At 60.6% G+C, this 52610-nt stretch carries 60 protein-coding genes and 35 tRNA genes (2 of these 95 only partly in view); 67 read left to right on the top strand and 28 right to left on the bottom strand.

The window, feature by feature from the left end:
• The 5 genes from CAER_RS0104505 to CAER_RS0104525 form a co-directional block, all read left to right on the top strand.
• Positions 1-39 carry the 3' end of a hypothetical protein gene (locus CAER_RS0104505; protein WP_027234275.1) on the top strand. It extends 645 nt beyond the left edge of the window, so only the last 39 of its 684 coding nucleotides appear in the window; the start codon falls outside the window, past its left edge; its stop codon occupies positions 37-39.
• Complete coding sequence (locus tag CAER_RS0104510) at positions 36-755, top strand: hypothetical protein (protein WP_027234276.1); 720 nt, start codon at positions 36-38, stop codon at positions 753-755. Before CAER_RS0104505 ends, CAER_RS0104510 begins: the two co-directional genes overlap by 4 nt.
• A 66-nt stretch (positions 756-821) precedes the next feature.
• Positions 822-2042: a hypothetical protein gene (locus CAER_RS0104515; protein WP_027234277.1), complete on the top strand. Its 1221-nt coding sequence runs from the start codon at positions 822-824 to the stop codon at positions 2040-2042.
• Positions 2039-3019, top strand: a complete 981-nt coding sequence (locus CAER_RS0104520; RefSeq protein WP_027234278.1) for a hypothetical protein — start codon at positions 2039-2041, stop codon at positions 3017-3019. The genes CAER_RS0104515 and CAER_RS0104520 overlap by 4 nt, the downstream gene beginning before the upstream one ends.
• Before the next feature lies 1 nt (position 3020).
• The gene (locus CAER_RS0104525) at positions 3021-3629 is read left to right on the top strand and encodes a 3'-5' exonuclease (protein WP_027234279.1); all 609 of its coding nucleotides are present in this window, start codon (positions 3021-3023) and stop codon (positions 3627-3629) included.
• Positions 3630-3643: 14 nt separating this feature from the next.
• Here CAER_RS0104525 and CAER_RS27485 read toward each other — a convergent pair whose 3' ends face one another.
• From CAER_RS27485 to CAER_RS0104555, 6 genes are all read right to left on the bottom strand, one after another.
• Positions 3644-3904, bottom strand: a complete 261-nt coding sequence (locus CAER_RS27485; protein WP_051357693.1) for a MucR family transcriptional regulator — start codon at positions 3902-3904, stop codon at positions 3644-3646.
• Between the two features lie 265 nt (positions 3905-4169).
• Positions 4170-4697 carry a hypothetical protein gene (locus CAER_RS0104535; RefSeq protein ID WP_154667666.1) on the bottom strand — a complete coding sequence of 176 codons (528 nt, stop codon included), beginning with the start codon at positions 4695-4697 and terminating at the stop codon, positions 4170-4172.
• Positions 4698-4765: 68 nt separating this feature from the next.
• A complete protein-coding gene (locus CAER_RS0104540; protein WP_322786330.1) occupies positions 4766-7270 on the bottom strand; it encodes a cation:proton antiporter in 2505 nt (834 codons plus the stop codon).
• Positions 7271-7283: 13 nt separating this feature from the next.
• Complete coding sequence (locus tag CAER_RS0104545) at positions 7284-7964, bottom strand: hypothetical protein (RefSeq protein ID WP_027234282.1); 681 nt, start codon at positions 7962-7964, stop codon at positions 7284-7286.
• A 115-nt stretch (positions 7965-8079) separates the two neighbouring features.
• On the bottom strand, positions 8080-8526 hold the full coding sequence (locus tag CAER_RS0104550; RefSeq protein ID WP_027234283.1) for a hypothetical protein: 447 nt from the start codon (positions 8524-8526) through the stop codon (positions 8080-8082).
• A gap of 25 nt (positions 8527-8551) precedes the next feature.
• Positions 8552-9328, bottom strand: a complete 777-nt coding sequence (locus CAER_RS0104555) for a hypothetical protein (RefSeq protein WP_027234284.1) — start codon at positions 9326-9328, stop codon at positions 8552-8554.
• Between the two features lie 39 nt (positions 9329-9367).
• On the opposite strand from CAER_RS0104555, the gene CAER_RS0104560 reads away from it, so the two are divergent.
• Complete coding sequence (locus CAER_RS0104560) at positions 9368-10339, top strand: hypothetical protein (RefSeq protein WP_154667667.1); 972 nt, start codon at positions 9368-9370, stop codon at positions 10337-10339.
• 134 nt (positions 10340-10473) lie between these two features.
• Here CAER_RS0104560 and CAER_RS0104565 read toward each other — a convergent pair whose 3' ends face one another.
• From CAER_RS0104565 to CAER_RS0104585, 5 genes are all read right to left on the bottom strand, one after another.
• The gene (locus tag CAER_RS0104565) at positions 10474-12003 is read right to left on the bottom strand and encodes a hypothetical protein (protein WP_027234286.1); all 1530 of its coding nucleotides are present in this window, start codon (positions 12001-12003) and stop codon (positions 10474-10476) included.
• A complete protein-coding gene (locus CAER_RS27490; protein WP_209320187.1) occupies positions 11993-12841 on the bottom strand; it encodes a matrixin family metalloprotease in 849 nt (282 codons plus the stop codon). Before CAER_RS27490 ends, CAER_RS0104565 begins: the two co-directional genes overlap by 11 nt.
• 296 nt (positions 12842-13137) lie before the next feature.
• The gene (locus CAER_RS30755; RefSeq protein ID WP_154667747.1) at positions 13138-13254 is read right to left on the bottom strand and encodes a hypothetical protein; all 117 of its coding nucleotides are present in this window, start codon (positions 13252-13254) and stop codon (positions 13138-13140) included.
• 33 nt (positions 13255-13287) lie between these two features.
• Complete coding sequence (locus CAER_RS30760) at positions 13288-13605, bottom strand: hypothetical protein (protein WP_027234288.1); 318 nt, start codon at positions 13603-13605, stop codon at positions 13288-13290.
• 194 nt (positions 13606-13799) lie between these two features.
• Complete coding sequence (locus CAER_RS0104585) at positions 13800-14300, bottom strand: H-NS histone family protein (protein WP_322786331.1); 501 nt, start codon at positions 14298-14300, stop codon at positions 13800-13802.
• Positions 14301-14315: 15 nt separating this feature from the next.
• Here CAER_RS0104585 and CAER_RS0104590 point away from each other — a divergent pair, with 15 nt between their 5' ends.
• The 3 genes from CAER_RS0104590 to CAER_RS29170 all read left to right on the top strand — a co-directional run bounded on the left by CAER_RS0104590 (position 14316) and on the right by CAER_RS29170 (position 16809).
• A complete protein-coding gene (locus CAER_RS0104590; protein WP_027234290.1) occupies positions 14316-15407 on the top strand; it encodes a hypothetical protein in 1092 nt (363 codons plus the stop codon).
• 80 nt (positions 15408-15487) lie between these two features.
• The gene (locus tag CAER_RS27495) at positions 15488-16390 is read left to right on the top strand and encodes a radical SAM protein (protein ID WP_051357694.1); all 903 of its coding nucleotides are present in this window, start codon (positions 15488-15490) and stop codon (positions 16388-16390) included.
• On the top strand, positions 16387-16809 hold the full coding sequence (locus CAER_RS29170) for a GNAT family N-acetyltransferase (protein ID WP_084299425.1): 423 nt from the start codon (positions 16387-16389) through the stop codon (positions 16807-16809). The genes CAER_RS27495 and CAER_RS29170 overlap by 4 nt, the downstream gene beginning before the upstream one ends.
• Here the strand turns inward: CAER_RS29170 and CAER_RS0104600 are convergent.
• The 11 genes from CAER_RS0104600 to CAER_RS0104650 all read right to left on the bottom strand — a co-directional run bounded on the left by CAER_RS0104600 (position 16758) and on the right by CAER_RS0104650 (position 27015).
• Positions 16758-17555 (bottom strand): hypothetical protein, encoded by a 798-nt coding sequence (locus CAER_RS0104600; RefSeq protein WP_027234291.1) that lies wholly within the window; start codon positions 17553-17555, stop codon positions 16758-16760. The genes CAER_RS29170 and CAER_RS0104600 overlap by 52 nt on opposite strands.
• A gap of 119 nt (positions 17556-17674) precedes the next feature.
• Positions 17675-18316 carry a 3'-5' exoribonuclease domain-containing protein gene (locus tag CAER_RS0104605; protein ID WP_027234292.1) on the bottom strand — a complete coding sequence of 214 codons (642 nt, stop codon included), beginning with the start codon at positions 18314-18316 and terminating at the stop codon, positions 17675-17677.
• A gap of 10 nt (positions 18317-18326) precedes the next feature.
• A complete protein-coding gene (locus CAER_RS30005; RefSeq protein ID WP_027234293.1) occupies positions 18327-18794 on the bottom strand; it encodes a hypothetical protein in 468 nt (155 codons plus the stop codon).
• A gap of 82 nt (positions 18795-18876) precedes the next feature.
• Positions 18877-19728 carry an AAA family ATPase gene (locus tag CAER_RS0104615; protein ID WP_154667668.1) on the bottom strand — a complete coding sequence of 284 codons (852 nt, stop codon included), beginning with the start codon at positions 19726-19728 and terminating at the stop codon, positions 18877-18879.
• A complete protein-coding gene (locus tag CAER_RS0104620) occupies positions 19721-21022 on the bottom strand; it encodes a hypothetical protein (protein ID WP_027234295.1) in 1302 nt (433 codons plus the stop codon). The genes CAER_RS0104615 and CAER_RS0104620 overlap by 8 nt, the downstream gene beginning before the upstream one ends.
• Entirely contained in the window at positions 21019-21282 is a 264-nt protein-coding gene (locus tag CAER_RS0104625; RefSeq protein WP_027234296.1) for a hypothetical protein, read from the bottom strand. Before CAER_RS0104625 ends, CAER_RS0104620 begins: the two co-directional genes overlap by 4 nt.
• Complete coding sequence (locus CAER_RS30310) at positions 21279-22568, bottom strand: hypothetical protein (protein WP_209320188.1); 1290 nt, start codon at positions 22566-22568, stop codon at positions 21279-21281. The genes CAER_RS0104625 and CAER_RS30310 overlap by 4 nt, the downstream gene beginning before the upstream one ends.
• A gap of 12 nt (positions 22569-22580) precedes the next feature.
• Entirely contained in the window at positions 22581-24617 is a 2037-nt protein-coding gene (locus CAER_RS0104635) for a hypothetical protein (RefSeq protein ID WP_027234297.1), read from the bottom strand.
• Entirely contained in the window at positions 24607-24768 is a 162-nt protein-coding gene (locus tag CAER_RS29580; RefSeq protein WP_154667669.1) for a hypothetical protein, read from the bottom strand. The genes CAER_RS0104635 and CAER_RS29580 overlap by 11 nt, the downstream gene beginning before the upstream one ends.
• A 310-nt stretch (positions 24769-25078) precedes the next feature.
• Entirely contained in the window at positions 25079-26188 is a 1110-nt protein-coding gene (locus tag CAER_RS30315; protein WP_051357695.1) for a hypothetical protein, read from the bottom strand.
• 5 nt (positions 26189-26193) lie between these two features.
• Positions 26194-27015 carry a hypothetical protein gene (locus CAER_RS0104650; protein WP_027234298.1) on the bottom strand — a complete coding sequence of 274 codons (822 nt, stop codon included), beginning with the start codon at positions 27013-27015 and terminating at the stop codon, positions 26194-26196.
• 884 nt (positions 27016-27899) lie between these two features.
• Between CAER_RS0104650 and CAER_RS0104660 the strand changes: the two genes are divergently transcribed.
• On the top strand, positions 27900-28196 hold the full coding sequence (locus tag CAER_RS0104660) for a hypothetical protein (protein WP_027234299.1): 297 nt from the start codon (positions 27900-27902) through the stop codon (positions 28194-28196).
• 62 nt (positions 28197-28258) lie between these two features.
• Here CAER_RS0104660 and CAER_RS0104665 read toward each other — a convergent pair whose 3' ends face one another.
• A complete protein-coding gene (locus CAER_RS0104665) occupies positions 28259-28840 on the bottom strand; it encodes a hypothetical protein (RefSeq protein WP_027234300.1) in 582 nt (193 codons plus the stop codon).
• A 940-nt stretch (positions 28841-29780) separates the two neighbouring features.
• On the opposite strand from CAER_RS0104665, the gene CAER_RS0104670 reads away from it, so the two are divergent.
• The 37 genes from CAER_RS0104670 to CAER_RS0104850 all read left to right on the top strand — a co-directional run bounded on the left by CAER_RS0104670 (position 29781) and on the right by CAER_RS0104850 (position 38555).
• Positions 29781-29857, top strand: a tRNA-Pro gene (locus CAER_RS0104670).
• Positions 29858-29886: 29 nt separating this feature from the next.
• Positions 29887-29962, top strand: a tRNA-Asp gene (locus CAER_RS0104675).
• Between the two features lie 59 nt (positions 29963-30021).
• Positions 30022-30098 (top strand) — tRNA-Pro (locus CAER_RS0104680).
• Between the two features lie 167 nt (positions 30099-30265).
• Positions 30266-30339: transfer RNA gene (locus tag CAER_RS0104685), tRNA-Gly, on the top strand.
• Between the two features lie 144 nt (positions 30340-30483).
• A tRNA-Phe gene (locus CAER_RS0104690) sits at positions 30484-30559 on the top strand.
• 71 nt (positions 30560-30630) lie between these two features.
• Positions 30631-30715, top strand: a tRNA-Leu gene (locus CAER_RS0104695).
• A 22-nt stretch (positions 30716-30737) separates the two neighbouring features.
• Positions 30738-30815, top strand: a tRNA-Arg gene (locus CAER_RS0104700).
• Between the two features lie 31 nt (positions 30816-30846).
• Positions 30847-30931: transfer RNA gene (locus CAER_RS0104705), tRNA-Cys, on the top strand.
• 233 nt (positions 30932-31164) lie between these two features.
• A tRNA-Ala gene (locus CAER_RS0104710) sits at positions 31165-31240 on the top strand.
• 214 nt (positions 31241-31454) lie between these two features.
• Positions 31455-31530 (top strand) — tRNA-Ile (locus CAER_RS0104715).
• A 228-nt stretch (positions 31531-31758) separates the two neighbouring features.
• Positions 31759-31833: transfer RNA gene (locus CAER_RS0104720), tRNA-Gly, on the top strand.
• 154 nt (positions 31834-31987) lie between these two features.
• A tRNA-Ser gene (locus CAER_RS0104725) sits at positions 31988-32077 on the top strand.
• A gap of 49 nt (positions 32078-32126) precedes the next feature.
• A complete protein-coding gene (locus tag CAER_RS0104730; RefSeq protein ID WP_027234301.1) occupies positions 32127-32474 on the top strand; it encodes a cyclic-phosphate processing receiver domain-containing protein in 348 nt (115 codons plus the stop codon).
• Between the two features lie 241 nt (positions 32475-32715).
• Positions 32716-32805: transfer RNA gene (locus CAER_RS0104735), tRNA-Ser, on the top strand.
• Positions 32806-33136: 331 nt separating this feature from the next.
• Positions 33137-33212 (top strand) — tRNA-Gln (locus CAER_RS0104740).
• Positions 33213-33279: 67 nt separating this feature from the next.
• Positions 33280-33369: transfer RNA gene (locus tag CAER_RS0104745), tRNA-Ser, on the top strand.
• 135 nt (positions 33370-33504) lie between these two features.
• Positions 33505-33580, top strand: a tRNA-Val gene (locus CAER_RS0104750).
• 1 nt (position 33581) lies between these two features.
• A tRNA-Lys gene (locus tag CAER_RS0104755) sits at positions 33582-33657 on the top strand.
• A 326-nt stretch (positions 33658-33983) separates the two neighbouring features.
• A tRNA-His gene (locus CAER_RS0104760) sits at positions 33984-34060 on the top strand.
• Positions 34061-34140: 80 nt separating this feature from the next.
• Complete coding sequence (locus CAER_RS0104765; RefSeq protein ID WP_027234302.1) at positions 34141-34356, top strand: hypothetical protein; 216 nt, start codon at positions 34141-34143, stop codon at positions 34354-34356.
• Between the two features lie 13 nt (positions 34357-34369).
• Positions 34370-34442 (top strand) — tRNA-His (locus CAER_RS0104770).
• A 59-nt stretch (positions 34443-34501) separates the two neighbouring features.
• Positions 34502-34576, top strand: a tRNA-Asn gene (locus CAER_RS0104775).
• A gap of 57 nt (positions 34577-34633) precedes the next feature.
• A tRNA-Thr gene (locus CAER_RS0104780) sits at positions 34634-34708 on the top strand.
• 123 nt (positions 34709-34831) lie between these two features.
• A tRNA-Ser gene (locus CAER_RS0104785) sits at positions 34832-34919 on the top strand.
• A gap of 274 nt (positions 34920-35193) precedes the next feature.
• The gene (locus tag CAER_RS0104790; RefSeq protein ID WP_027234303.1) at positions 35194-35604 is read left to right on the top strand and encodes a hypothetical protein; all 411 of its coding nucleotides are present in this window, start codon (positions 35194-35196) and stop codon (positions 35602-35604) included.
• Between the two features lie 31 nt (positions 35605-35635).
• Positions 35636-35712: transfer RNA gene (locus CAER_RS0104795), tRNA-Arg, on the top strand.
• A 30-nt stretch (positions 35713-35742) separates the two neighbouring features.
• Positions 35743-35816: transfer RNA gene (locus CAER_RS0104800), tRNA-Trp, on the top strand.
• A gap of 30 nt (positions 35817-35846) precedes the next feature.
• Positions 35847-36194: a hypothetical protein gene (locus CAER_RS0104805; RefSeq protein ID WP_027234304.1), complete on the top strand. Its 348-nt coding sequence runs from the start codon at positions 35847-35849 to the stop codon at positions 36192-36194.
• A 31-nt stretch (positions 36195-36225) separates the two neighbouring features.
• A tRNA-Tyr gene (locus tag CAER_RS0104810) sits at positions 36226-36309 on the top strand.
• 47 nt (positions 36310-36356) lie between these two features.
• Positions 36357-36431 (top strand) — tRNA-Ile (locus tag CAER_RS0104815).
• A 353-nt stretch (positions 36432-36784) separates the two neighbouring features.
• A tRNA-Met gene (locus tag CAER_RS0104820) sits at positions 36785-36859 on the top strand.
• A gap of 89 nt (positions 36860-36948) precedes the next feature.
• Positions 36949-37025, top strand: a tRNA-Arg gene (locus CAER_RS0104825).
• A 236-nt stretch (positions 37026-37261) separates the two neighbouring features.
• Positions 37262-37347 (top strand) — tRNA-Leu (locus CAER_RS0104830).
• A gap of 67 nt (positions 37348-37414) precedes the next feature.
• Positions 37415-37498 (top strand) — tRNA-Leu (locus CAER_RS0104835).
• A gap of 48 nt (positions 37499-37546) precedes the next feature.
• Positions 37547-37625, top strand: a tRNA-Met gene (locus CAER_RS0104840).
• 160 nt (positions 37626-37785) lie between these two features.
• A tRNA-Thr gene (locus tag CAER_RS0104845) sits at positions 37786-37861 on the top strand.
• 433 nt (positions 37862-38294) lie between these two features.
• Positions 38295-38555 (top strand): hypothetical protein, encoded by a 261-nt coding sequence (locus CAER_RS0104850; protein ID WP_027234305.1) that lies wholly within the window; start codon positions 38295-38297, stop codon positions 38553-38555.
• Between the two features lie 15 nt (positions 38556-38570).
• On the opposite strand, the gene CAER_RS0104855 is transcribed toward CAER_RS0104850, so the two are convergent.
• Positions 38571-38906, bottom strand: coding sequence for a hypothetical protein (locus CAER_RS0104855; protein ID WP_027234306.1), 336 nt, complete (start codon positions 38904-38906; stop codon positions 38571-38573).
• 153 nt (positions 38907-39059) lie between these two features.
• Here CAER_RS0104855 and CAER_RS0104860 point away from each other — a divergent pair.
• The 5 genes from CAER_RS0104860 to CAER_RS0104880 all read left to right on the top strand — a co-directional run bounded on the left by CAER_RS0104860 (position 39060) and on the right by CAER_RS0104880 (position 41339).
• A tRNA-Ser gene (locus CAER_RS0104860) sits at positions 39060-39133 on the top strand.
• Positions 39134-39218: 85 nt separating this feature from the next.
• Positions 39219-39389 (top strand): hypothetical protein, encoded by a 171-nt coding sequence (locus tag CAER_RS29590; protein WP_154667670.1) that lies wholly within the window; start codon positions 39219-39221, stop codon positions 39387-39389.
• A 233-nt stretch (positions 39390-39622) separates the two neighbouring features.
• The gene (locus CAER_RS0104870; RefSeq protein ID WP_027234307.1) at positions 39623-40033 is read left to right on the top strand and encodes an HNH endonuclease; all 411 of its coding nucleotides are present in this window, start codon (positions 39623-39625) and stop codon (positions 40031-40033) included.
• Positions 40034-40134: 101 nt separating this feature from the next.
• Complete coding sequence (locus CAER_RS0104875) at positions 40135-40557, top strand: GatB/YqeY domain-containing protein (protein WP_027234308.1); 423 nt, start codon at positions 40135-40137, stop codon at positions 40555-40557.
• On the top strand, positions 40554-41339 hold the full coding sequence (locus tag CAER_RS0104880) for an ATP-grasp domain-containing protein (RefSeq protein WP_027234309.1): 786 nt from the start codon (positions 40554-40556) through the stop codon (positions 41337-41339). Before CAER_RS0104875 ends, CAER_RS0104880 begins: the two co-directional genes overlap by 4 nt.
• Positions 41340-41366: 27 nt before the next feature.
• On the opposite strand, the gene CAER_RS0104885 is transcribed toward CAER_RS0104880, so the two are convergent.
• Positions 41367-41936 (bottom strand): hypothetical protein, encoded by a 570-nt coding sequence (locus CAER_RS0104885; RefSeq protein WP_036796885.1) that lies wholly within the window; start codon positions 41934-41936, stop codon positions 41367-41369.
• A 426-nt stretch (positions 41937-42362) separates the two neighbouring features.
• Between CAER_RS0104885 and CAER_RS0104890 the strand changes: the two genes are divergently transcribed.
• Positions 42363-42437: transfer RNA gene (locus CAER_RS0104890), tRNA-Thr, on the top strand.
• Positions 42438-42471: 34 nt separating this feature from the next.
• Here CAER_RS0104890 and CAER_RS0104895 read toward each other — a convergent pair.
• A complete protein-coding gene (locus CAER_RS0104895; RefSeq protein WP_027234311.1) occupies positions 42472-42687 on the bottom strand; it encodes a hypothetical protein in 216 nt (71 codons plus the stop codon).
• A gap of 427 nt (positions 42688-43114) precedes the next feature.
• On the opposite strand from CAER_RS0104895, the gene CAER_RS30015 reads away from it, so the two are divergent.
• From CAER_RS30015 to CAER_RS0104955, 11 genes are all read left to right on the top strand, one after another.
• Positions 43115-43741 (top strand): hypothetical protein, encoded by a 627-nt coding sequence (locus tag CAER_RS30015; RefSeq protein WP_027234312.1) that lies wholly within the window; start codon positions 43115-43117, stop codon positions 43739-43741.
• Positions 43742-43766: 25 nt separating this feature from the next.
• Complete coding sequence (locus CAER_RS0104905) at positions 43767-44366, top strand: LbetaH domain-containing protein (protein ID WP_027234313.1); 600 nt, start codon at positions 43767-43769, stop codon at positions 44364-44366.
• 79 nt (positions 44367-44445) lie between these two features.
• A complete protein-coding gene (locus CAER_RS0104910; RefSeq protein ID WP_154667672.1) occupies positions 44446-44997 on the top strand; it encodes a DUF6036 family nucleotidyltransferase in 552 nt (183 codons plus the stop codon).
• Position 44998: 1 nt separating this feature from the next.
• On the top strand, positions 44999-45388 hold the full coding sequence (locus CAER_RS0104915) for a hypothetical protein (RefSeq protein WP_036796887.1): 390 nt from the start codon (positions 44999-45001) through the stop codon (positions 45386-45388).
• Positions 45389-45541: 153 nt separating this feature from the next.
• Complete coding sequence (locus tag CAER_RS27515; RefSeq protein WP_051357696.1) at positions 45542-46021, top strand: nucleoside triphosphate pyrophosphohydrolase family protein; 480 nt, start codon at positions 45542-45544, stop codon at positions 46019-46021.
• 389 nt (positions 46022-46410) lie between these two features.
• A tRNA-Arg gene (locus CAER_RS0104930) sits at positions 46411-46486 on the top strand.
• Between the two features lie 33 nt (positions 46487-46519).
• Positions 46520-46942, top strand: coding sequence for a hypothetical protein (locus CAER_RS0104935; RefSeq protein WP_027234316.1), 423 nt, complete (start codon positions 46520-46522; stop codon positions 46940-46942).
• Positions 46943-47065: 123 nt separating this feature from the next.
• Positions 47066-47437 carry a hypothetical protein gene (locus CAER_RS0104940; protein ID WP_027234317.1) on the top strand — a complete coding sequence of 124 codons (372 nt, stop codon included), beginning with the start codon at positions 47066-47068 and terminating at the stop codon, positions 47435-47437.
• A gap of 19 nt (positions 47438-47456) precedes the next feature.
• The gene (locus tag CAER_RS0104945) at positions 47457-47948 is read left to right on the top strand and encodes a hypothetical protein (protein WP_027234318.1); all 492 of its coding nucleotides are present in this window, start codon (positions 47457-47459) and stop codon (positions 47946-47948) included.
• Between the two features lie 125 nt (positions 47949-48073).
• Positions 48074-48496 (top strand): hypothetical protein, encoded by a 423-nt coding sequence (locus CAER_RS0104950; protein WP_027234319.1) that lies wholly within the window; start codon positions 48074-48076, stop codon positions 48494-48496.
• 171 nt (positions 48497-48667) lie between these two features.
• Positions 48668-48913 (top strand): hypothetical protein, encoded by a 246-nt coding sequence (locus tag CAER_RS0104955; protein ID WP_027234320.1) that lies wholly within the window; start codon positions 48668-48670, stop codon positions 48911-48913.
• 50 nt (positions 48914-48963) lie between these two features.
• On the opposite strand, the gene CAER_RS0104960 is transcribed toward CAER_RS0104955, so the two are convergent.
• Both CAER_RS0104960 and CAER_RS27520 read right to left on the bottom strand, forming a co-directional pair.
• Positions 48964-49557, bottom strand: coding sequence for a hypothetical protein (locus CAER_RS0104960; RefSeq protein WP_027234321.1), 594 nt, complete (start codon positions 49555-49557; stop codon positions 48964-48966).
• Positions 49558-49725: 168 nt separating this feature from the next.
• The gene (locus CAER_RS27520) at positions 49726-50283 is read right to left on the bottom strand and encodes a hypothetical protein (RefSeq protein WP_154667673.1); all 558 of its coding nucleotides are present in this window, start codon (positions 50281-50283) and stop codon (positions 49726-49728) included.
• A gap of 208 nt (positions 50284-50491) precedes the next feature.
• Between CAER_RS27520 and CAER_RS0104975 the strand changes: the two genes are divergently transcribed.
• From CAER_RS0104975 to CAER_RS0104990, 3 genes are all read left to right on the top strand, one after another.
• Positions 50492-50905 (top strand): hypothetical protein, encoded by a 414-nt coding sequence (locus tag CAER_RS0104975; protein ID WP_027234323.1) that lies wholly within the window; start codon positions 50492-50494, stop codon positions 50903-50905.
• A gap of 362 nt (positions 50906-51267) precedes the next feature.
• Positions 51268-52077: an SIR2 family NAD-dependent protein deacylase gene (locus CAER_RS27525; RefSeq protein ID WP_161631066.1), complete on the top strand. Its 810-nt coding sequence runs from the start codon at positions 51268-51270 to the stop codon at positions 52075-52077.
• Positions 52064-52610, top strand: partial view of a hypothetical protein gene (locus tag CAER_RS0104990; protein ID WP_027234325.1) — the 5' portion only. The gene runs 224 nt beyond the window's last position; the window shows 547 of its 771 coding nt (coding positions 1-547); its start codon is at positions 52064-52066; its stop codon lies beyond the right edge, outside the window. Before CAER_RS27525 ends, CAER_RS0104990 begins: the two co-directional genes overlap by 14 nt.

Below are 52610 nucleotides of genomic sequence, written 5' to 3' on the forward strand. Positions count from 1 at the left end.
ACATTTGGACTGGACACAACAACGGAAGCGAACCCATGACCCAATCAGCCGAAAAACAGCTCGTATCCGACATCCAGCACTGCGCCGCCCGGTCCGCCTCGCTGCTCGAGTTTATCGACAACCTGCTGGACGATGGCATCAGCACACAGCCGCGGATGAAAGCCGGTCTGGGCATGATCACCCTGCGCTTTCAGCGGGGAGAAACGTCATTGACCCGCAGCGAGGCGGGCATCCGCCTCGAAGGCCCGCTGAGTTACACTGTAACCCACCACGATCATATCCTGCGCTACATGGAGCACGCTCACAGACGCGGAGAGCCGCAGGAGAAGATCCTGGACGAGGCGGCCGAGCTGCGCTTGCCCATCCAGACAGCGGAGCCGCCAGAGATTCCCTCCCTGCAATTCATGGGCCGCTTGCAAAAAATCGTCACCCTGGCCGAGGACTGCCCCGACGAAGCGCTGCGCGGCCTGACCCTCGGCTACGATGCCTGGTGCCACAAGACGGAAGAGGAGTTGCGTAAATCGCTGGGCGAGGAAGTTCTTCCCGGGATTGAGGCGCTGGACGAACCGCATCGCATTGCAGCCCTCCGCTGGTCCTGCCGGATCCAGGCGGTCGAGCGGATCCAGGCGGTCGAGCGGATGGGATATGGCATCAACACTCCCCAGGAGATCGCCCTGCGCCGCCAGCAGGCCATTCTGCGCCACATCGGCCAAACCCCGGAGGCGTCCGCGGAGGATGCCGCACCGACCCCGTAACCCATAGGGGCGGCGGCAGGGAATTGCCGTTGCCAACTGCAAGCCTATCAACACATGGAGCCCTGAGTGACCCCGACACCGACCGCCAAGGACATCGAGAGCGCGCTGCAGACCATCACCTCGGAAACCAGGACCGGAACAAGTCTTCACGGCGCGGACGCGCCCATCGAGGTCTATGCCTGCCATCTGCAGAAAGAGGTTATCGAGCCGCTTTGGAAGGCGCGCGCCGATGCGGGGATGCTCGCGCCGATCGATGACCTCGGCCATGATGCGCCCTTCACCGCGGCCTGGAACCGGGCCTTGCGGGGTGAGAGCCGTCAATTTGACTTCCGCGTTCTCGCTCAGATCTTCATCGACACAGCGATCAAAGGGCACAAGCAAGCCATCGCGATGATCCTGCAGGATCAATATGAGGCGCTCAACGCTTCAATCATCGAGAAGATTCCGGGCTATCTGACCGGCCAGGGCATGCCCATGAGCACTACGGCAAGTCTGCGCTCATGGGTGGATGGCACCTACCTGCGTCTGCGGCTGGAGGGGTTCACGCCAGTTCTGCTGAACAAGGATGGCTCCGCTTTGGCCGCGCCCAAGAATATCCCCGCCCCTGTGAACGTGGTCTTCGACAACGAGAAGAGCCCATTCGAAATCTACGGCCTGATGTCCTTTCAGGGTGACGGCATCGATCACGATGAAGGCAACAAGGCATGGTCCGCCTGGCAGAAAATGGCTAAGGAGTGCGGCCTTCTGGCGGAGGGCTATTGGGACAGTATGCTGTCTCTTTCGCTGCGCGCCGCTCTTTCAGCCCAAAGAATGAACATCACCTGGCAGAACCTGCGCCAGGATGAGAGCATCTCCGTTGAGGCCGCCCCCGACGGGGTGATCGTGTACCGAGGGGCCGTCGCCGGGTTGAAGCAGCTGTTTGACGAAGGCCAGTTCCACTGCGGCCCCCGCAGCGCATTTGAAAAAATGCTCATCAAGGGCGGCTTTTCAAAAGCCGGTGCCGGAGATTACCTGGACCGGTTGGCGAACACATCATCGGCCTTTCGTGCAACGATCCCGGCAGGCGCCCGAATGCGTTTCAACAGCGATGCCGAAACGCTCTATGCGTTCGACATTCAAGCGGATGAAACAGTCACTGTCAGCGATCCCGCTCAAGCCTTGCCAATTCTTGCAGCCGGAAGCTTTGCAATGCCGGAGATGACAAGCCATCGCGACCGGAATCATCAGACCTCCGCGCAAAACACCCCAGCCCCGGCCGGCGCAGCAGCCAAGGAGTTCCAGTCATGAAGACCAAACCGCACCCCCTCACCCCTGAGGCGCAGATCCGCACGGCCAGGTCCGCCTATATCGGCACCCTCCCCGAAGGCGCCATTGAAACCCAATCCATGGTCCAGATCAGCAACCGGTTCACCCTGCGGATCACGGAACTGCTCAGTGTCGAATGCGCCTACGACATGAACCTGTTCGGGCAAACCTTTCAGGACGCCCCGGACTATCAGCCAGCACCGGACATCCGCTATGTGACGGTTCGTGCCTCTCTTGATGCTGCGCACCGCGGCCAGGAGGCTGTAACGCTCCATATCCCGGACTGGAATGCTGCTTGCGGCGAAGTGCGCCCGGATCTGAACGAAATCACCCGCCGCCTGGCGCACCGTGCGGCATGCCCGGAAACGGAGTTCCCTATCGCGGAACATGCCACGGCCGGTGACAACGACAACCACCGCGAGGTCCGCCACGCCATCCACCAGCGCAGGAGCGAGGCAATCGGCTGGCTTCTCGAGCAGGTCAAGGACGGCAGGGTCGCCATTGATCCGGCCATGATCCGGGTGGAGCTGGATAGCAGCATCTTTGATGGGCATGGGACGCTGCTCGCCTGCCGGCTGCGGCTGGACCAAGACGATCTGCAGGCTTTTGCGCAAGATCATGGCGAGGACTGTCTGCTTCGCGCGCTGACCAGCGGCAGCCTTTACATGAACGGAGACGCCCTGATGAGCGGCGCCCGCTATTCGGAAGCAAAAGCGCTGAAGATCTGCGATCGCGTCATGGGCCGGGAAACCGCCAAGTTTGGCTTCAGGCCGATGGTCGCCTGGAGCCCGGCCGCCTTTGAAGCCACAATCAGCCCGCATGTGGCGAACGAGCCTTTTGCAGCGTGCCCGGAACTGATCCACGGCAGGAAGCCCGGCCTGCTGATGCTGGAGACGTTGATGGATCTTCAGCTCCCTGCTGCGTCCTGCGCCGAGGCCGGCGGCGCGGAGTTCGACTGAGATGCGCGCAACAAAGCAGGAACGGCGCCGCCACAAGCTCGAACAGCTCATTCCTCATCTGGCCCTGCTGGACATCGAGGCCTCCGATGGCGGGCCGGAGGCTTGGCCGGTCGAAATCGGCTGCGCGGCGATCGTTCGCTCCCCCGACGGCGGAGGCGGCTATGAGGCCCTCGCCCACGGGAGCCTGATCCGGCCGCATAAGAGCTGGGACCAGTCGATCTGGAGCCCCTATGCGCAGGCCGTCCACGGCATTGCACGGGAGAGCCTTGAAGATGCGCCATCAGCGCAGTCGGTGGCCCGCAGCATGCTGGAGATCCTCAGCGTGCCAGGCACCGTCGTGGCCAGTGACAGCCCGCGCAACGATCAGCCCTGGCTCGACCGCCTGATGGCCACGTGCGGTGCCGCGGGCCAGATCCGGATCATCTCGATCTGGGAAGCGCTCAACGGCCGGACAGAGCAGGAAAACATCGCCCGGATGAAGGATTGGCTCAAAGCCAATAAGGGCCCGCACCGGGCCGCCGCGGACGCCAGGCGCCTGGCACAGGGGGTCATTGAATGCCACCTGCAGCCGGCAGCAGAAGCGGAGGGCCCAGGCATCTGCGGGCCCTGATCACGCTCGAGCCTTCAGCCCTGCCCTTTCCGCGTCTTGGCAAGATGCGCTTCCTTGCTCCGTTGATAGGATGGGGCCGCAAGCGGATGATCCGGCGAAAGCCTCCAGCGCGCCCGGTAGGCGGCCTCATCAAGGCCATGCTCCATCTTGAGGTGGCGCTTGAGCAGAACCTTTGCTTCGCCGCATTCCAGGCACACGACCACGTTGTCACGGACGCTTTCCTCAATGGGGACAGCGGGGAACCAGGGGCTTAGATTGTGGGTCTTTTGGGTCATTCCGGGAGCCTTTCAAAGCAGTTCCCCGGCAGGTAACTTTGACATCCCATAGCTGTCAACGGGCGGCCAAGCGATCTCAAATCTGCATATTTTTCAGCATTTTGGCGGCTATTCTTGCTATATACCCAATTACCAAGAACAGCCTCGCGGAAGACAAGAACAGCATCGGCTCACCACAAGAATAGAGGCCCGGCTATCCTTGCGGCGCGCTCGGGTGCGAAATCTTTCGGACGTTGCGTCACTTTCCACCTGAAATACACCCGCCCTACTTCAGCCAGGTATCAATGCCGTGGAAACTGCAGCCATAGGAAAAGTCCCTCCCGGTTGCCTCCTGGAAAACAACCCTTTCAACTTCCGTCGAAGCTGCCGCAGACAAGGCGCTCTGCCACGTGATCATTTCTGCCAATAGCGGATCGAAGAACTCATCCAGGAAATCGGGGGTCGCACGCACATGGATCGTTGTCCGTTTCTCTCCCTTGTACCGCAGCATCTCCAAATCCAGAATGCGCCCCAGCCGAAGCGCCATCTCTCTCTGAGAGGACGTATCGAATGAAAGCTTCTGCGGTTCCGCTGCAGTGTTTTGTGCTTTGGCCCTCTTTGCCGCCTGAATAGCTGAGGATGTCAGTTTCCGAAGCTCTGCGGTTTCAGACTTGAAGCTGCTCAGCATTGCCGAAAGCCCAAGACCGATTTCCGGTCTTGTTTCAGCTGCTGAAGGGGAAGGGTGAGGCTCGTTATTCTGCCTCGCGGCTGCTTTGCTTCTTCGGCGTTGCTCGCCTTTACTAACCCTGGTCATTCTAGGTCCTGAATCCAGTTATTTCGCTTTGCTGATCCGTTATGGATGAATGAGAGGCACAGGTCTACTCAGGCGGACTTCCACACCTCGTCAAAAGCCCCTTCCAGATTCACGCCCAACCGTGCGGCGCTTTCGAGGACGCTCGTCCTGAGCGGCTCATTGCGCTGCAACAGCCGCTGGAAACGGACCTCTTCAAGCTCGAACACGGTGCCATGTGTGAGGGCTCGGATTTCCGCCCGCCGCGGCGCCCTGGCGAGCAAGGAGATATGGCCGAACAGGTCCCCCTGCCCAAGGCGGTAATCACCGGTCTTGCCGGACACCTCCACCGCCCCGGATCCGATCAGGAACACTTTCGCAGGCGCGCCGTCCTTGGCTTGCAGAACCTCCCCCGGCTCGACGTGGCGCACATGCAGAGCGCGTGAAAGGCGTTTGATCTCCGCGTCGTCCATGTCCCGGAAGATCTCCAGACGGCGCAGGAGAGCGCCCTTCTGGATTCCCATGTCCAGCCTGGGGCGGCGGCTGAGCGCCTTACGGTCCCGGGCGATCCGCTCCGTCAGGGTTTTGTGGACCTCCGGAACAATCAGGCTGTCAGCGAGCAGCGTTTCATACTCCTTTTCCTCCAGCCGCAATGCCATCCGCCGGACCCACCGGCGGCCGACGTCCTCGGCATATTGCGGATACTGCAGGCTCAGCCCTTCCAGAAGCGCATTCACCTTCTCCTGCCTCTGAGACAGGATCTCATGCAGGATTTCAGTGACCCGCTTTCCATGGATGCGCCGGATGCGCCCGTCCACAAAGCGGTGCAGATCCTCCAGGATCACACGCTGCGCGATCAGGACCTCGATGCGCTCCGCGGTGATGGCGGCCAGCATGCCGGAGAGCCGCAACCGCCGGTGCAGGAATGCAGCAAGCCGCAGGCGCCGCCCGTCCCCCAGCGAAATCCGCGCCGCTGCGCGATACCCCGGCCGGCCGCCGGTACGCGTCATTTCGATGATGCGCGCGCAATCCTGCGTGAGCCGCATTTGCAGCTCAGAACCAATGCGCCCATCTCTGACGCCTTCAGCGACAAGATCCCGCTCATGCCCCGCCAGGGCGATCAGCCCGAGTGCAATCCGTTCGCGGTCGAGCACCTTGTTGGCCTCCTCCGCGCGCTCAACGGCAGCTTGGGTCAGCTCCCCAAGCCGCTTGGCCTCGGAGCGGATGATTTCGTGATCGACGCCGCGATCCCGCACCTCGTTGGACACCTCCTCGCGGACATCCTGCAGCGCAACCGCGATGACCTGATCCGAGAGGGCTTGATCGATTGGTTGAAGCCGGTCGAGCCCCAGGCCGCGGATCAAAGGCCGCAGGGTCAGCCCCTGGATCAGAAAAACCGAGAGGACGTAGCCGGTGGCCACGATGCCGGCCATCCGCTTGATCTCCGCCGGGACCGCAATCGCCTCGGTCACAGCCAGCGCCAGCGCCAGCGTCACCGCTCCGCGCAGCCCGCCCCAAAGAATTGTCACCCGGTACGGCGCGGGGATGGGCGGGGAAAGCTTTGCTGCTGTCAGAACCGGCAGCACGCCCCACAATACGGCCGCACGGGAGACAAGCGCCGCCAGCATGGCAGCGCCAATCAGGCAGATGTCCGTCCAGACGGCCGTCTCCAGCAGCCTGGGGATCAAGAGCGCCGCCAAAAGGAAAATCAGCGCCCCTGCCCAGTGAGCCATCAGGGACCAGGCATCCGTGATCTGCCTCCACACCGCCGGCGCAATGCGCCGCTGCCCCATCAGGTTCAGCACCAGGCCGGATGCAAATGCCGCTATCACGCCGGAGTATCCAATGGCTTCCGCCAGCAGGAATGCGGTGAACGGGATGGCCACGGACATGCTGATCTGGGCGGTCGGCCAGCCGGACATCCAAGCCATTACCGGCACGACAAGACGCGCCACCGCCCAGCCGCAAGCAAGGCCGCCGAACATCATCAAGGGAACTTGGACCGCGACTTCCAGCGGCTCTGGGTTGGGAACGCCCGCGGTCACAAAGGCCAGAAAGAACGAGAAGAGCGCGATCGCGGTCGCATCGTTGAGCAGCGACTCCCCCTGGATGATGCGGACCAGCCGTGGCGGCGCCGAGATCGAGCGGAAAATGTCGATCACCGCGCTAGGGTCGGTCGTCGAGATGATGGCCCCGATCAGCAGGCAGCCATAGATGCCGATACTGCTGAAAGGCGTCAGCGCCACGCCCACGGTCAGAGTGGCCAGGATGACCGCCAGGATCGCCATCACCATGATTGGCAGGCTGTCCTCAAGCATCCGGCGGATATCAAGGCTGAGCGCCGCCTGGAAAATCAGCACCGGCAAGAAGACGGACAGGAAGAGGTTCGAAGGAATGCGCAGCTCCAGCACCCGCCGGAGCTCCCACTCCATGAGCGCCGCAGCCGGGCTTTGCTGCACAGCAAGAGCCCCCAAACCGAGACCGGCGCCCATCATGCACAGCACAATCGCCAATGGCAGACGCAGCCGCGCCGCCAGAGGTTCAGCGGCCGAAATTGCAAAGAAGAGACCCGCAACCAGCCCGATAAGGATTGTCATGTCCATGAAGAGTTCAGCCTTTGCCCGTCAGCGTCCGCAACCAGGTAATCAATGCCCCCGAAAAGAAGGACAGAAGTGCCAAGATCACCAGACCGGAAAGAAGGGAAGTCGAAAATGAACCGATGATGATCGGGAGCACCGTTACGATGAAAAAAGCGCCCGCCAGAGCCGGGATTGCCATCGGCCTGACCCCTGGGAGAACGCAAGCCAGCGCAATGACCGGATAGATGAACAGTCCCCGGCTGTCCTCTTGCCAGTAGAAGAACGCGAGCTTCAGTTTTCGCATGAAGTTCCCTTCGATGAAAAACTGCGTGATGCCCTCGATGTCAAAAGGCAAAAGGGCCCGGTGAACGGCGTGAAACGAGGGCACAACCCCCATCCGGAGATTGATCACCTCCTGCGATGGCGCAAAAAGGGCAAAGGTCTCCAGGATTTGACCGCCCAGGAAAAACGCCGCCGCCGCGGCGCCCGCAGCAAAGCTGACAATCTGGGTATTTTCTCCTTGCCGCCAGGATCGCATGATCCGGCGGCTCGCCGCACCGAGGAATGCCCCGGTGACGAAGAGGAGGAACAGGTACAAAGGCAGAATGGCCCAGTACCCTTCCGGCATCCCGATCTGGACCAGCTTCTTTTGAAGCGTGACATCCGGCATCGGCTGGAAGAGGACCAGGAACCAATCAGTGAAGTTCAGCATCGCTACGGCCCCGGCAGTAAATAATCACGAGGGCATCATAGATTTGTTTTTCGCATCGCGCTATCGGCGAATGTATGAACTCCAATAATTTTTCTTAGGGCGATGAGGCCCGCGCTTACAGCTGCATGCCTTCATCTTCCATGAGCGAGGAGACGTCAAAAGAGGCAGTCTGACTGCAGATCTCTTCGCCATGGGCGACCCAGAAAGATGCCATGAAACGGACCGCTTCCATGCGGTTCACGCTTTCCCCGGTGTCTTGATCCAGGATCACCTCATCATCGAATGCATCACGCGCTTCAACGAAGGCCTTTCGCAGCACAAGGCCCATGCTGGGGCCATTGCCCTCATCGACAGGGAGCCTGGTCGCCTCACCCATCGGATAAGCGCCTTCGAAAGGCAGGCTGGCACTCAATTCAGGACGATCATACCTTTCCGCAAGGTCTTCCCAGTTGTTGGCCCAGAAGTCCTCGGCCTCCGTAACCGCCCGGAGATCAAAGTGATCTTCGATCTGCGCCTCGCCAACCATCTGCATGATCGCCTCAAAGGCATTTACAAGTCTCATGGTGCTCTCCTGATCCGCTCCACGCTCAGATTTTCACATTCTCCTGAAAATGTGCAGCATACTTGTCCAGCAGCTTGACGCCCGCATGCTTGTCTGGAGCGAATTCCGGGAAGGTTTCGCTGAAGCTGCGCACTTCGCCCTCCTCATCTTCAATCTCAAAGAGATGCGCGCGTTCGGGGAAGAGGACACCATAGTCGGCAACGCCGGCTTCAGCATTGCGCGGCTGATCCCACCAGATCCCCATTACGAAGGGCCTCTTCGGCAGCACCACCTCCCTCGCGTACAGCAAAACCGCCGCATCAAACCACTGCAGCGGATCTGGCCAGTTCTGGACGCCGCCGAGCCGCGCCATCGCCCGGCGCGTGAGCACAAAGCTGTCTTCACAGTCGGTTGCTCCGGCGCCATCCATTGCGGCTGCAATTTCCTGCTCCAGCGTCCGGCCCGCCTTCGCTGCCGCTTCAGCCCGGTTCAGGGATTTGAACTCGGAAAAGTCCCCGGCGTCTTCGTCGTACCAAGTGACCGACCAGACTTGCGCAGGCTCCATGTACCGTTTCATCTGCATCCAGGCCGTGAGCTCGTCGATATCACTTCCATTGAAGCTCATGACATCGATCCACTCGGCCGGAGCGAATTCCAGAGCGTATTCCGGCCCGTTCAGGCCTTTGATCGAACGCCACAGTTCCGGACATGTCGACACCGCGACACCAGGCCCATCCACGGATGGCTTCCGCTCATCACTGCCCCTCGCCAGATGGCCGATATGGCTGACGATGGGGATTTTCCTGGTCGTGATATAGGGCATGGAAAACTCCTTACGGTAATATTTTCGCATATCCTTACCATGCAGAAAGCAGCTTCTCTATCTATTTTTTCGCCGACGCGCCGTAGCTTTCCCCAAGGCAGACAGGAGCTGAACGACATGGACATTCCTCAGGGGCGCAATCCTGATGCGGTGATGGCCGCATTGGCTGAATGCAGCACATTCGATGACATTCGCCAGCGCGGAATCCTCTTCCATGGCACATGTGAGGCGATCGAAGGCCCACTCCAGGGTGGAGACTACGACAATGTGTTCTGGATGGCAGAGACCCCGTCCGTTGCCCAATCCTACATCCCCGCATCCGGCGTGACCGCGTGGATCTCCGCCCCGCGCGCCTATGAACGGGATGATCATCTGCGTCCCATCCGCGGCGTCAGCCATGCCATGAAATGGGCCCTTGAACGGTCAGGCGCGAAACTGGAAGACATGGATGTGACATGGGACGGCCAGCGTGCGCATTCCTGGCGCATTCTGCCCGGCTGGCCCACTGAGGGCGACTACGAAGATCACCTCATTGCACTGGGGTACACTTCCAATGAATGCGGGATCTACGAGGTCTCGGAAACCTATGGCAGCAATGGTCCGGAAATTATGCCGGCGGATTGGAAAATGCCCGGGCTATTGATCATTGCCCTCGCGGAAGACCTCCAGGTGGAAACACCGGATTGGTCGGAAGGGGCATTCAGTTACGCGCCGCATAATCGTGTGGCCGACTTCGAACGTTTTGCGCGTAAGGGTTATGAGGCATTCCGAATGCAGGACATGCTTCAATCCAAATTCCACGGCAACGTTGGACACACGGCAATCGGCATTCTGCCGGCAGGGATCGAGAAACTGTCCTGGATGGCGATCCCGGCAACAAGGCATGATCACCCCGGCGCTTCAGCTTTCCAAAGTCCTGAGACTGCGGACTTCATGAAGTTTGCCCGGGAAGCCCTGCCGGAGTGGGGAATGTCGGCCTCACCCCAGCATCGAGAACCAGCGTTCAGTTGAGAACGAGCTGATCAGGCGTCTTTCCAGCTTTCAGAGCGCCCAGGAACCATTGCGGACGCGTCCGCTCAATGCCTCGGCTGCATTTTCATGTTTGAAGTATTTTGGGGCAACTTCGGGTTGGCTCTTCCTGGCACTCAAATACCGTTGCGCTGGAGTTCGAGGATCGCCGCAGCAAAGCTTGAGGCCTCAGGTCCGTCGGTAGCTGCCAAAGCGCTTGGCGGCGCCATTGCCTCCTGCAGGATACCCAATACCTCGCGCAGCGTCGTTAGTTCGTCTTCACCGCTACCGTGCGCGCCGTGACCTTCATGGCCACCGCCACTTCCTCCCGCTCCAGGCCAATCAAATGGGTCCGCCTTACGCACCCACGGCCCGGGTGCAAACCAGTCGAGACCCCGCACCTTCTGAGCCTGCACCTCTCCTGGATGAATTGTTTCATGAGCTGCGAACCAGATGTCGATGCAGCCGTCCACCCATCCGTGGAGCTTCCAGAAGATCGGATTCACGTGGCTGCTATGAAAGTCGCCGAGGTAGTCGTACTCGGGACGATTCCACTTCGCTGATATGTCAAACGCCGGTCGCACAGCCGGCTCGCCCGTCTCAGGATCGCGCGAGATGCTGGCCCAACGCATGTGCATCCAGTTGTGGACGGTGAATTCGATCAGATTGCCATAGGCGCCGAGTGTCTGGGAGGCGGCGAAGGCCGAGCTACGAAGCCGTGTTGCCAGCATACCGAGGTTTAACTGGAAACCAGTCCGCGTCTTGTTGAACAGAAGGAATTCGGAACCCCCAGTCTGCTGCATGAACTCTTCGGTGGCCGGTGGCACCATTATTCCTGAATTTTCAAGGTCAACCACAAAGTCAATGCTGCCGGTCTGTTGATTTGGCTCGGGTTTGTAAGAAATCTGCGGACCCAGCCCCGGCGGTATATCAACCCAAGGAGATGGTGCCGTCATGCCTGCGTCTTCGTAGACTTCTTTCAACATCCCCACCATGCGACGGTGCATATACAGGAAATCCTCACCGGCACCGTTGGACAGGTCTAAGCCGCCGGCACGACGGAACGGTGGATCCTTGATCTCCCAGCCCTTGGCGGCGAGCCGCGCGCGCACTTCTGGGGTGACCCCCGGATTCCACCATACCTCTCGCAGCATGTGCCAGACGGTGTGCCGCAGACGATGGGTTTCATCCGCCAGCATTGCAACTGCCTCTGGGATTAGAGCTACTCCCTCGATCTCACGAGGCTCCACAAAATCGCGCTTAACAGCGATGAAGCTTGCCGTTGCGCCGGCGGTTGCCGTTCCGTGGTCAGCATCCCGCACTACTGTGCCGATCAGCGCAGGGCGTTGTGCGGGATTGGCGTTATCCCACTCGTGGCCAGTCCGGCAATGGTATGAGTAGCGGAAGCCGGCGACGCTTGTGTCAGCCCGACCAGCTCCTGAAAACGACAACTCTCCCCCTGGATCGGCTTGACCGGTGATGTCGAGAATTGCCTTCGCCGGAGCTGCCGGATCGGCCGGAAAGCGCAGTTGCCCAGTAATGGATCTATCGGGTTCGACACGCAGGAACAGCTCGCCCTCGGCCCAAAGAATCTCGTCAGGGCTACCTGTCGGCCGGTCCAGGAAGCTGCGGTAGGTGTACGTGCCGGTGAGGTGTTCAAAAGCCATAACCGCCTCCCTTGCGCAGACCGTTGCGCGCAGCGGCCAGCGGGAAGGAAGTTTGTGGGGCGGGCGACTGACGGAACGAGCTGTAGGGCCGGAACAGCCGGATCGGGGTGCCATTGACGTCTGTCAGAAGCCCCGCCCAAACCGCTTGGTAAAGACTTACTAGGTCTTGCCGGTCGGTTTCGGTCAGGGTGCTATCCGCACCGTAATTCATGATGGTGAAGCGCTCGTGGGTCCCAAACACCTCGCTGGGGAATTCGACTTCTCTGACGTCAGCAAAGAAATGTCTTAGACCGAACACGTGCCCGAGTTCGTGCGCCATGGTCTCGATCTGTTCAGCTCGGTCCTGCTGGAACATTCGCGGGAACATGACCAACTCGTGCTGGCCGGCATCGGGGAAAAACGCCCGCGCTAGTGTACAGCCAAAAGCGTTGCAGCTGTCTTGGGCCGAGACGACTATCTCGAAATCCCACGGGTCGCTGGTTTCAGAGAAGCGCACCGGAACCGCGTCACCCCAGGCGAGAAGCGCCTCACCTAGCAGGTCGCGTACGTAGGACTTGACTGCATCGGGGTCTTGAAATGCCAACAAAGACTGTTCTTGGAAACGCCAATTGAGGGTTACCTTGGCGTCCCACAAGGGGATGAACCCGTTCGAAGCGTCAACTACCAGCTCCAACGGTGAGCGGTTTTTGGGGTTCGGATATCCTCGCGTCTCGGTCTCGCAGCGGGCACCACCGTGGTATATATGGGTAAGGCCCTCAAGCCGGTCTTTCGCGACTTTATCGGTTGCAAGATCGAATTGGCCCAACGACTTTTTGGGCTTGCCCGTCTTTTTTGCCATTTCTGAGACTCCCTCTCCCAATTCTAAAGAATGCGTCCACCTTCTGCATGTCCCGGACTTCAACTCCTTGAGGTTGACTGCTTACTGAGGCGAAGAGTTCTTTCCTGTCGTCGGGCGATCCGGTCCCTGATTAAAAATTAGGCGGCATAGTTAGCCTATTCTATCATAGATTGAATGCCGGGTCACGCTGGATGTTAAAACCTTCGCCATGAGCCCGCCACTCGAGCGACCGCTTATGGCGTTTTTCCTATGACCCGCTGCATATGCGGCAACCCGTTTCGGAAAGCACTGTGCTTTCAATTTGACGGCTGGAAGTTCCTCGGGAGGAGTTTGTCGAGCCTGCTGTCAGGGAGACTTGCAGCGAAGGCTTCGAGGGCGGCCTGGAGGCAGGCGAAGGGCTCGATGCCATTGATCTTCGCCGTGGCAGAGAGCGCGGCGGGCCTAGGCTAGGCCGCCTTCATCATGGCTGACGAATAGCGCCCGATTTCATTTAATGGCGACAGCCGCGGTGCGGGCCTGCCGGGCCGACAGCCGCTGGCCGGGCCCCAGTCTGCGGATCTTACCCCGATGCCGTAGACCGCCCCGATCAGGTGTGCGGCGGCTGGTGCCTGGGTGACGCCTTCGGCGCAGGCGCGGCAGACATACTTAAGCCGGACAGGACCTCTCTCGTGGATGTAACCATGCACTGCCGGGCAGTGGATGAAGCGGAGCTGTGCCGGGACAATATCCAGCCGCTCGGGGCGATCCACACCGATCCGCTGCATTTCACCTCACCCGCATGGGCAGTCCAGGCTGTCAGGCTCAATCACCTTCGCGATTCACGGCAGGTCCTTGGGCAGATTGCCCCTGTTGCGGCGGGCAATTCAGCGCGGCGCTGGACCGATGGCCGCTCAGCGTCCTGCTGCGTATCGACCTCGGCCACTGCGGTGCGAAAGATCCCGGCATGGAGAACCAGCGTTCAGCTGAGAACGAGCTGATCAGGCGTTTTTCCAGCTTTCAAAGCGTCCAGGAACCATTGCGGCCGCCGGCCGCGGCCTGTCCATGTCTCGGCTGCATTCTCGGGATTAATGTATTTCGGAGCGGCTTTAGGCCTTTTCTTCTGGCCCGGCTTCAGCTCAAACAGAGTTTCCAATGAAAAGCCATATTCCCCGGCGGCCTCTTGGGCTGCCTTCAGCGCGGCTGTCCGCATCCGGTCATCATAGCTCTTGATGGCCTTGTCGACATGCTTTTGAAGCTGCTCAAGTTCGGAGCGGCTGAAAGGCGTAAGATCGATGTTTTTGCTCATCCTATTTCTCGCAAAGTAGTCAATTGGGCCCTGATAATCATTATCCAAAACAAAATACAACCCGATAACGGAAAGAATGAGAGCCGGCTTCAATGCGGAAGGCTCGCGCGCCCAATATTTGCGAAAAATGTTGTTGCAGCAATACCCGGCCAGAAATATGATCCCCCCATCCATTGCAGGAGAAACAGATTGTATTCGAAACCCATCACCAAGACGGCGACCCCGTCCCCGGAGGCCGTGTCCCAAGAAATCGGAGCCATGATTTCCGGTATGAAAACGCGGCTCTCGACGCTCTATGCTGAAGCTTCAGCAGATGACCCCTTGGCTTTTGCTGACGAAATGCAGCCCATCCTGGCGAACCGCCGTGAAATTGAAAGCAGCATGCAGCAGGCGTGCGATAGCCTGATGACGGCCGCTGGCGCCTATGAGACGATGATTGCCGCGGTGAATGCGAAAATCGCACCCGCTCCGACGCCGGCGGCAGCTCCGGCAGCTCTCGCACCCGAAGGCACGGCGCAGACTTCCCTGTTTTGTGACACCGTCAAAGCGTCGGACATCGCGCAGGGCACCCGGTACAGCCAGAAATTTGGTGACGGCCTGACCGCGAACGCAATCCTGCATTCGGATGGCCGCATGACAATTCTGGCCGGGAGCGCCATCAGCACAGCCGTTGAGGGGGCGACCAGGATCAAAAACGCAAGTTATCGCCAGGAGCGCATCATGGCGCTGAATGCGAGTAAGCCTTGCGAACATCCGGATACCCGTATCCTGATCAGGAATGTCATCGTGCAGTCGGCTGCCAGCGCGGCCACAATCCTGAATGGATCAGCCCGGGCCGCCTCTACTTGGCGAGCGGACGACGGCTCCAAAGCCCCGAAAACCCGCGGCTTCGAAGAGGAAACTCGCAGCCAAATCCGCAATTGGGTGAACAAGCACGTTCCGGACATGGTTGAGGAATTTGCGGACGAATTCTGCAATAAGCGGCACCGCATCCTCTTCCGCGCGCCTCATCGCAAAGCCAAGCTTGCGAAAAGAGAATGCGTGCGCTACTCCCTGACCGCCACGCGCCTGCGCAGAATGGCCGAAGAGGATCAAGTAGGATTTGTTTTCTTCCTGCATGGCGAGACCTTCTACGACGTGCCTCTGGAGGCGCTTCTGAAGGTTATCGGAGACAGCGAAACCTTGACCGTACGCCTGATCAAAGAAACGGCAAACGGATCGGAACTGGCCCTTGAGGCCAGGGGTGTCAAAATTGGCAAGCGCTCAACGTTCCCGCTGTAACCCTGTCAAATCCAAAGCGGCTGCCGATCGGCAGCCGCTCTCTATTCAAGAGGGCCATACTAGCCGGCCCCAGAAGCTTGATGATTGTTCCGATGCCCAATTCCTCAACATGGCAGCAGCATGCTTCCTGCCAAGACGCGTCCGTCAACTGGAGCCGGGCGACGCCGGACGGCGGCCTTCACGAGTGCCGCTACGTGCGCCGCAGCCCGGAGTATTTCATTGCCTACCTCTCCTCCCATAGCGGGTGCCGCCACGCCTGCCGGTTCTGCCACCTGACCCAGACAGGGCAGACAATGTTCACGCCGGCGCGCATCGAGGAGCTTCAGGAGCAGCTTGACCAGGTGCTCGCCCATTATGATGCGCATGGGGAAGCCGCGGGGCGGATCAACGTGAATTTCATGGCGCGTGGCGAGCCCTTGTCGAACTTTGGCCTCATGAGCCGCTTTGCCGACTTCTCAGGATATGCGAAAAATGCAGCAGGCGCCCGAGACCTGGAATTGAAGATCAATATCTCAACAATCATGCCCACCGATGCGCACGATGCCGATCTTGCCGCAGCCTTTGGCGACGCTCCTGTTGTCCTGTACTGGTCCCTCTACTCTCTTGATCCCGCCTTCCGGCGGCGATGGCTTCCGCGCGCCATGGATCCGCAGGCGGCGCTGGAGCGGCTGCTCGATTGGCAGAAGCGCGCCGGCGGACGGGTGGTCCTGCATTGGGCGCTCATCGAGGGCGAAAACGATCAGGATGAAACCTTCGAGCAGATTTCAGACTTCGTGTCAGTTTCCGGGCTCGATGCCAAATTGAACCTGGTGCGCTACAACCCCTATTCCCCGCGCACCGGCGCGGAAGCTGGTGAAGAGCGCTATTCGGCCGCCCTCAAGCGGATCGGCGGCCGTATGGCTGTTGCCGGCAGCAAGGTCGTGTCGCGCGTGGGCTATGACGTGAAAGCCAGCTGCGGCATGTTCCTGGGCGGCAGCGCATGACACCGGCCGAAGGGTTCATGGCAGAGCTGCAAAAGCGCCACGGGGATCCAGATCCCTATGGCGAGATTTGCATTCCGGCCTCTGACGGCGGCATCTGCCGCATTGCCGTGGCGCCATGCGGAGGGAACCAGCTGTGGCTCGACAGGATCAGCGTCGATGCCCCTCAGCAGCGCCAGGGTCATGGCACCCGGATTCTGCGCCAGATTCTGGCGCTGGCCGATCAGCATGGCTGCCAGGTCGCACTCGAAGCTTTCTGGCGCCCCGGGTCGGCCAGATGCGGATGGCTCATTGCCTTTTATGAAAGGCTCGGCTTCAAACCCGACGGCGGCCTGTCCGAGGATGGATATCAGGAGATGACGCGGGCGCCTCAGGCGCCATCCCACTCCAATACACCCGACACATCATCGCCGCGCCTCTGAGCCTTCCAGGCCTCATAACGCCGCCCCTCGTCGGCCATCATCAGGAACGGCAACTTGTAGGGCTCCAGGTCAATCGACCGGCGGACAACGCGCGGCGGACCGGTTAGATCACAGATCCGCCGCAATGCCTGCCATTGCTTGAAGACCATCGGCTTCATCTGGTCGATGCCGATGAATGTTTTGACCAGTGTGCCAGGCGCCTCCCGCCCCTTAGCCGGGATCACCGTGTCGCAGCAGAAGACGCCATTTTCCACAGCCACCATATATGGCCCCTGATGATGGAGGAGGTTGGCCAATGACACCCATCCCGGCAATCCCCCGAGCACACCCCGAAAGTCATCCAGTGTCCGAACCCCAACCCTTTGAACGATGCGCTGGACCGCATGCATGCTGATCAATGCAATAGAGAACACCTCCCTGCACACGCCCTCCGGACGGTCGGGAAACATCTTGTTCGTTCCGGTGTTGAAATCGATATAATCGGTGCAGATGCCGATCGCACGCTGATTGCAATCGGTGCGCTGCGCCGTGCGCAGGCAAAGGATGGTCAGGTTCATGAAGTCTTTGCCCGCGACCTTATCAAGCAATATGGGCTCGTAAGGCTTGAGTGCTTCCGCGCAGTGCCTTTTGCGCTGCCGCAAAGTTCGAATGGGAGAGTGCGTGGCGCAGACTTGCTCACTTGCAGCCAGGACCTGATCCCAGATCTGGCGCGCATAGCCCCTGGCTAAACTATCATCGATCTTCATAAAAAAATTCGTCCGTTTCAATCCGGGCAGATCAATTGCCGCCTCATCATAACAGCTGAAACCGGACTGGAAAGACGGGCCGGCCCGAGAGCCGGCCTGAGAGTGCGGGAGCCCGCAGATTACATCGCATAGTCCGGGGCCGGCTCAGACACCCCCAGCCGGAGGGCCGTCATGACATCGGCCAGCTGTTCGATCTGCGCGACCGCATCCAGCCGGGCACAATGCTCCGCCACAGCCGGGCGATTGTCCTCATAGCCGTGCAATTGCTTGGCCAGGTTGATGACCGTGTAGAGGTCAGACTGCTGGCGGCGATGCCACGGCACACATCTGTAACCAGCTTCGCAGAAAAGATGATCCAGCCGCCGCACGTCAAACGAAGAGTTCCGGAACCACACCGGGACCCATTCCGCAGCCCTTCCCCCAAGCTCATCGTAAAGCTGGTCTGGGGTCATGACCGAGACGCCGGCAGGCGGTGGCAGCTGGCGGCCTTCGATCTGTGTCTGGCGCCAGTAATCCCACAGCGGATCCTCGGCCCGGGTGCGGTTGGTCCAGGAAAGCGTCGCCTCGCTTTGGTGCAAGTTCCTGGCGTCAAACCCGCGGTAGTCGACCAGCGCATGGAGCGCCTCACCCACTTCCGCGACCGCGCCATCCTCATTGATATGGATCTGGAAATCGACGCAAGCGACCTCCCAGATCTGCGCATTATCCGACAGGGAGAGAGTTTCCGTATCGATCATACGGCCGTTGATGACACGATCCATAGTCCCCTCCTCAACCGAACGCAGGTTCTGCCGCAGCCTGCGGCGCGATCTCTTCCACATCGGGGTCGTGGAACGCCACCAGCACGGTAATGTCGCAGGACATGAGAAGATCCTCGTCCGCATCAATGGAAACCTGCAGCCCATGCGTCCGGACATCAGTGATCTGCGGGATACCATCATCATAGCTGCCATCATTGTGCAGCGTGCCGACAGCCCAGGCATCATGACCGATATGGGTCATGATCGACCGCCCGCCTTCGCTCTGAGCCATCAGAGCGATGGCCTGTGCGGCCTGCCGCCCCTCGATAATTGTGATCGAGCGGGATCGGCTGCTGCAGTTCATCCTGGCAATTTCCATGTCATCCCGTGAGGCAATGCGCTGACTGCCGTCTTCCTGGTGATTGACGCCCATCTCTTCGTTCCACAGGTAAGGCACCGCATCGCCATCGATATCTTTGAAGTACAGCTTCACTTGCATGGCAACTCTCCATTTCTTGCTCAGGACATCTTAGTTTGGAGGCGTGAAAATCCTTAGCGCCGAAGCTTTTCCAGGCCGCAATTCACAGCTGGCCGTCCGGGGTCAAAGGCAGATCCGCCTCGGGCGCCGGAGTAATTTCCCGGGCCTGCCTGGTGAGATCCCGAACAGATGCGGCCCCGCTATCCAGCGCCTCCTGCAGGGCGGAACAGCCCTGCAGGGCGCGCTCCACCTGATCCGGGGCATATTCCCTGAGATAGGTGAGAAGATGCGTTCTCGCGAGAGACACCCTGTCGACCTGATGAACCCGCTTTCGCTTCTCTTCCGATCGCTCCTTGCGGGCGTCTTCCAGGTCCTGCGACAAGGCTTTCACTTGCTTTTCGAGCTTCTGAACCGCTTCCGGGGTGCTTGAGAGCCGCTTCTCCACCGACTTGTACGCCCTGGCGCTCGGTTTGGGTCCGGCTTCCAAAGAGGCCTTCGCATCCGCATTCCGCAACAGCTTCAGCCGCAGCTTCTTGGCTGCGATGATTTCATCTGCCTTGAAGCGCCGCGCATATGCGGCCGCCTGCCGCCAGCGCTTGCCGCGATCCGGGCTGTACGTAAGCTCAGACCGCTCGATCTGTCCGTCAACATCCGCGACCTCGACCTCGCGCTCGGCAATGAACTCCTCAAGCAGGCAGATGTCGGGCTGCACCTCTTCACCCGGCTTGCATCCGGGCAGGGCCACGGCCGCGGCCACGGTGATGATACTGTTCAAGCCGGAAACCTCGATCATGTCGCGGATAATGCCGACGTAGTCCTCGAAGGCATTTTCCTGCGAAGGCGGCGGGTTGTCCCGGTCCCGCAGGAACTCGGCGAGATCCTCTTCGCCATCGACCTTGGCTAGCGCCCAGGCCAGACGCTCGTGAATCCGGCGCACTTCAGCATCCTCAGACATGATCCGCTCCCGCCAGATCAGCCGCGATCGCATTCCCATCCATGATCCCGCGCGCGGTCTCAATCGCCTCTTCAAGCGAGGCGCAGGTCAGGATTTTCCCGCTCTTGGCGATCGAGAAATCCTCGATCCCAACCCCGATCACCGGAACACCGGCCGCCAGCGCCGCCCCGACTTCCACCCAAGCGCCCTTCAGCGTCTCGCCCGGCTCCATGTAGACGATCAGCACTTCTGCGGATGTCGCCTCCGCAAGGCAGCGCGCCCAAAGGTCAGGCCAGTCCAGTTTTGCATCCGGGGCGCTCTCATCGATCCAGGTCGAAATCACCGGCAGGCTTTCCCGCAGTTTCTGCCAGCGCGGCCCGTGCGCCACCGCTTTCGAAGCCATGTAAATCCCGCGACGGCTGCCGGCCTCGGCCGGGCGTTGCATTTCCTCGGCAAAGAAACGCACATTGAAAGTCTGGCTGAGCGATCCAAAGCGGGCGCGCGCCGCGGCTTCATCATCAAAATGCTCCGGCGCCACGGCATCATCGGCATATGTGATCAGATACCGCCGGGGACCAGCCTTGCCCGGCGGGCAGCCTGCAGCCTCGTCGCGCGTGGGAGACCGGAGATCAGGTTCCAGGGTTGCCCCCTCTGGCGCCTCGCTCCAGAGTTCGGGCGTCCATTCGTAGTCCAGGGTCTCGCCGTTCTCCAGAACGAACTCACAATCCTTGAAATGCCCGAGCGCCACCATCTTCCGCGCCGGATCCTGATAGTGGGTGGCAATGATCAGATGATTACGAGACTCCGCACCGCTTTCCGTGAATTCCGGAGCGCTGTAGATGTTCTGCCAAGTGACACTGGCGGTTTTGCGCGCGCAGGACCGGGCGTGTTCCAGTTCCGCGCGCAGACGGCTGATCTCTGCGGCAGCTTCAAGGCTCAGCTCATCCGTTTCCTGCAGCAGCCTTTGCAAGACGCCCATTTCCCCTTGCGCTCTGCGCGGTGCATTCTTTCCGCACATCGCGCACAATCGCGCCCGTTTCGGGCCGGCAAAGGCATGCCCGCATTCCTGGCAATTGCCGAAATAGGAGGTGTCTTCCCAATTGCGCTTGCCAGTTGCAGGAAATGCAATCCGGATCCCTTCACCCGCGGCATCCACAAGCCAATAGATATCCGTGCCTTCCCGCATATTTCGGGCGTGCAGCTCGCGGATCGCTTCAGCAATATTGCCAGAAGCCGCCCCACCCAGCGGGATGGGTGCGCCGCCATCTTCTGCAATACGGTCGTTGGTCACAAAGAACTTCTGCTTCTGTTTCATTCGATTGTCTCCGCGCGAAACAAGCCGACCAGATCCACCCCGGCGCGATCACTTTCCATTGGGCCGCCATACAGCGACCCGCTCATTTTTTCGCAACACTCAACTGAAGTGCCAGCACTTGCCCGCGGCCCAAGGACCGCCAGAACCGCTACGGCTTCAGCCGAAATCGCAAGACACATGGCAATTGCGAACAATGCGAGCGTGTTGCTCCTGCCGCCTTCACCCTGCCGCCCCCCGAACACACCTTTGACTGTCTTCATTTGCCGTTTTCACCCTCAGCTGAAGGGGCGCCGGATGTCTGGCCAGGCTGATTTCCCGGCGCTCCGGCGATCACCCCATCGGCGCATTCAGGATCGCCTTCGATCATCCTCCGCAGATCGCCCGGGCTGACACAAAGCTGCTCCAACCGGCCCGGCTGGGCTGGCGCCCCGGTAAACTTCGGCTTTGCCGCTTGTTTTGCCCGGATCTTGTCCACCTTGGTCCAGACCCTGGCAAGCTCCCGTTCCGCTTCGGCATGCATGTCCAGATCAGCCGCCAAGCAGAGCGCTGCCAGCGTGACCATGACACCCCCGGCTTCCTGATGCAGCTCGCCAACCGGCCGGTCAAAGACGTAGTCAACCAGCTGCATGGCCTCGGACCGCGTGCAGCCATTGGCCTGAACGAGCTCAAGCGCCTCTTCCAGGAAGCGGTGATTGCGCTCCTGGCGGTCCTTGCTGATCTGCTCGCCAAAACACTCCAGCAGCCAAGGCTGCACCCGATGCTGAAAGTCCGCAGCCGCGGCCGCAAGACCGGGCTGCCCGGTCAGCTCCCCATTGACTTTCGGCATGGGGCTTTCGGCCGCCTGCCGCTCCATCAGGTCATAGCAGGGCTTGCACGCGGGTGCCCGCTTCGGCCCCAAGAACGCATGGCCGCAGCTGCGGCACTGGCCGGTGTAGTCCGTACATGGCCAATTGCGCGCGTCATGACCAGGAATGCCGCAATGGATCCGCTCTCCCGCAGCGTCTTCAAGGTGGTAGGGGCCCTTCATAAGACCCTCATTGCTCTTGCGAAGCACCTCGATTGCCGCCTTGATGTCACTTGCGGCGCTGCCATCCAGGGGCCTGCGATTGGGATGCGCTTCATCCTCGCACAAGACCTCCACCGCCCGGTCGCAGGCGATAAAGAATTTCGCAGGCTCCGACACAAGATCCTCGCTCAAGGCCCCGGCTTCCTGAAGCAGTGCCAAGGACCGGCCGCTCATCCGTGCGATCTCCCTGCCGCCCTGATTGGCCGCAACCAGGACCCAAGGGCATTTTTCATCACGGCCGTCATGGTGCGCTGCCAGTTCAATCGGCTCCGCCTGATTACCCGCCGCAAGCGGCTCAGGGTCGCCAAAAATGAAGCGGATCGCATCACACCCTGCCACGATGCCGCGCGCATCCTCTGCCGAAACAGAGAAAAGCGGATCGTAATCGGTTCCGGACAGGTCATGGGTGCGCAGCACCAGCATGAGGCGGCGCTGCGGGTCTCCGAACGGGCGAAACCCGAGGCTTTGGTACAGATCCATCTTTGTGACTCCTCAGTATTTTCCGTTAAGCACACGGCTGTATCCGCGCTTCGAGAGGTAGATGTTGACTTCCAGCTTCAAATTCTTGCGGCACCAGGGATTGCGGACATCCGTATCCATCGGGTCGATCCGCCGCAGCAGGTGGTTGCCGCTGTGCCGGTCCTGGCCGCCCCAGGCGTGCAGCACATCAGGGATTTGCTCTTTTGGGAGACCCGTCAGCAGCATGATGTCGTCAAGGTGCCTCGGCGCCAAAGCCGCGCGATAGGTGGCCTTTGCCCCTGTCAGGAAGCAGCGCCATTTCCTCCCGTCCCACTCTGCCAGGCAGTTAGCCTCCCCCCAGCCGTAGACGCTGAAGTGATCAAAGACATCCTCATTGCCGATCTCGCCAAACGCCATCAGCCGCCTGCGGTAACCGCCGGGCAGCTTTTCCGGCTCACCCGGCCCTGCGGCGACCAGCGCCAGGAGCGACTTTGAATTCGCATGGATCGCGCCGCTGTACCATTTCAGGACCGCATCCTTGCGCTCTGCAAACTCATCGTCCGCACATTTCTGGATGCAGGCAGCCATGTTCTGACGGGCGATGAAGAGCCGGTCTTTCCGCAGCTCGTCTTCCGACCCGAAATCCGCCTCCGAGAAACCCGACAGCTGGTACATCTTCGGCTGATCCCAAAATGGCAGCCGCTCAAAGTCCTGCTGCTTCATGGCGTGAATACCGCCCGGCAGTGCCACCGCATTCTTGGCAATAGCCTTCAGGGGCCCGTCTTCCTGATCCGTCTTAGGGAGGAACAGGATCTCATCGTGTTTGCGCGCCCAGGTGTTCAAAACCTCATGCGGCACACGGTCTTTGTAGCGCTCCTCAAGCCAGCTGTTGAAGGATTCCGGGGCGTAATCCGTCTGCTCGGCCATGGCCGCAGCGGTCACCTCTTCCAGCCGCACATCCTCAAGCTCAATCGGCCTGTAGTCCTGAGCCGCCGGCAGCTGAGCGCCAGCCTCATCGGTCACCAGCAATTCGCGGCGCTGGATCATGGCTCCGGTGTAGCTGAGCTCGGGCGCGCGCCAGGACTGGGTCCAGAAGCGATCCGCGATGAGCGAAAGCATCATCGTCACCCAGATGGCTTGGGCCGGGGGCAGCTCGCCGATCTCCATGAGCGGCACAAGGTTCAGCCCCGCTGCGACCGGTGCGGTTTCGCGCTCGAAAACCACGTCCCCCTTGTCATCAAGGCTTGTCGGAATGAGCTGATAGGGAAAGTGATTCGCATTTTCGCGAGCCGCATAGTCGCGCGCAAGGCCGCGCCCGCCCCGGGATGAAAGCACATCCTCCTGCCCCGGATAGACCGGCTTGGACCGGTCGGTGAACAGGATGACGTTGCCGCCGTTGCGCAGCACAAACGAGAAGTAGCTGCGGTTGGGGTGAGATGCATCCCGCATCAGCACGAGGCCGACACCGGACATCGGCATATCCCGGGCTGCCGCAAGCAAATCGTTGACAGACCACGCCATGTGGACGTGCCGGATCGCCTGAGGGTGAGCGCTGTCCGCCTCCCCTTCGAGAAACTGATAGGCACGCAACGTCTCGAGAGAACGCAGAGCATCCCGGCGCAGAAACGGGATGGCATCCTGACTTTCGACCATCTCGACCACATCCGGCCGGTCGGCGCCATAGCGCTTCAGCCCGCTGATGACACGGGCGCGGAACTGTGCCGCAATCTCCGCGGCCCGCTCGGACTGAACGATGGAAAAGAGGTTTTCCGAATCCCGCAGGAAACCGGTTGCCGCATCGTAGTCCTTCATGATCTCCGCGGCCGTAAACGTCTTGTCTTCCAGGTAGAAACGCAGAAAAACTTCAAGCAGCAGGTATGCGGTTGTTCCCTCCGGATCGAGATCCAGGGCCTCTTTGAGCATTCGGTTCATACCGCCGATGCCCAGGGTTCCAAAACTGTAACCCGTCTCATCCATGCGAACCCCGGTCAGTGCCTCCCAGCGGGACACCGCGTCTCCGACGATCTCACGCACCGGACGGTCATCATCAATTTGCGCTTCAGGCTGCATGGGCCGCCTCCCGCCGCTTGCGGCTGTTGAAGAAAAACGCCAATGCCACGCTGTTCAGCGCCAGTGCAGCCGTCCATGCTTCAGGCGCAGCGGAGTGGATCAGGATTCCAGCAGCAAGAAAGAAAAACGGCGCGATCGCTTCGAGAAGCATGGCTTGGCTCCAGATGATGAGAAATTGTTTTTCGCAAACTATTTCTAGTCAGTTTTTCGCAAACTCGCAAGCGCAATAATTCCGCTCACAGGCTGGCACCGGGCTCAGTCCGGCAGACGGGATGCCCTGCGCGCAGAAATTTCAGAGACGACATCCTGAACGTCTCCCCTGCTGATCTGCCGTCCGCGGCGGCCATAGCACACCGGGCAAGGCTTGAAGCGCATGGGGGAGACAGCCGCTAGCCGCTTCCCGGTCCCTGAGCAGCACCAGCAGATCTCGACCACAACAGGGCGCATGGACCCGACGAGTCTCATGGCCCTGCAGCCTCCGGCTCGCAGGCCGCAACCGGATCCGGCAGCTTGTCGCCCGAGACCTCCGCAAAGACCCGCCTGATTGCCTGAAAATCACGAACCCCCAACCAGTCCTTGATCCGCTCCCCCATCAGGCTGAGCACAATGTCGCCACCGTCTTCCCCGACCCCAAGTCGTGCAAACGGCTCCATAGCCCGGATCAGCTCAGTTCGATCAGGCGCAATGCCTGTCTCGCACACCGAGGCGTCCCTTCTGCTGCAATTGGCGGCGAAGGTACGGCGGAATGCACCCGGCACATCCACATCCTCCAAAACCCGGGCCTGCGCCCTATCCGCTGCGGCCAGAGCCTGATCCCGTGCGGCGCCTGGCGGCAGTCCCTCCAGCTCTTTACGCAAACCTGCGAACGCGGTGCCGGCCGCTGCAGCCGAATAGGCATCACCTTTTGAAGGCACCTCAGAGACATCGATGTGAGCTTCAGCAGCGGCAATTGCATCCTGCGCCCGACGGGCATCGCCGAAGGTTAGCGTCGGCCCGCGCCCGCCCTCAAGCGACTTGCTGATGACGGCGTCATGAGGTGCGCAGCTCGCCCCGGGGATGTCCATGAACTCTGCCAGGGGCCGCAAGGCCTCCGCCAGCCGCTTGAGAGCGGCCGTATCGAGGGGCTTCTGAGACCGGGCATTGATTGCGGACGCGACCGATCTTGCCTTGGCCTCGTTGGCGACTTCCAGCCGAATGCCGTCAATATCCAGAACCCATACGGGGTCGACCGGAACGCTGGTCCCGTCATCCCAGGAGATCCTCTCCTCCTCGGAAACGAAAACCGGCTCCTGCAAGGAGAGCGTGCGCAGCAAAGTCACGGGATGCGCCCCGCGCTCATGCAGCATCATCGCCAGCGTCGCGAGGTCAACCAGGTTCCCTTCGTTCGTTTTTCCCAAATGCCCGGCAAACATTGATGCCAAGCGCTCGATCGGACACAGCTTCGGGTCCTGCCAGCCATCGCGGCCCTTCGCCCGGGACCGGGCCAGCTTGCGCCGCATCTCCTCGGCAAATCGCGCAACAGCGCGCTCATCGACTTGCTCCTGCGTCAGGCCTTCATGTTCGATCGTCATGCTTTTCAAGGCTCCAATTCGGCTGTCTGGGACCAGGTGAGGCGGTCATTGACTTCATCCACGGCATCCAGAAAACGCCGGTTGACGCCAAGCGGGTTCCGGTCGAGATCCCCCAGCTCCGTAACAACGAACCAGCAGCGCTCATCATTGCGCATTGGCTCGAACCTGCCCGCGCCAATCATCTCCCGGAAGCCCGCAAGCCCGCGCCGGAACAAGGATTGCTTCAGAATGAATTCGGCTTCCGTTCGGGCATGGATATCCTCGATATGAACATGCGTTGAGCCGATGAGATCGCTCGAGGTGGACCAGGCACCAATCGGCCGGTTGCTGGGCGGACATGCAAGGTCCACAAGCCGCATCCCCTCTACCAGCCGGTCCAGACCGGCCACTTCGCCGTTGCCGCTCCATCGGCTGGTCATGACAACCATATCGTTCGACCGCTCCCCAAAGGAGCCGAAAAGCTTTCCGCAAACCCCCATGCCGGTGGGACGGGGACGCCACCAGATCCGATCTGCAAAGCCCAGCAAGGTCAGCCTCAGGCGCAGAGGCCACCCCACCGCCGGCATCGCCCCGCGGACTTCCGCGGCAAACGCCCGGAAAGCTGGGCCGCGCATGTCCTCACCGGACAGCTTCGCCCCAAACTCGCCGAGGTGAGACGCATCGATCTGATCGGCATGCGCGTTGAGTGCGACATCGACCCAGGGATCGCGGCACCTGCGTTCAAGATTGCGATCTCCGGCCGCCTCGTTGATGACCTCGTGCAGCTCGTCGCACCATGCCCTCAGGGCATCATCCAGGGGGCTAGCTTGTGCGTCTGTTTTTCGCATACCCTAAGCGCTCCGCATTTCCGAAGCCCGATCGCTTTGGGAGCTACGGTCCCTCAGCATGTACTGAAGGGCCAAGGATGCAGGGGTCGGGATCCGGGTCGCACCCGACATCCACCTTGTCACGGCGCCTCGGCTCACTCCAAGCGCCTCAGACACGCGGCTCTGCCAGCCGACCTTATCGCCATAGAGAGCCGTTCCGATACGGCGCAGTTGCGCCGGCGAAAGATGGCGGATCATTCGGTCCGCCTGCGGCTTTCCGCCCTCCTGCATACGCCATAGCCTCCTGTTGAATTTCAGCACCGAGCATAGCCACACCCGGCCAGCCGCACAATACGTTTTTCGCATCTGCGGAAGCCTGTGGCTGAAACGGAAGCGCAACAGGGAGAAACAGGTAATGGTTACGGTGTTTTGTGATTTAATTCAGCAGCTTAAGCGCCTTGTAACGTCGTAACGCCTGTTTCGGCGAGGGAATGTATATATGGATTGAGTGTTTATACAGGAGTCTCTCTCTTCTTCTTTATATATATAACTATCTATAGTGTTACAGATATAGATATATAGAATTAAGAGAGCAAAATCAGCCACTTACGACTGAAACTTCACCTGTAACGCATATGTATCGGTGATACAGCGTTGATTTTAAAGAACAATTGGGGAGTCGAGTGCGGGCTGAAACAGCCCCTGCCCGCCCTGGTGGGCAGGAATGCTCTCCCCGGCGCATTGCAATAAAGTCAAATAATCGCGTGAATTCAGCGGCGTAACCGAACAATGCTGCAATTCGAGCCATCTGCGCGGCATCAGCGGTCAGCGGCGCACCGGGCGGGCTAGCCGGCCGCAGCGAGCAACCTTGCCATGAGGCCGATCTCCGATGTAGTTGCTGTGGCATGAAGGACTGGCCGGTTACCATCCCCAAAGACCTCAGAGAAGCGCTGGACACGTTCAGCTCAAACGAATGGCTTACCCCATTGCGCACCTGGGCAGAGGCCCACGGCCTGCAACTGGCGGGGGCGCGCCTTTCAGAGCTGGAGCGGAAATGCGCTGAGCTGGAGCGCTGGAGATGGCCAGCCAGCCACCAGGACCGGTGGATCCTGATCAGGGAATGGCTGATCTGTGAAGGGTTTCACCCGCCCGCCGACCTGCCGCTTGAGAGCGAGATCCCAAGCTGCCGCAGCGGGCATTGAATCCGCTCGTCTCAGCTGCAAATGAAGAGAGGGGCTTGCCGCGCCGGGCGGGTGAGCTGCATTTACATGGCCATCTCGGAGCTGGGATCTTCCGACGCCCTTTCCATGTGATGGGCCTCAATCTCCGCCTCCGTGGACGGCCTGTGGTAAGCGTAGCGAACCAGCTTGCCCACCAGTTCGGGCTTTCCCCATTTGGCAAATTTGCGATCCGCCATGAACGGCGTCCCCAAACGTTCCACGGTCACATGCTTGCCCTTAACCTCAAGAATTTGCGTCTCGCAGACATCATCAGATGCCAGAACAAGGATACGCTGCTGACGTGCAGCGGGCTTCTTGCCCGCCTTGCGCTGGCCGCTCTCGCCAGCCGTGGCCGCCTCTCGGGCCCGCCTCTTCTCATGCCGGTCCGCGGGGAGAAGCGCATCAATCTTGCACAGAGCATGATAGATATCCTGGTGGCGAATGATCCGCGCCGTCCAGCCCTTCGTTTCCGGTACGAAATAGGCGGTCTTCACAGAGCGCATGATATCGGGCGCCTGCGGGTGATAGGGAAAGGCGATGTGGTAGAAGAGCCCGGTTTTGACTGCATAGACGTCCTCTGCGACATCAATCCGTTCAGGCTCCTGTCCGATCGGCATGAATTTCATGGGGTATCTCTCCTTGTTTGCAGCCAAGCTATTTCGGACCCCTGAAAACCCAAAATCATATTGTTTTTCGCATACACGCCCAGCTTGCAGCAGCTGCCGGGTCTTTTTCAGACGCGAGAGACACAACACTGATATTACGATAAGCAACTGTTTTTACTCATGCTTTCCACCACCCAAAGAGAGCGTAGCACAACCCTGAAGTATCTTTTTCGCACTTTTTTTTGGCCGGAGTGCATTTTTCCTCTTTTCAGCTTCTCTTCCTTGCGCTAGCTTTCTCCACAGATCGAACGGGCATGATGCCCTGAACTGCTGAAACCTGGGCCCGCTGGGCGCCACTGCGAAGAAAGGAGGACATGGAATGAAACGCCACGACGCAATCGCTCTGTCGACATTGCATGCACTCCCGTCAAATTCGCGGCGCGCCATGCAAATAGTCCCTGGAAGTTCCAATTCGCAGGGGTATCTCCCGTGCGGTTGGTTTATCCAGTCCGACGCCCGCGTTTCCGGCAGCTGAGGGTCTAAAAACCCTAAGGATCAGCAAGATAGCCGGATCGGAACTCCCGAAGCATCGGGTCTTCCCTCAACCAAACCCGGCAATCTGCACCCTTCCCTGAAGAATTGTGCTTCCGCCGGTCAGACTCAAGGCTCGATGCCCTGATCTGCGCTCTTTGACATTGTTGGCGGAAGGCCTTGCTCCCGGTAGGAATATGCGACATGCGACATGCGTCGCTGACCGATCATCCGGATGCCAAGTCGAGGCCTGAAAGATTGCACCCACCCCGTGCGGGGAGGCTCTGCGATCACATGTGTCATGTGCTGGGGCCGGTAATGCGGCCGGCCCCGGCGCGTCCTCAGATTTTCTTCCTGAGCCGCTCTTAAACGCTGTTCTGGCAGAAAATCCATTCTGTGAAAATGGAATTAGTGGTTTTCATTTTCTCGGCGGGGTGTAGCGCAGCCTGGTAGCGCGACGGTTTTGGGTACCGTAGGTCGGAGGTTCGAATCCTCTCATCCCGACCATTTTCCTGGCAGCCCGATCGGGCCGCCCTGGAGCGTTAGTCGAGTGGTTAAGACGCCTGCCTGTCACGCAGGAAATCACGGGTTCGATCCCCGTACGCTTCGCCAAATTCCTCCGCGGCCCGCACATCTGCCCGTGGAACGGTTTTCTTCCAAGATCTGGTGTCCGGGGTATGGCGCAGCCTGGTAGCGCGTCCGTCTGGGGGACGGAAGGTCGCAGGTTCAAGTCCTGCTATCCCGACCAGATCTTGCAAGCAAATCGATATCTTCAGAACGCCTCTGACAGGGGCGGCGCGACAGGAGCCCGGGGCTGTTACCTTTGGGAAAGCATCGCGGTCCGACGTTGCTAGGGCGAAACCTGGGCCGCAACACCCAGGCAGACTTAGCCTCTGTCACAGGCGTTCTGAATGAGCGGGTATGGTATAGTGGTTGTGCCCGAGCCTTCCAAGCTCGTGAGGCGAGTTCAATTCTCGCTGCCCGCTCCAAAACATCATGGCGATGGTTTTCTGGTGAGCCTGGGCGCCCCCGGAGGGGCGGCTCGGCGTCAGAGGGCGAAACCAATGGGGACTGACGCCCCTTGGCAGACCCAGGCCCCACAGAAAGCCATTGCCGGCGGTTTCGGTCGCCGCGCGGCGGTAGCTCAGCTGGTAGAGCACCTGATTGAAGCTCAGGGTGTCGGTGGTTCGAAACCATCCCGTCGCACCAGAAAACAGCGCATTCGCGCCTACCGGGGTCGGCCGCCCGGCAAAACTGGCCGACGATATTCGCAAATATGTGCGGGTGTGGTGGAATTGGTAGACACACCAGATTCAGAATCTGGCGGAGCGATCCTTGGGGGTTCGAGTCCCTCCACCCGTACCATATACGCCAGCCTTCGGGCAGCGCTTCCTTAGCTCAGTTGGAATAGAGCGCCGCGCTACGGACGCGGAGGCCGGGAGTTCGAGTCTCTCAGGAAGCTCCAATACCCGCCGCCCAGGGTCAAGGGCACCGGTGGTGCCGGGACGGGACGGTAACGTGGCGGATTGCAAATCCGTAGCCTCTTCGTGAGACCCGGTTCGACTCCGGGCGGCACCTCCAGAACATGATCTCCGGCGCGGGGCCAGAAAAGGCCCCCGGCGATCGCAAGATAGCTTTGTCGGCAGTGAGCCCGGCGCCTCTGCAGAGGGCGCGCGGACGAGAAGCTCAGATGTGCGCGCATTCCGGGTCGCTCCGGCTGCCGGCTCCAAATTCGTGGTTTTTTGACGGGGCCCCACCCTTGCCCGGCACGGTGAGGGGTGGGTGCCGCCTTGGGGGCTTCGTCAAAAGATCACGGGCCTTTAGCTCAGTTGGGAGAGCGCCTGCTTTGCAAGCAGGATGTCGCCGGTTCGAGCCCGGCAAGGTCCACCAAATTCCTGAATGATGCGGGCGTGTGCAAAGCGTTTGCATCGGGGCGAGAGCCGGTGAATGCCATAGGTAGCCGGCCAAGTGGAGGATCCAGGCAAGGATCATGGCGTGCCCGGTCGCGCCCTCGCCCGCAAATGAGCCTGTAGCTCCCCTCTTGTTGATCTTGAGATCAACAAGAGGGGAGCTACAGGAAAAGCATAAGGCCATCTGGCCTCATGGTGCTGTAGCTCAGTGGTAGAGCGCCGGACTCATAATCCGATTGTCGTTGGTTCAAATCCAACCATGCACCACCAGCTTCGCGTTGAGAGCCTTGCGCTCTCCGCATATCCTACGCCCCGTGCGAAAGGCCGGGGCCAGCCGGTCCCATCCGGGACGCCCCGACGATCCGCAAGGTATGGGGAAGCAGGGTTCCATCCCTTCGCCGGCGAATGCGGCAGCAGCTCAGTTCCTCTCATCGTTGCCGGCCAATGCCGGAACGACTGTCGGGTGAGCTGCTCCGCGGCCTGCACTGCAGGCCGGATGCGGCAGTAGCTCAGGGGTAGAGCGATACCTTGCCAAGGTATAGGTCGCGGGTTCGATACCCGCCTGCCGCTCCAGAATACACGGAATGCCGAAGCGGCCGGGGTCACGCGGACCCTGCCCGGACGGCGGCCGGAAGGACAACTCGAGGAAAAGCAGTGTTAGACCCGGCAGGGCATCCCGCGCCTTCGGACCGCGCCTTCCGGTCAATATTTTGCGGCCGCATCTCACGGAGGGATGGCAGAGTGGTCGAATGCACCGCCTTGGAAAGGCGGCGGGCCTTTACGGGTCCCGCCGGTTCGAATCCGGCTCCCTCCGCCACTCAAAGAACCAACAGCTTGATATGCTGACGAAATCAGGAGGAACCATCATGTCCGGATGGACACTTTTTCTGGACGATGAGCGGTTCCCGGCGCAAGGGGGCGACGAGCTCCAGGTTTGCCGGACCTCGATGGAGGCAATCTCTCTGATGCGTGAGCGCGGATGCCCGTCCCTGATGCTCCTCGATCACGATCTTGGACCGCAGGACGATGCCACGTCCATCTTCTATCCGGCCTTTGAAGAGCTTGTGCTGGATAGGGTGATCACAATTCCGGAGCAGTTTGAGGTTCATATCCATTCGATGAATTCGGTTGGAGGCCCCTACCTGCGCGGAAAGATCGAGAGCCTGGTCGGGGAGATGCGCCGCCGCGCGGCAGCATCAGCCATTCCGAACTGAACGCCCCCGCAGCGCGGCATCTGCCGCAGCGCGCAGCGGGCATGGCGGGGCTCCCAACCGGGCCTCGCCATCAAATCCTGCCGGAGATCGATCGGTGTGCCGCCATGACGCGGACGAAGCCGGCATCCGGCCCTCGGGCGGATCAACCGCGGTCAAGCCTTCAGCGAGGTCAAAAAAATGAGGGTGAGCTCTTGGCGTCCGCTTTCACTAGGAGAGGCGCCAGCCAAACCACACTCTTCCCGGGCAGGTGGCAGAGTGGTCGAATGCACCGGTTTCGAAAACCGGCGAACCTGAAAGGGTTCCGGGGGTTCAAATCCCTTCCTGCCCGCCAATACCATGCACGGCCGGCCTTTTCAGGCCTGTGCCGGCTTATGGGGGCATAGCAAACTTGCGGGCCCGCGGATTGATCACCGCGGCCGCTGCCTTGCCGGCAGCGCATGCCCGAACAGCCGGGGAAGGACCGGCGGCCTCCACCATTTTCCGCGCGACGCCGGTCAATCCCGACCGCCGCGCAACCCGACAAGCCGGGGAAACCCGGCCGGCCGGTTTTGCCAACCGGTCGAGACCAGGGGCAACTGTCCTCCACGCTGAAAAGCGGCGGGATCCGTGGCTGGATCACGGACATCTCCTGGTTATCATTTTTCCGCACAAGCGGAGGCTGCTGGGGTGTAGCCAAGTTGGTAAGGCAGCGGTTTTTGGTACCGTGTACCGCAGGTTCGAGCCCTGCCACCCCAGCCAATTCATTCTCCTTCGGAACGCAATCCGTCCCGGAGTTCGACCCTGCGCAGAGATGCGCAAAACACCTGGGTGGCTGGCCGAGCGGTCGAAGGCGGCAGTCTTGAAAACTGATGGGCGTGAAAGCGTCCCGGGGGTTCGAATCCCTCGCCACCCGCCACTTCCAAGCTCCTCTGGATGCTGAGTTTTTCTTCATCCAGAGGAAGCTGCACCGAATACCCTGGCCGCCCGCCTGACCGTACCGGGAGGTAAGAGCAGAGGTCCAAAATCTCATGACGCCAGGCATCAGACCCGTGGGGGGTTAGCTCAGCTGGTAGAGCGTCTCGTTTACACCGAGAATGCCGGCGGTTCGATCCCGTCACCCCTCACCATGGACGGTTAGCTCAGTTGGTAGAGCGCGGAACTTTTAATTCTGAGGTCCAGGGTTCGATCCCCTGACCGTTCACCACCTGTCAAGCCGGTAGAGAGCCCTGCGCTATCCCGGCCAGATCTTGCGGTAGCTTAAACACCCCCAAGGGTGAGAAAGAGCCCCTCACGGCGTGAGGGAAGTCCGGGTGAGATACCCGGCCGCATGCCAACTTCGGGCATCCCCGCAGGCGCGGTGCCCGGGCCGTGAGTGTAGTGTGCCGAAACATCTCTGCGGCGGCCGCGCGCCGCCGGCCTGGGTAACGTGCGCCTGGGGAGTCAGAGCTCCAGACGGGCGTGATGCTCACGCCCTGCCGGGTAAATGGCACTGAAACCGGCCGCCCCGCATGGGTGAAGCCCAAGAAATGCTCCGGTATGGCGCAGTTGGTTAGCGCGCCTGATTGTGGATCAGGAGGTCCCCAGTTCGAGCCTGGGTGCCGGACCCATTTCCTTTTTCGCACTTCTCCTTTTCACGGTTCTGCCTCAGCCTGCAGCAGGTGAATTCAATATGGAAAGGTCGCGAAACATGCCACTGGCTGAAAAACTTACTGCAGATGACTGGCAGCACGATGCAGGTGCTGACCGGGTAGAGAATATCGCAGTTTACGATCCGAAGATCAGCGAAGCTCTTCCGCGCCTTGCGTTGCGCTTCATTTCTGAAAAGGGGTTGTCTGAAGAATTCGCAGATGTGCTGGAGGAGATCCAGAGCATCGAAGCAGAGAGCAACGACCCGGCCCCTTGAGGCCGCCGCTCTCTTGACCGTAGCTCAGCCTGGGAGAGCAGCCCTGAATGGCGGGGTGGTCGCGGGTTCAAATCCCGCCGGTCAGGCACTTCCGGCGACAGCCTGCCTATGCGCACGGCGCGCCTTGAGGGGACACCCCCTCTGCTTCCCAGTAGCTCAATGGTAGAGCGTCCGACTGTTAATCGGCAGGTTGAAGGTTCGAGTCCTTCCTGGGGAGCCAGTTTCAGCCTTGAGCTCCAGTGGTCACGCCCGCTGTTGAGCTCGGCCTCCAACCCATGCCCTTATAGCTCAGCTGGTAGAGCAACGGATTTGTAATCCGTGCGCCCGGGTTCGACCCCTGGTGGGGGCACCATTTTCCACGGTCTTCGCAACATGTGCAGGCCGCGGCATCGACCCTGCCGCCGAACGGCTGCCGGGCTATCGAGGCTTCGGCCGCTGAGCCAGCATAGCAGATCAGCGGCCCCTCACCCCATGCGGAGCGGGGGCAGGATGGTAATGCAGCGGATTGCTAATCCGTAGGGCCTTCACGGGCTCACCGGGTTCGACTCCCGGTCGCTCCGCCACCATTCCAAGACGGGTTGCAGCGCTGCAGTTGAAGCGCTCCCCGATATCGTAGAACTTCCATGGTCGCGTCCTTGTATGGGCGTCGAAGGGTTCGAATCCCTCCGGTCCCTGACGGGGCCGCGGGCGGGCGGTCCGCGCCAGGTCATGGAAAGCCGCGCAGTGCCCTCGGGCCTGCGCGGAAGAAATACGCCCGGGTTGCTGGCAGTCGATATGACGGCACGTTTTTTCGCACACGCATGTTAACCTCTGCTGGAGCAATCAAGAGAGGCAATCATGTCGAACCACGCAAAACTCAGCCACTTCATCGTATATCCTGTAAAGGGAACCGAGCGCTGCGCTCCCGGCGAACATGATGCCTGGGCAATCGACGGCGCGCGCGACGGCGCCCCGGATCTTCACGCAGGCGTTGTCGGTCCGGACCGCGAGGTCAGCCAGGTCCTTGGAGGGCTTCTGAACGCCTACCCGGACATGGAGGGGCGGGTCTCGGTCCGCTGGATCGATGAGGCGGGCGCCACGCAGGAGACCGGTGCCGGAACTCCGGATGACGTCATGGATGAATTGATGGAGATCGTCAGCGATGAAACGCCGGACGATGCGCCAAACACTGATGAGCATCCGCTGGAGGAGGCCCGCAGCTTTCTTCTCGAACTGTCTGACCTGGGACAGGACGGCCCGGAGCCCTGATGGCTCCCTCCTGCCGGCAATAGCTGGAATTGTCCTTGTAACTCAGCTGGATAGAGTGCCGCATTCCTAGTGCGGAAGTCAGGGGTTCGACTCCTCTCAGGGACGCCAAAATCACCGCGGCTATCCAGGCCGCACCGGGCGGGTGTAGCTCAGTGGTAGAGCAACGGTCTCCAAAACCGCGTGCGAGGGTTCAATTCCTTCCACCCGTGCCAATTCAACCTCAGCGGCGAAAGGAGCCGGTTATGACCTTGACTGACGTCATCAATAAGCACCGCGCAGCCCGCGGCGCTGACCAGCTTCGGGCCACTCTGGGACCTGAAGCCACACCCGAGGCGCTCGATCGCGATCTGACGCGCCTGTTTTCCGATGTGAATGCATGGGCGGCTTACCGGCCCGAAGAGATCGAGGCAGCCAAGGTGGCCCGTCTCCGCAGCCTTTTGGGCGAGATCAGCACGCTCGCCGCGAAAGGCGACACCTCCCGCATCTGGGATCTGACCGACATGATCGCCGATGTCGACATCGAGGCTGACACAGCCTGGATGCGTGCCGAGCGCGAGAAGCGCGGCGAACCCCTTCCCGTTGCAGCCTGAAAGCTGCACCGGGAGATCCGAATTTCATCGTGGGCCGGATGCCGCAATGGTGTGGCAGCGGACTGTAACTCCGTGGCGGAAACGCGGCCGGGTTCGATCCCCGGGCGGCCCACCATTAAATTCAGACACACCCCGGCTGGAAGTCCAGCCGGCAATAGAATTGGTCATGTAGCTCAGGGGTAGAGCATTCGCCTGATAAGCGAAAGGTCGGAAGTTCGAGACTTCCCATGACCACCATTCTCCCGCCCGGCCCATTTCCGGTTCCGGCCTGGCGCGGAATGAAGAACCGGGTGCTTCCCGGTTGGGCGTCGGCCGGGACTAAGACAACGGTGAGCCCAAGCGGCAAACCGTAGGGCGCCCCGCATTTCAGATCTGGCCCTTGATGGCCTTCCAGAATTTCGTGCAGCTCCGGCAGAGCGCCGTCCGCGGAGGACGGAGGCCGCCTGTAAGCCCCAGGGCGGAGCCGAAAGTAGAGAGCCCACCCGGGATGCCTCTCGAAACCGGTGTAATCAGGCCGCGAAATACAGTTTGGCAGCCCCGCCAAGGGCCGGGTTGCCCCGGGGCGCGTTCCGGCGCGCCCTGCCCCATTTGCCTCTGTAGCTTAATGGTAGAGCAAGGCGCTCATAACGCCCAGGTCCCTGGTTCAATTCCAGGCAGAGGCCCCAAACACTTCGCGCATGCCGGCGCTCTCAGCGCCGCGCGCGGAAGTGATGGGCCAGACGAACACCCTCCCGGCGGGAAATTCCGCCGGCACGCCTGCATAGCTCAGCTGGATAGAGCGCCGCCCTCCGAAGGCGGAGGTCCTTGGTTCAAGTCCAAGTGCAGGCGCCAGAATACCGGAATGCCCAAGGCGCGCTGTGTGCCTTGGGCTGGCGGACCGGCGACCTTGCGATGATCCGTTCAGCGCAGGCGCTCCGCGTGACCCGCGAGGCACCCCTCGCGGTTGATAGCGCGGCCGCCCACAAATCGCCCGCCAGAGCGCGGGGCCAGCATGCAGCGCGGTTCAAGTCCGCAAACGGGGCAGGAGCGATCCTGTCAGCCGTGCAGGAGCAAGAGGGCTGGCACTTGCCCAGGTGGTGGAATGGTAGACACGTCGTCTTGAGGGGGCGATGGCCGACTGGCCGTGCGGGTTCGAGTCCCGCCCTGGGCACCAATTTTTTCATCCTTGGCGCGCGGGCCGGCGCATTCGAGCCCCGCCATGGAAACAAATGACACAAAGTGCGGGTGTGGTGGAATGGTAGACACGCTGGCTTCAAACCCCAGTGCCTTCGTGCGTGCGAGTTCAAGTCTCGCCACCCGTACCATTGCCAAGAAACACCTCGTCCGTCAGTCGCTTTGCGAAGCCATTGACGCGCGCGGTGGAGAAGTCTGGTCTATCTCGGGTGGCTCATAACCACCATGTCGCCGGTTCAAATCCGGCCCGCACAACCAGCAATTCGAATTTGGCAGCCGCCCGCGGGTGGCGCCAATTCCCGGTGCCCTGCAGGCGGCTGCCTGCGCGAAGGGGCATACGGTGCGCCCGGAGTGCCGGGGGCCCTGGCCCCTGGCGGGCATTCGCCCTTCAGATGGATTTCTGGAGGGCGAGATCTTCGCCGGACTAGCTCAGATGGTAGAGCAACCGCTTCGTAAGCGGTGGGTCGTGGGTTCAAGTCCCTCGTCCGGCACCACCATATTTGGTTCCACCTGACACAGGCATGTCTGTGCCAGGAGGGCAGATCGGCAGCGTGGAAAGCAGACACGCCCATTATGTGAACGCACTGGTGAAGGCTGGCTGAGCTGGAGGAAGTCCGCCTCCGGCGAGAGACCGTCGAGGGACAATCGGGAGTGGACGCCCGTGTGAAGCCCTAAGCGCCGCGAACTGACGGGTTAGCGCTCGGTTGAGGAACGCGGGAGATGTCGAAAAATGCCAGAGCCGGAGTAGCGACCGGCCCGATCTGATTCATTACCATCCAAAGGATGGCTTCCGGCCTGGCATGGCCCAGCAGCTGGGCGGAACAGCCTAATCCCGATCATGTGGACAACCTTTGAGAGCCACGTGACCGGCGCTCAGTTTTTCTCATACAGTTTGACGACCTTGATAATCATCGAACGGGTATCGACATGGATTGGGCGCCGCTGCTGCTGACGGGTCTGGCCTTTGCGGCCATTCCGGAGGACGACAAGAAAATGCACTTCGCCGCGGGTGCGGCCATCGCCAAGACCAGCGAGCAGGTCTTCGAGCTGACCCCTCTGCAAGCTTGCGGCGTGGCCCTCGTGGCTGGCGTTGCCAAGGAGGCTTATGACCGCCGTTTCGGCGGGAACGTCGAAGGCGCAGATGCGCTGGCCACAATGGGCGGCTGCATGATCACCTTCCGGTTCTGATCTATTCCTGCTGATCTAGCATGTATACCGGGCGAGACCGGAACAAGAGCTGCCGCCTCCGAAGAGAAGAAGCCCGACAACGAACAGGATGCCTCCGGCGATCATGAGCACGGCGCAGCCCATTTCGCCAGCTTCCGCAACGACATCCTCCTCCGATGGCTCTGTGCCACCCCCCTTTCGCTCCGCTTGCAGCTTCGCGCGCGCCTTGGGCAGGAGGATGAGGTAATACAGGCCATTCCATCCAAAATAGGTTATCGCAAGCATCCAGATCATGGTTGGCGTGTTTTTGTTGTTGTAGAGCAGGCTAAGGCCTGCCAGTCCCCAAAATGCCAGATGCACATACCAAGACATCAGCTCACTTCCCTCTGAAATTATGAAACTCACCCTATCACATCACAAGTGATGGGCAGCGAATTCGAGATCCCGGGGCGGGACGCCGCCCGAGCGCGCCATTTCCCGGCCGCCCTGAGTGTACATTAGGGGCTGTTGAGCGGAGGGTTCGCGGGATCAGTGTAGCTCAGCCAGGTAGAGCAGCGGAGAGAATCCGCGTGTCGCAGGTTCAAATCCTGCCACATCGAAGGCCCGACGGGGCCACCCCTATGACCGGCACCAAGACTGAAAGGAGGTCCGCCATGTAGGAAACAACCTGCAAGGAGACCCGATATGGCGCATGACCGCTGGAGCAAGCGCAATCCGCGCTATTGGGACAAGGTTTTCCATATCCGCCCGGCGCGCCGCCGGACGCACGCTCAGGAGCACGCAATTCTGCGCGGTGAGGATCCCGACAACATGGTCTGGCCGACCGGCCGGAAGCCCCGCGTCTACTACTGGTGAGGGACAATCAAGATGAGCATGCGGTCCCCGCCCCGGGGACCGCACCGCCATACCGCGCTTGGCCCGTCGCGGTTTATAAGTCCCGCGCGCAGGCGTTGATAACCGGTGCGGGGGTAGGATGCTGCGGAGTCCATCCCGCGGCCGCTAACGGGCCGCCAATTCCTCCTGTCCAGGCGGCACAGCGCGGCGCTGGATCCAGCGCCATTTGAACCATTCCCTCTGGAGAGACCGCCATGTCAGACCCGCTACTTGATCGGCCCGCTTTCAAAGCGGCCGTCTTTGCCCGCGACAACCATGCCTGCGTGATCTGTGGCGCGCCTGCGGATGCCGCGCACCACATCCTGGAGCGAAAACTGTTCAGGGATGGGGGCTACTACCTCTCTAACGGCGCCTCGCTCTGCCCCGATTGCCACTACGAGGCCGAAAAGACGACGCTCAGCGTAGAGGAGGTCCGCGCCGCTTGCCGCATCGACAATCCGGCTCTGCCGCCCGGGTTCTCCGCGAAAGCCGCCTACGACAAATGGGGCAACGAGATCCATTCGGACGGGACGCGCAGCCGCGGCCCGCTCTTCAATGACCCCGGCGCCAGGAAGATCCTTGCGGAAGCCGGGATCCTCTACGACGGCACCTTTGGCTTCGGCTGAGCGCCGTTGCGGCGAACAGCTGCTTGCCGCATGCTGGCCTGGCGCCAGCACAGCAACGCAGACCTTCAATTTCGCGAACGGCCATTCAAAAGGAGTTTCCCATGAGCCTGCTCGAAAAAATCCGCGCTGACGCGCTTGCAGCGCGCAAGGCCAAGGCGCCCGAAGCGGGCGGCCTTGTGACCCTGATCGGCGAAATCGACACCAAGACCAAGAGCTTCAACCCGGCACGCGAGATGACCGATGAAGAGGTCGTGGGGGTCGTGAAGAAGTTCCTCAAGAACATCGGCGAGACGCTGTCTCACGCCGGAAGCCGCGCTGACGGCAAGATCCTGGCCGAGAAGGCCGCCCTCGAACAGTATCTGCCCGCGCAGATGTCTGATGAAGAGCTGCGGGCCTTCGCTGAAGCCAAAGCTGCCGAAGGCATGAACATGGGTCAGATCATGGGTGCGCTGAAAGCGGAACGCGGCGGCCAGTATGACGGCAAGAAGGCCTCGGGCATCGTGAAGGCTGCCCTGGCGGGATGATCCATTGGATCGTCTCCCGGCAAGCGGCCTTCCGGCTTGCCGGGCTGAGGACCGGCCGCAGGAACCTTCTTGAGGCGATCCCGGCTTCTGGCGGCATCTTGTCGATTGCAGAGTGGGACGGCATTGAGGCCATCCTGCCCTCCGAGGCTGGCACCGCGGGCCAGCAGGTGGCCGTATATGGCGGCCATCCTTTCCTGGAAGCGGTAAAGCGGCAGAGGCCGGAATGGTCTGGCGGGATCTTCCACGATCCGTACCTCCTCTCCAGCCAGGCCGTGATCCGCGCGATCGGTCCGTTGGCGCTGAACTCTCACTCCAGCCTGATGTGCTTGAGAGAGGCTCGGGAAATGGTGCTGGCGGGGGAAAGCCTGTTCCTGCGCCCGGACCGCGCAGACAAGACCTTTGCCGGACGGGTGTTCACCCGGAAAGATCTTGATCTGCTGCCGGATGATCCGGACCTCGCGGTCATTGCCTCCGCGCCCCGGGAGATCTTTGCGGAATACCGCTTCGTTGTCGTGGACCGTGAGGTCGTGACAGGCTCGCAATACGCCCGCGCCGGGAAGCTCGATGTCCGTGTGGATGTCGATCCTGCCTGTAGGGCGGTCGCGAAACAGGCTGCATGCCTTTACGCACCGGTTCCGGCCTATGTCTGCGATGTCGCGGAAACCCCGGAAGGGCCCAGGGTGGTGGAGTACAACTCCTTCAGCGCCGCCGGCCTTTATGCCTGTGACGCATCGGCAATTGCCGATGCGCTGGCTCAGCACTTCGAACCGCCCGCAGCCTGACGGCTCCGGGCGGTCTGGCCTGCCCGGTCAGAAAACCGGGCAGCCGCTTTCCGATATCGCACCGGAATAGACCGGGTATCCCGGCTTCGGGTTCAGAATGACGTTCTGAAGACCGGTAATGCGGTACATGCAGGCATCCGACGCGGCTTTTCCGACGCCCTTGCCGTCGACGTAGATGTCGATCCAATCGTGACCCTGGTAGCCGCTGTGGCAGGGGCCGTCCTGCGGGGACGGGCCATCGCCGCAAAGATCCTCAACAATTGCGTATTTTCGCAAACGCTCGATGTAGAAGCGGGTTCCGGCGGGATAGTCCATGATGCTGCGGCCGTTTTTCTTGACATGGCCGACAGCCAGTGTGACCGGGTCATCATAGGTGCCGGTTCCGCCTGCCTTGCGATGGATCACCGGGCGCGCAATCTGCGCGGATCCTGGCGGAGTATTATCCCAGTAGCTGTAGCCGGTCAGGTACATTGTCCGGCGGGCTTCACCGCTCGAGGTTTCCGTCTTGACCGGCTCTGCGCTCCCGCCGCCTCCGCAGGCAGTGGTGAGAGCAACCGCCGCAAATGCAGCAAGGGTTTTCGCAATCGAATTTTTCATGAGTTTTCCCGACTAATCTGACAAGCGGAAACCTGAACTGTTTCTGTTTTTTCGCATAGTCGCAAACGTGCGGGCGGGATTGTTTATCCACACGAAAATGTTCCTGCCCCGTTCTATAGCAGGAACAAATGGCGCCGGATGGCCCGGCGCTTCCGGGGATACCCTTCGGCAGGTTGGCTTAGAGGCAGCCACCCTCTAAGGAGTGACCCCCTTGCATCGCAAAAGTTGGGCCTTATCCCTGCGGCAGCCGGCCGCCACGCCGGACCTGCAGGAGAATGGTCACCGCGTCTTCCCGGGTGACGGGAAGAACCCGCTGAGAAGCGCAGGCGCCCTGCCCGGGTCGCTGTGCCTGCGCCGCGGGGGTGCTGATCCGGGAGGAGAAGACAGGTCTTTGGCGTAGCAGCACATCGAAGGCCCCCGGAATATGCTGCAGTAGCTCAGTGGTAGAGCACTCGCTTGGTACGCGAGAGGCCGGGAGTTCAATCCTCCCCTGCAGCACCAGTTTCAGGCATTTCGGGATCCAGCGCCATGACCCTCAGAATGGGGTGTTCCAATGATTGTACAGGTAAAGAACGATCAGCCCTATCAAACCAGGCCCGAACAAAGAGAAGGAAATGCGGCCAAGCCAATACTTGACCGCGCTGGTGGAGAACATGTCCGCCCTGGATAGCGTGTGCGGATAGATCCACCAGAAGAGCACGGAGAATGTGGCGTAGCCCAGGTATACGAGCACAGTGGTTAAACTCTCCACGCGGCCCTCCTTCTGTGGTCTTTGAATGCGCTCAAGGTCAGCGAGCTCAAATCAGCTGCTGATTGAGTGATATTGCCCCGAGGGGAAGAGCGCAAGCACTCCGGCCGCATCGAGGATGCGGCCGGCATCGAATCCCGTAAGGGACGGGTGGCTCCGTAACGAGCCCGCGCGCCGGCACGGTGAACGTCGCTCCCCTGCCCCTCAAGGTGCAGGTATGGCTTCCGCCTCGTGAGCCCGATAATCACGGGGCAACACCTTTCGACACATGTTCCGCCAGCCGCCTCTCTGAGAGGTCTCCCCTCCATTCCTGGAATGGGAAGTTGTCGAGGCTGTGTAAAAGCAGGTCCCAGCACAAGGTGCCCTCTTTTGATTGCGTTTTCTCTTTTTTCGCATACTCTTGCCTAGCCTCAATGCGAAAGTTGACCAGATGAGCTTCCAGGAACGCGGCCGGATGGCCTTCCCCGAATACACAGGCGCCCGCTGCTACATGATGCCTTTCATCCAAGGCCGCGGTGACAGTCTCCCTGAGGCCTTCGCCTCCTACCGCGAGGTTGTCGACCGCTTTGCGCTTCCTGACCAGGAAGGCGAGCTGGGCCTGATCACGATCGATGAAAGCTTCGTGGAAGCGGGAAGGTCTCAGCGCGGGTACGGCGCGGGCGGCCGCACCATCCACACAGAGGCTTGCCTCAGCGGGGAAAACCTGAGCTGGGGCCCCACATGGGGGCCAAGCCCGTTTGTCCGCCTGGAGCGCAGCACCCGCGCCCTGATCGCCAACTCCCTCCCGGACACCTGCATGGTTTGGGATGTTGATGTGGAAGACACAACCCGCGACGGCGATCTCTCGGCCCGCGCCGATCAGTTCCCGCGGGAAGCCGGCCGCATGATGGATGCCGGCGAGGTTATCGAAATCGGGATCTTCACGCCCCATGAGCCGATCCGGCAAAGGCACAGCGGGCCCAGGCAGTTCTTCCGCATTGTGGGTCATGGCGTTCATGGCCGGGAGGACTACTTCACACGGAACGAACACCTCGAGCGCATGGGGTTGCTGCACTGAGGCTGCTCGCGAAGAAGGACGGCACATGTTCAACATTCTGAAACGCACCCGAGCCCAGGCGGCTGGCCGGATCCCGGCCAGCGTCAAAACGGGCCAATGGACCAAAGTCCATCCCACCACCTTGATTGGCGAGCGCGTCAGGCTCGGCAACTGGAGCAGTGTCGGCCCCGGCTCTGATATCGCGGAGGATTGCATCTTTGGCGATTGGGCAAGGACCGGCAGGCGTGTCACTCTTGGCCGCGGGGTCCGCCTTGGCAGCCATACGATCATCCAGGATGATGTGTCCGTACCGGCTGGCACGGTCTTCGAAGACCACGACCTCGTGACCCCGGATGGCGTTATCGCGAACCGGACCGGTGGATCCATCACTTCCCTCTTTGATGGCATCTACCAGATCACCACCGTATCTGGCGTGTATCTGGTTCGCGAAGAGGCTTACGATCGCAGCCTTCTTGAAGACTTCCAATGGGGCCGATCCGACGACCTGGAGGATTGCAGGGTCCCAAGGCTCCCAGCCACACAGGAGGAGCGTGAAATGATGCTGCGCGATGCGGAAGCCGCCTGCCGGCGGGCCAGGTTCCGAGTGGTTACCCCTGAAGGCGATGACCTGGGGCCAGGATTGTAATAGGCATTGAAGGCGCGTGTTGCAGTTCCCTTCTGCCTGGGCGCCGCTTACGATAGCCGAGCAACAAGATGGAGCAGAAATGTCTGAACGTACTCTGATGCCGGAACTTGAGCGCCACTTCCAGGCTCTCGCGGACAGGCTGGGAAACCTGAAAACGCCCGTTCACGCCTACATCGCCGGAGGCGTGGCCATCAACTACCACACCGGATACCGGATGTCCGATGATGTGGATGTGAAATGGTCGCATCGGGTTGCAATTCCTCCCGACATGCAGGTTTTCGAAGTCGTCAACCCTGACGATCAAGACGATGTGATGCTCGTCGGGATGGATGGGAACTTCTCCGATACGCTTGGGTCTTTCCCGCCCAATTGGGAGGAGAACTCACTGGAAGTCTGCCGGGTCGGGGATATCGTTTTGCACATCATGGATCCTGTCGACCTGGCAGTTTCCAAGGTTGGCCGTTTTATCGAGCGCGACCGCGACGATATCAAGGAACTGGCCGCGCACGGGCTGATCGACATTGAGAAGTTCAAAAAACGCGTCGAGGAGGCATTGGATTATTATGTTGGCGACACAACATTCATTAAGTACAATGTTGCCGATGCGATCGAACTGATCGAACAGGAATGAAATGGCGAATGCGAACCGAAATAACGGGCTGAGCCCGGCACGGCGCCGCGAGAAGGATATGCTTGACCTTCTCGCGCGTGTTGCCGTGCATGGGTTCACCCCTACCGGTTCGGAGGATGAAGGGCACCTTCGGCAATTGGGTTATGCGGCGAATGTTGCACGCGGCCGTGTCGAAGATCCCCAGGACTACCTCGGCAAGGTCGTCAAGTATTGCCGGTCGCATCTGCCTGAGCGGCCAGCCCCTGCGGGCGTGTACCGGGACCCGGTGCAAAAGCGCTGGGGGGCAAAGTGGAATCTGGACGTGGGCAAGGTCAGATCAGAGCTTCCGCTGCATGTTCAGAAGCTGAAGCGCTCCGCCTTGAAGGCCGAGCAGCAGAGCCCCGGCTTATAAATCCGCCAGCTGAGACCACTCTGCAGCGCGCTGCCTCTGCGTGGAGCTGCCGCGCGCGGCGAAGCTGCGATAAACCCTTGCGTTTATACTTTTTCGCATATAGCTTGCGTCGCAATAGGGCCCCTGGCCGAATTACATTCGAGGATTATGCCAATGCCAATTCCGCAAATTCTTTCCTGGTTCCGCAAGGCGGTCCCCGCTCCCGAGAAGAAGAACTTCAACACCCAGACCGGTGTGCATTTCGAAGAGGTCGCCGAAATGATGGACGCCCTGAAGGGCGATGATGCCGCATCTGAAGCGAGCCTGGCCGCGGTGCGCAGCGCGCTGCATGACTTCGCAACAGATATGAAATCAGGCGCGGTCCAGGTGAGCGTTTCTGATCCGGTGGAGCTGACGGATGCGATCTGCGACCAGATCGTGACTGGTGTCGGCGTCGCCCATATGGCCGCGATCGACATCGTCCCGGCTGTGCAGGAGGTTGCGGATTCCAACGACAGCAAGTTCGATGCCGATGGCAAACCGATCTTCAATGCAGACAAGAAGATCATGAAGGGGCCGAACTATTTCAAAGCCCGCCTGGGCCGTTTTGCCCAGCACGCAAGATTCCTGTCCGCGCCGGCCAAAGCCTGCTGAAGCCGGGCATAGAGGTCTGCGCCACGGAGTGATCCATGGCGCCACCCGGCCGGCTTGGCATGCTGCCGGGACATGGGGTGCAGGTCCCCGAATTCCTGCTTTGCCAACGTGTGATATCAGCCGCCGCGACGAAACTGCGGCCCGGGATCATGGTAACCCGGACACCTTCCATACCACCAGGAGACAGCGCCAGGAGAGCAAGCTCTGCGCTCCAATTCCATGTGACAGAAAGGAAATTCCATGAACCAGGCTCAAATCGATGCTATCGCCGACGCCGTCCGCTGTGCCGTCCGCCAGATGGGGCTGGACCGCATCAAGGCCGGGGAGTTCTTCGGCATGAAACAGGCGCGCTAAGCGCCCCCTGGAGCAAGGCTCCTGATCCCGAAAATGCGTCCGTAGCTCAACTGGAAGAGCAAGGAAATTCTAGTTCCAAGGCTGCGAGTTCGACCCTCGCCGGGCGCTCCATCATCCCTCCGATCAATTGAGAAAGCCGTCGCTATGAACGCAGAATTTCCCTGCCGCCTGCGCATTCGCCCCGAATGCGAAGCGGATATCAAATCCCTCGAAGCCCTGATCGCTGACCCGCTCGGACCGGACCGGCTGGTCCTGGTGAACCCGGCGCCCGCGGATGCCAGCGAAAGCGCCAAGCTCATGCATCAGCTCGGCGGCATGGTCTGGGAGTTTGAAGCCCGCTCCGCAGATGAGGCCGCCCATCTCATCAGCTGCATGGCCAGGGTTCCCGACGGGCACCGGATGCTGCAAACCATCGATCTGGCTGATGCCTTCACCGGAGACGCCTTCGACGGCGAAGCCGAGCGCGCCCAGAGGATCACAGCGCTCATCGGCGCCGATCATGACGATGCCCTGGAGGCTTACCGCATGTTCATGCCCGGCGTTGAGGCGTCTCCCGGCACGCCCTGATTCCGCAGAACACCCCGCCCCGCCGGATGGCGGGGCGGGGTCAATTCCCGTGGTGTTTTCTTTTTTTCACATTTCATCGTTATGCTTCCGCTAACAATACGAGCAGATCATGAAGGAAGCTCAATGTCTCTGAATACCGATATCCTCCGGGACGCAATCACCCACCGCCGGGCCTGGCTTGATGGCTTGCATGCATTCGCCAAGACCCACCCGCACCGCGCAGCCGACATTGAGGCAGCCTCGGGCGCGCTGAACTCGGCCCCCTCCGGCCCATCAGAGGCCGATGCGGTCTCGGCCGCCACCGGCGTGGAATATGCGCTCCCGGTCATCCGTGACGCTCTGGAGGCTCAAATTGCCCAGGCCGAACGGGAATGGGACGGAGAGGACAGCAACGACGGCGGCTACTGGAAGCACGAGTTGCGCGCGCTGAACCGCCTGGACGCCGAAATCAAACATAACCCGGAGCCAGACCAGGCACCTGAGCCCGCGCTCTGAATCCGGCTGGAGACACGACATGTCATCTGCAGACAGCTCCTGGCGCGTTGGCGCTATTTTCCGCAGCTGCGTCCGCAACGGAAGAGACCGCGAATGGGCCGAAGCCCGGCTGACCGAGAGCATTGGCAAGAGAAATGCCGCAAGCCTGGCGGAGACTTGGTTCCGTCAGGACCCCTTCTTCAATACGATCGATGACGCCAGGGGCCCGGGGCTCAAGACCCCTGCCGGCTTTAGCGCCAGCGTGATCGACAAAGAGCGGGAGCGGTTCCGGGTGCGCGTTGCCGAGAACGAAGCGATCCGCTTCCTGTCAAACACTCCGCCTCCTGATGAGGAGAGGGTACACGCCGCTCTGGCGGAGATCTGCGCTGATGGCGAACCGGGCGCCCTCTATGAGCTGCGCAAGTCGGGCATGTTCGGGATGATCAAGGAGTTTTTCCTACAGGGTAAAAGCCAGGAGGAAGTGCGGGATCTCATCGCGGATCCCGCGCCGGCCTGCGAGCCATCGCTCTAGCCCGGAAATAATGTCTTGCAATTCTTTTTCGCATAACTTATCTAAGGTGCTGCGACTTCTGGCAGCCCTAGCGTGGCAGTCGAAAAAAACGAGGTCGATCCCCAAACTCAATTGTGAGGCTCGATATGAGGATCGTTACCGCTGTTGTTTTCGACGGCAGCACTGACAGGCAGATCGTAAACCGGTTCCGGATGCTTCAAGGCCGGTCGAATATCGACCGGCGTGCTCCGGAAGATCCGGACTTCAAGGCATTCCGCCGGATTTCCGGCAATGCCGCAACACTCGATGACATCGAGACGGCGCTCGGCGCCGCGCTCAGGTCAGCGGCCGATATGGAGCGGGAGGCGGAGACACTCCCCTGCCCGTTTCCGGAAATCCCAGGCCGGCAAGGGTCCGTGGAGGAAGATTGGCGCGAAGGATTGCGCCAGATGCCTTCCATGATCCGGCGCGAGATCGAAACCATCCTCGATCAGATCGAGGATGAACTCGGGTTCAGGCCCGAGCCCAAGGATACCGAGGCCCGCCCGGAGGGCGCGCCCGGTATCTGACAGGCGCCATTGAGGCGCGCTCTGCAAGCGGCCCGGACCACCGGAAGCTTCACCGCAGGGCCGCCTAGCCCCAAGCGGGGCATCGACACATCAATGCCCGCACGGTGCGGGCGCATGCAAACCGGATCAGGCGGCATTCCGCCCGGTCCGCAAGAAAAAAGGATACCCATCATGGGACTGAAACTGCATCACATCGACATTCACGGCTCGGCAGGCGAGCTGGACGGCCAGCCTTTCCGCCTGGAAGCGGATGATACCGGCTGGCGAGCGGAGATCGGCACAGGCGGCGGCGCCTGGAAGCACAAGAGCCCCCTTGCCGCTTCCGGCCGCCGGGCCGCTGCGGAAATCCGCAATCTGACGTACCAGGCGATCGCCGTGTACCGCCAGTTCCAGCGCGGCCGCACCTTGCACGCCTGACATTCCGGTCGTTCAATAAGAAAGGGCGCTGCTTGCAGCGCCCTTCTCATTTATGGCCCCGGATAGGTGCCGGTCGGCGGCGGGTTGTAGGCAGTGTGCGGCCCCGTTGCCATCCGGTCAGCTTCGCAGAGCTGCACGCTGAACTGCCCCGACCAAACTTTTTCAGCAGTGAGTGTCTTCGTTGCGCTCTTCGAGATCCAACTGCGTGCCGGCGCGCATTGCCCCGTATCCGGGTTGAAGAAGGTGGCCTGAGGGATTCGCATGCTGTATCCCATCCAGTAACCCTGCGCAATCGGGGTCTTCGACCCGTTATTCCAGGTGTAGTAGGTCGTCGACCCCTCCTTGACATAAATGGTTGGCGCGCCGCCACGCGTACCGACCCAATTGCAGTCATGGAGTTTGACCCTATCCATATCTGCGATGTTCCGGGTGAAGGCACCGCTGCCGTTGGACCATTCGGGCGCGGAGCGGACCGGCGCCATGATGCGGGTGTTGCCGTCGTTTTCGACGATGCGGCAGGTGCCGTGCTTATCGATTTTCACACGCTCCCCGACCTGAATTGGCAACATGTTCTGAGCGGCCGCGGGAAGCGCACCCCCTGCGAGCACCATGCAGCACGCCACTGCCTGCGCGAATTTGTTCATAACTAAGTATCCGTTCCACTGGGTCCCGTAATGTCGGACAGTATAGCACCATATTATGAAACCAGATAGTATCGTTTTCGCACAAACAATCAGGTCGGCACGATTGGGCATTCAGGCAAGGATGTGCCCGCCCCGCGCAATGCCGAGGTGCAGACTTGCCCGGCCCCGTCAGACGTTGATCAGGATTGGTTCCGTCGCAACCTGTTCAGGGTCATAACCGGCCGCAAGCCTTGCCCGCATTTCCGCAGCCAGGCGGCGATCGTATGCGGGATCCAATGAAAGGCGCCGCGGAACGTCCTGCCCGAAGATATGAAGCGCCAGCGTGCCATCCGCACTAACCCTTTCGATCATCGGATCCTCAGCGAAATACAGGTATGAGGTGTCCTCTCCGGGGCTCGCATACACGGGCGTGACGCAAATCAGCCTGCCGTTTTCCTCAATCACAGAATGGAAAACAAAACCATGTCCGTTCTGCCACCATCCGTGAATAGCCTTTCGACTGCCGCTCCAGTCGTTGCGCTCCATCAGGACCGCATTGTCATGGCAGCACAGATGCAGCATGCCATTCTGTTCCGCAAGCTCCCAGCGCGGGATCGGCTGGAAGTCCAGTTCGAGGATGTGGCTGAGCACTCTCTCATCATGTTCGGTGTAATGAATTTCAAGCAGGTCACATTCTGCCAGAAGTTCAGAAGCAAGGGTCGATACCCCTTTAATGCCCTGGTCCAAGCGCAAGACTCCAAAAGAGCCACGATGTGGCGATGCTGTAATATGCGCTGTTGTTTTTCGCAAATAAAGTAAAATATGATGGCGATTGATGCTTTTCGCATTTTCGCTGAGCGCAGGTAGGCTGCTCAGGTATCAACTGCTGGGCCGGGACCAGCAGCTTAAGAGGGACGGCTCACGCATGAAGACTTACCATCTGTTTCGGTTTCACATGTCCGCAGAGCAACAGGCCCGCATGGACGCCGGCGACACGCACCTGCGGACCGCGGCCATGAAAGCTGGCCTGGGCCAAATCGGCGATGCTCTTGCGATGAATATGTACCGCCACGTGGCCAGCCTGAAAGCGCTGGATGAGGATGAAGCCTTTTTGAAGGTCCGCGCCAAGGCAAAGACCAGCTGCGCCGCGGGCGAGCGCTTCGAGGATCAGGGAAAGGACACCCGCGAAACAGGGGTCGGGGACATTGTCATTGATGTCGAGGACGGAGACGCGTGGGTGCGGGCACCTTCGGCATGGGAAAACCTCAGCTGGGATCGGTGCGCGAAGTTTTTCATGATGGCGCATGAGCTTGAGCTTGATCTGTCAGACCCGGAACCGGAGGACACCTCTCTGGAGCCAGCTCTGTAAGCCCGGCGCAGCTGTGACACCGGAGATCATATTCACGCTCGCGGCGATTGTTCCGGCCGCAGCCGGCTGCCTCATGCGGAAACTCCCCTGGGCCGTTCCTGCCGCGCTCGCGACGGTGGCCGCGGGTGTCGCCGGCTATTTGCTCTGGCTTGCCCCTGATGCGGGGCTTGCAGGCACTGGCCTGGCCATAATCGCGCTCTGCGCGGCCGCGCCCACAGCCATCGCCCTGCTCACAGGATACTGGCTTGGCCGTGCTTTGTCCGTGCGGGGGCGGCGCAGCACAAAAGACCTTGCGGGACCCAAGTCGCGCTAGTTTTCCCTTTTCTCGCAAAATCCGACGTGTTAGCCAGCCCCAACATTATTTGGATTTCACCGGGCAGATTCGAAGGTCTCATCAGAAACGTCTTGTGGTCTTCAGTGGCGCCGGGCTTTCGGCCGACAGCGGCATCTCCACATTCAGAGGCGAGGATGGCACTTGGGCCAGCCACAGCCTGGATGAGGTATGCAACATCCACAGCTGGAAGCGCAATTTCGACCTCGTCCATCGGTTCTACAATGATCTCCGGACCGGCCTGCAGACGGTGCAGCCGAACGCCATGCACAAGCTGCTCGCCGACTGGCAGAGACGCTTCGGTGCGGAGTTGATCACGCAAAACATCGACAATCTCCTTGAGCGCTCTGGAGCGGAAAACGTGCTCCACCTGCATGGATCCCTGCCGGAGATGAAATGTGAAGCCTGCGGGCGCATCTGGCAGATCGGGCTCCGCGAATGGGATCAGGATAGGGAACGCTGCACATGCAATTCGCGCAAGGGCGTGAAGCCGAACGCCATCTTCTTCGGCGAAACCGCCCCGGCATATTTGCAGCTGCGCAAGACCATGAAGACCCTGAAGCGGGATGACGTTCTGGTTGTTATCGGCACGGATGGCGCTGTGGTGCCGATCGGCTCCTTCGCTGCTGAAGCGCCCTGCCGAACAGTGATCAACACCCTGGCACCCGTTCCTGCGGAACGCTGGCGCCCGGGCATGGTCAAGCCGGAGATGTTTGACCGCACCGTGTACCGCCGCGCGGTCGAAGCGGTGGATGATATTGATGAAATCGTGACGGCCTGGATGAAAGCCAGCCCCGTCGAAAAAACCTTCACTGAGGAGTCAAAAAATGACCATGAGTAATGAGAAAATTGAAGTTGGGGATTCCATCCGTCATGCGAAACGCAACTCCCGGTACCGCGTCTTCAGCCGCCTGACTGTGCCGCTTGCGGATTTGCAGGACGAGGCCCGGATGTGGCTCAGCGAAACGGATGGTCCCTCCACTGAGGAACGCGGGCTGAAACTGCAGCCCATTGGTTCAATCGATCCTGGCCGGACGGAACGGTTCCGCTTGAATGTAATGGTGCAAATCGATGAGGAAACCCGGTTGCACCAGGCAGCGAGCGGGCAGTCCGAAATTGATGTCTACGTTTACATGAGCCTGGATCACGCAGGCCAGAACTTCGTGCGGCCGGTCTGCGAGTTTACGGACAGCAGATTTTACTGCCTTTCGGATGATCATCCGGCTTCGTGGACGGTCCAGTCCCTTTTCCCCTCCGAGCAGCGGCAGGTTTTTGAGGATTACAAGGCGGTGAAATTGGGCGCTGATGCGGAGGGCACTCTCCTCGAGGCAGTAGTACGCGGCTATTCGGGCGAACTGGCACCCAGCCCCGTAG

Origin of the sequence: Leisingera caerulea DSM 24564, assembly GCF_000473325.1 — a bacterium.
Classification (GTDB): domain Bacteria; phylum Pseudomonadota; class Alphaproteobacteria; order Rhodobacterales; family Rhodobacteraceae; genus Leisingera; species Leisingera caerulea.

Bases quoted from the DNA above. Each gene is read 5' to 3' on its own strand.
- CAER_RS0104510 (WP_027234276.1), top strand. From the start codon at position 36: ATGACCCAATCAGCCGAAAAACAGCTCGTATCCGACATCCAGCACTGC.
- CAER_RS0104520 (WP_027234278.1), top strand. From the start codon at position 2,039: ATGAAGACCAAACCGCACCCCCTCACCCCTGAGGCGCAGATCCGCACG.
- CAER_RS0104525 (WP_027234279.1), top strand. From the start codon at position 3,021: ATGCGCGCAACAAAGCAGGAACGGCGCCGCCACAAGCTCGAACAGCTC.
- CAER_RS27485 (WP_051357693.1), bottom strand. From the start codon at position 3,904: ATGACCCAAAAGACCCACAATCTAAGCCCCTGGTTCCCCGCTGTCCCC.
- CAER_RS0104535 (WP_154667666.1), bottom strand. From the start codon at position 4,697: ATGACCAGGGTTAGTAAAGGCGAGCAACGCCGAAGAAGCAAAGCAGCC.
- CAER_RS0104540 (WP_322786330.1), bottom strand. From the start codon at position 7,270: ATGACAATCCTTATCGGGCTGGTTGCGGGTCTCTTCTTTGCAATTTCG.
- CAER_RS0104545 (WP_027234282.1), bottom strand. From the start codon at position 7,964: ATGCTGAACTTCACTGATTGGTTCCTGGTCCTCTTCCAGCCGATGCCG.
- CAER_RS0104550 (WP_027234283.1), bottom strand. From the start codon at position 8,526: ATGAGACTTGTAAATGCCTTTGAGGCGATCATGCAGATGGTTGGCGAG.
- CAER_RS0104555 (WP_027234284.1), bottom strand. From the start codon at position 9,328: ATGCCCTATATCACGACCAGGAAAATCCCCATCGTCAGCCATATCGGC.
- CAER_RS0104560 (WP_154667667.1), top strand. From the start codon at position 9,368: ATGCAGAAAGCAGCTTCTCTATCTATTTTTTCGCCGACGCGCCGTAGC.
- CAER_RS0104565 (WP_027234286.1), bottom strand. From the start codon at position 12,003: ATGGCTTTTGAACACCTCACCGGCACGTACACCTACCGCAGCTTCCTG.
- CAER_RS27490 (WP_209320187.1), bottom strand. From the start codon at position 12,841: ATGGCAAAAAAGACGGGCAAGCCCAAAAAGTCGTTGGGCCAATTCGAT.
- CAER_RS30760 (WP_027234288.1), bottom strand. From the start codon at position 13,605: ATGCAGCGGATCGGTGTGGATCGCCCCGAGCGGCTGGATATTGTCCCG.
- CAER_RS0104585 (WP_322786331.1), bottom strand. From the start codon at position 14,300: ATGGATGGGGGGATCATATTTCTGGCCGGGTATTGCTGCAACAACATT.
- CAER_RS27495 (WP_051357694.1), top strand. From the start codon at position 15,488: ATGATTGTTCCGATGCCCAATTCCTCAACATGGCAGCAGCATGCTTCC.
- CAER_RS29170 (WP_084299425.1), top strand. From the start codon at position 16,387: ATGACACCGGCCGAAGGGTTCATGGCAGAGCTGCAAAAGCGCCACGGG.
- CAER_RS0104600 (WP_027234291.1), bottom strand. From the start codon at position 17,555: ATGAAGATCGATGATAGTTTAGCCAGGGGCTATGCGCGCCAGATCTGG.
- CAER_RS0104605 (WP_027234292.1), bottom strand. From the start codon at position 18,316: ATGGATCGTGTCATCAACGGCCGTATGATCGATACGGAAACTCTCTCC.
- CAER_RS30005 (WP_027234293.1), bottom strand. From the start codon at position 18,794: ATGCAAGTGAAGCTGTACTTCAAAGATATCGATGGCGATGCGGTGCCT.
- CAER_RS0104615 (WP_154667668.1), bottom strand. From the start codon at position 19,728: ATGTCTGAGGATGCTGAAGTGCGCCGGATTCACGAGCGTCTGGCCTGG.
- CAER_RS0104620 (WP_027234295.1), bottom strand. From the start codon at position 21,022: ATGAAACAGAAGCAGAAGTTCTTTGTGACCAACGACCGTATTGCAGAA.
- CAER_RS0104625 (WP_027234296.1), bottom strand. From the start codon at position 21,282: ATGAAGACAGTCAAAGGTGTGTTCGGGGGGCGGCAGGGTGAAGGCGGC.
- CAER_RS30310 (WP_209320188.1), bottom strand. From the start codon at position 22,568: ATGGATCTGTACCAAAGCCTCGGGTTTCGCCCGTTCGGAGACCCGCAG.
- CAER_RS0104635 (WP_027234297.1), bottom strand. From the start codon at position 24,617: ATGCAGCCTGAAGCGCAAATTGATGATGACCGTCCGGTGCGTGAGATC.
- CAER_RS29580 (WP_154667669.1), bottom strand. From the start codon at position 24,768: ATGCTTCTCGAAGCGATCGCGCCGTTTTTCTTTCTTGCTGCTGGAATC.
- CAER_RS30315 (WP_051357695.1), bottom strand. From the start codon at position 26,188: ATGACGATCGAACATGAAGGCCTGACGCAGGAGCAAGTCGATGAGCGC.
- CAER_RS0104650 (WP_027234298.1), bottom strand. From the start codon at position 27,015: ATGCGAAAAACAGACGCACAAGCTAGCCCCCTGGATGATGCCCTGAGG.
- CAER_RS0104660 (WP_027234299.1), top strand. From the start codon at position 27,900: ATGAAGGACTGGCCGGTTACCATCCCCAAAGACCTCAGAGAAGCGCTG.
- CAER_RS0104665 (WP_027234300.1), bottom strand. From the start codon at position 28,840: ATGAAATTCATGCCGATCGGACAGGAGCCTGAACGGATTGATGTCGCA.
- CAER_RS0104730 (WP_027234301.1), top strand. From the start codon at position 32,127: ATGTCCGGATGGACACTTTTTCTGGACGATGAGCGGTTCCCGGCGCAA.
- CAER_RS0104765 (WP_027234302.1), top strand. From the start codon at position 34,141: ATGCCACTGGCTGAAAAACTTACTGCAGATGACTGGCAGCACGATGCA.
- CAER_RS0104790 (WP_027234303.1), top strand. From the start codon at position 35,194: ATGTCGAACCACGCAAAACTCAGCCACTTCATCGTATATCCTGTAAAG.
- CAER_RS0104805 (WP_027234304.1), top strand. From the start codon at position 35,847: ATGACCTTGACTGACGTCATCAATAAGCACCGCGCAGCCCGCGGCGCT.
- CAER_RS0104850 (WP_027234305.1), top strand. From the start codon at position 38,295: ATGGATTGGGCGCCGCTGCTGCTGACGGGTCTGGCCTTTGCGGCCATT.
- CAER_RS0104855 (WP_027234306.1), bottom strand. From the start codon at position 38,906: ATGTCTTGGTATGTGCATCTGGCATTTTGGGGACTGGCAGGCCTTAGC.
- CAER_RS29590 (WP_154667670.1), top strand. From the start codon at position 39,219: ATGGCGCATGACCGCTGGAGCAAGCGCAATCCGCGCTATTGGGACAAG.
- CAER_RS0104870 (WP_027234307.1), top strand. From the start codon at position 39,623: ATGTCAGACCCGCTACTTGATCGGCCCGCTTTCAAAGCGGCCGTCTTT.
- CAER_RS0104875 (WP_027234308.1), top strand. From the start codon at position 40,135: ATGAGCCTGCTCGAAAAAATCCGCGCTGACGCGCTTGCAGCGCGCAAG.
- CAER_RS0104880 (WP_027234309.1), top strand. From the start codon at position 40,554: ATGATCCATTGGATCGTCTCCCGGCAAGCGGCCTTCCGGCTTGCCGGG.
- CAER_RS0104885 (WP_036796885.1), bottom strand. From the start codon at position 41,936: ATGAAAAATTCGATTGCGAAAACCCTTGCTGCATTTGCGGCGGTTGCT.
- CAER_RS30015 (WP_027234312.1), top strand. From the start codon at position 43,115: ATGAGCTTCCAGGAACGCGGCCGGATGGCCTTCCCCGAATACACAGGC.
- CAER_RS0104905 (WP_027234313.1), top strand. From the start codon at position 43,767: ATGTTCAACATTCTGAAACGCACCCGAGCCCAGGCGGCTGGCCGGATC.
- CAER_RS0104910 (WP_154667672.1), top strand. From the start codon at position 44,446: ATGTCTGAACGTACTCTGATGCCGGAACTTGAGCGCCACTTCCAGGCT.
- CAER_RS0104915 (WP_036796887.1), top strand. From the start codon at position 44,999: ATGGCGAATGCGAACCGAAATAACGGGCTGAGCCCGGCACGGCGCCGC.
- CAER_RS27515 (WP_051357696.1), top strand. From the start codon at position 45,542: ATGCCAATTCCGCAAATTCTTTCCTGGTTCCGCAAGGCGGTCCCCGCT.
- CAER_RS0104935 (WP_027234316.1), top strand. From the start codon at position 46,520: ATGAACGCAGAATTTCCCTGCCGCCTGCGCATTCGCCCCGAATGCGAA.
- CAER_RS0104940 (WP_027234317.1), top strand. From the start codon at position 47,066: ATGTCTCTGAATACCGATATCCTCCGGGACGCAATCACCCACCGCCGG.
- CAER_RS0104945 (WP_027234318.1), top strand. From the start codon at position 47,457: ATGTCATCTGCAGACAGCTCCTGGCGCGTTGGCGCTATTTTCCGCAGC.
- CAER_RS0104950 (WP_027234319.1), top strand. From the start codon at position 48,074: ATGAGGATCGTTACCGCTGTTGTTTTCGACGGCAGCACTGACAGGCAG.
- CAER_RS0104955 (WP_027234320.1), top strand. From the start codon at position 48,668: ATGGGACTGAAACTGCATCACATCGACATTCACGGCTCGGCAGGCGAG.
- CAER_RS0104960 (WP_027234321.1), bottom strand. From the start codon at position 49,557: ATGAACAAATTCGCGCAGGCAGTGGCGTGCTGCATGGTGCTCGCAGGG.
- CAER_RS0104975 (WP_027234323.1), top strand. From the start codon at position 50,492: ATGTCCGCAGAGCAACAGGCCCGCATGGACGCCGGCGACACGCACCTG.